Source organism: Campylobacter sp. CH246 (assembly GCF_004378835.1).
Taxonomy (GTDB): Bacteria; Campylobacterota; Campylobacteria; order Campylobacterales; family Campylobacteraceae; genus Campylobacter_D; species Campylobacter_D jejuni.
Window position 1 is genome coordinate 1 of the sequence record NZ_RYYA01000010.1, and the last position, 57,671, is coordinate 57,671.

The window sequence follows — 57,671 nt, forward strand, 5'->3', positions numbered from 1 at the left end:
TCCCTTGCGGCTTGCACCAAACAAACTTTTAACTAAGCCTATCTTCCTTTCTATTGATTTATTTTATTTTTTAATTTGTAGGTTTTTTTGTTGCATTCTCAATATTGTTTTGAATCTTTTCTTGTATTTTCACAGAATCAGCTTGTATTTTTCCTGTGTCAAAACTTCCTACAATATCAGCAATGAATTCACTTAAATCAATTTCGCTAAAATCTAATTTTTGAAATTCTTCAGGAGTGAATCCTCTACATTGAGGACCTTCTGCACTTCCCCAACCTTTTCCAAGTTGAGGGCGTCCTTGTTCATTGAATATTTAGCACTTTTATCAATAGATACCGAGCTATTTGAAACCTTATTATTAAAAAATACAAAATCAGTGCAAATGTGAAAAAACTGCTATATAACCTTAAAGAAATTGAAAAAATAATTTCAAATTCAAATGATGCACAGTGAAAATAAGAAAAGTAATAAGATAAACTTTCAAAATAAATCTGTCTTATTGCGTAAATATTAAAAATAAAAAATAACTAAAGTAGATGATCTCTGCCTAAATAAGTTTAAAAATATTCAAAAATTAAAAACAAAAGCTATGTTAACTTATTGTTTTTATATCATTCTAAATACAATATATAGTATTTTAATTAAGATTAAACCGCACCATTATTTAAAATTATAATCATTCAACTTAAAATACTAACTATTCAAAATCAAATTTCAACTTACAATTTCTTAAAGTTACAAAAAATAAAAAATATTGGTTTTTTTAAAAAACTTAAAAAATATTAAGATTTTTTTTAAGTATAAAGAATATAATTCTATCCGTTTTCAAAAACCATCCCTTAAAAAGGATTATTCAATGTTTGTTTTTATACCATTATTTACAATTTTTATTTTACTTGCAGGCGGATATTTTGCCAAAAGAATTAGCGTTTTAAAGCAAAAACAAGCTAGGACTTTTTTAGATTTTGCTATTATTTTTGCTTTACCTTGTTTGATTTTCGATAAAGCATATCATTTAAATTTTGATTTTTCATTGATTATTTTTATTTTTATTGGATTGTTTAGCTGTATATTAGCAGCCTTTTTTGCTATTTTTATTGGAAAAGTTTTTCATTTTTCTAAAGTAACTTTAGTCAGTATGTTTTTGCTTTCTTGTTTTGGAAATACTATATTTGTGGGTATGCCTATTGTTGCTGGTGTATTTAATGACCCACAATTTAGCGCTGAAGTTATATTTTACGATGCTTTAGCTACAACTTTACCTATATCACTTTTTGGACCTTTTATACTTTCTTTGGGAAATGGAGAAAAAGTCAGTTTGCTTACTAATGTTAAAAAAATTCTTAGTTTTCCACCTTTTTTAGCTTTGCTTTTTGGTTTTTTGTGTAAATTAATTGCTTTACCTGAATTTATTTTCTCTCCTATTCGTTTATTTGGTGCCTCTGCAACCCCTGTCGCACTTTTTGCTATAGGTTTAGGACTTGGCTTTATGGCGATTAAAACCTCTTACAAACCTACAATAGTTGTCATCTTTGCTAAAATGATTTTAGCTCCTTTATTTTTTGTATTTTGTTTAAAAATATTTAATTTAGAATTAAAAGATTCTACCATCGTTGCTATTATAGAAAGCGCAACTCCTACTATGACCTTAGCAGGAGCTATGGTAATGAAAGCTAAACTAGATAGCAATTTAGCCGTGAGTGCTGTAGCCTTTGGAGTTCTTTTTGCTTTTGTTTCTATGCCAATTTTGATTTGGGCTTTACTATAAGCTCAAATTATATGGCTAAATTTTTAGCTAATTCTTTAACTTTTTTAAGATCAACTTTTCCTGAACCTAGGAGGGGAATTTTTTCTATTTGAAAATAATATCTAGGTTTAAAAAGTGTAGGTATATTAGAATTTTTTATAGCCTCACATACTCCTTCAAAAATTTCATTATTACATTCTATGAGTAAAACAATTTGTTCCCCTTTTTTCTCATCTTCTAAAGATGTGGCACAAAATTTAACCACTTCAGTGTCTATAAATTTGGCAATTTCTTCTTCTATTGCACCCAAAGAAATCATCTCTCCGCCAATTTTTGCAAAGCGAGAATAACGATCGACAATATATAAAAAACCATCTTCATCCAAATGTCCCTTATCTCCCGTGTTATACCATCTTATACCATCAATTTCTTTAATAACTTCATCGGTTTTTTCTTTGTCATTAAGATAACCTACCATAACTTGATGACCGCCTATAAGTATGAGTCCATCTTCATTTGTTTTTAAATTTTCATAATTATTTGGATCAACAATACGCACTGCAGTTCCAGGTAGAGGCATTCCTACGCTTCCTTCTTTATTAGCACGATGTATAAGCCAATAATCTGCATCAAAACGATTCGGTAAATTTACACTCGCTACAGGTGTGGTTTCCGTAGCCCCATAACCTTCAAAAATGCTTTTTTTAAACTTCATTTCAAAAGCAATTCTTACTTCATTTTTTAGTTTTTCAGCACCTGATACAACTATTCTTAAACTTTCAAACATTAAAGCATCAAGCTTTTTATTTCTTGCATAAATTCCTAAAAAGGTTGAAGTTCCACACATAATAGTGACATTATTTTTAGCAACAGCTTTGGCAATCCCTAAAGCATCAGTTGGATCTGCAAAAGTGATACTTTTAATACCTTCAAGCAAAGGCAAAAACGTAGTTACTGTAAGTCCAAAAGCATGAAAAGGTGGCAAAGATGAGAGAATAACATCATTATTTCTTGTACAAAGCACATCAGAAATTTGTGCTATATTGCTTAAAATATTACGGTTATTTAGCATAACACCTTTTGGAGAACCTTCGCTTCCACTGCTAAATAAAATAGCTGCGATGGCAAGATTGTTTTTTGAAGGGGTAAAGATACTTTTAAGTATAAAACTAGGCATAATACTAACTGCTAACATCATGCTAAAAATTTTAGTTTTTTGCATTTTAAAATCTTCTACAATATCTTCAAAATAAATTAAATGTATATTTGTATCGAAATTTAGGTTTATACCTTTATTTGATAATTTTTCTAAAAAAGTTTTAGAAGTATAAATTTGTGAAATTTGCGCATTTTTTATAGCTGCTTTTAAAGCTTTTTCTCCAGCAGTAAAATTAAGATTTACTGCAATTTTTTCTGCGATTAAAACAGATAGATTGGTTAAAGAACTTGCAAAAGAAGCAGGTAGTAAAATTCCTATAGCTTCCTCTTTAGGGGCGTAACTTCCACGCTGAGGGTTAATGTTTAATTCTTTGGATTTTCTTTTAATAAAAAAACTAAGAAATAAGCTAAGAGTCAACATTTTTCTATAAGAAATATCTCCAGCTAATGTATCGATAATAGCTATTTGATTTAGATTTTTTTTAGCTGTATCTATCCAAGCTCTTGCTATAGTATGCATAGCTTCGCATTGTGATTTCCAAGCCATAAAAGAAAGTTCAAAAACTTTAGCTTTAACTTCATCTTTTTTAGAATGCAAAGGCATAGCTTTACCAAAAGCTATAGCAATTTTTCTTTTATTTAAAGTGCGGTTTCTTGCCGAAAATTCTTCATCACTCCTTGAAAAAGCGCTACCCCAAAGCCCTCTTATATAAAAAGGAATAATTTTTCCATCATCTTCACTTAAACATTCACAAGCTAATTCAAATCCTGCTTTAAATTCATTTAATTGTCCATGTCGCGAAAGTGTACCTTCAGGAAATAAGCAAACTAAATCACCTTCTTTAATATGCTTTGCTATCAGTTCTAAACTCGTCTTACTCCCTGTACTTGATACAGGAATAATACCAAATTTATCAAGAAAAATTTTAATATACCATTTAGAATAAATGCTTCTTTCCATAACAAAATAAATTTTTCTTGGAATTGCCATTTGTACAACAGCCCAATCAATAAAAGAAATATGATTACCCAAAAGCAAAGCTCCGCCTTTTTCTGGTATATTTTCAAAACCTTCCACAAGTAAACGGTATCGTTGTAAAAAAGCTATGCTTAAAAGTATACGCACTAAAGAAAAGGGGAGTTTTAAAAGTATGTAAAAACTTCCTATAAAGGTTACCAAAGCAATAAAATAAAACAAATAAATCACATTGATTTCAAATTTTGCAAATAAAGTTGCCAAGAGCAAAAATCCCAACATGGCAATATTTTGAAAAAAATTATTTCCTGCAAGAATTTGTCCTAATTCATTTTCTTTAGCATGAAATTGGATTAAAGTATTTAAAGGAATGATAAAAAGGGCTCCGCAAAATCCAAAAAAGAAAAATAAAAAACTATAACTTAATAAACTTATAAAACAAGGCATTAAAAAAGCCATTAAAAACATACCCAATGCACCAAGTGGAATAAATCCAAGTTCTATATAATTTTTTGAAAATTTACCAGCTACTAAAGAGCCTAAAATCATTCCTATACCAGAAAAAGCGAGTGAAATTTGCACATAAAAAGTATTTTCTATGAAAAGTTCATTTTTAGCAAAGACAGGAAAGCTGACAAGATAAAGTTGAGATATAGCCCAAAAAAATGAAATTCCAATTATGCAAAGCCAAATAGTTTTATTTTTAAAAACAAGCTTAAGATTATTTATTAGAAGTTTTCCACGAATATAGTCTTTTTTATTAAAAACTAAATCTTTATTTGTTTGTTTGAGCTTAGGTAAACGCCACGCAAAAAATACTTCGATACAAGAAAATAAAATTAGCACAATTCCTAAAGGCGCTACTTCTTTTAAAATTTCATCTGTTTGATTATATGTGGAACTATAAAGACTTTCAAAACTTAAAGAAAAAAAAGCCATTCCTGCTAAGATTGCCACAATGCTTACTGCATTAATTACACCATTACCCATAGCAAGAAAGTCTTTTCCTACGAGTTCTTTAATAAAACCGTATTTGCTTGGTGAATAAATCGCTGCTTGTGCTCCCATTATAAAAGTAAAAATAAAAGCCATCCAAAAAGCACCGCTATAGTAACAAATGCATATTATTGAAGTGAGTATAACATTGAAAATGGTTGAAATTTTCATTATAATATTTTTTGGATATTTATCCGCTAAAAAACCCGAAGGAGAAAGCATAAGAATAAAAGGAAGTAAAATCAAAGCATTAACCATAACATTTAAAAATAACTGCTCACTTCCTTCATAGGTTTTATAAATAGTATTTTGAATAATAATTTTATGTCCCAAATCTACAAAAGCATTGATGAATGCTATAAGTAAAAAAGGAATTAATCCGTAAATTTTCAAAAAAGATTTTTTTTGCATTATTTAAACCTCGTCAATTAGCACTTATTTTACAAAATAAAAAATTTATCAGTTTTTAGGAAAATTATCTATATTATCTTTTAAAATAACTCCATCGATTTTTAATTTATAAAATTTTTTAAAATTCTCTAATTTGTCAACAATCATTAAAACCCTACTATCAAAAACATAAAATTCTGCGACTTTGCTAGCAAATTTTGCAAGTTTTTTATCATTACAAAGCAAAAACTTAGCTCCTAAAGCATTGGCTAAAAATATTTCGTCTTTATTTTGAACTAAAATAGCAAATTCAAAATCATTTTGACTTAAATAAGAAATCAATTTTTCATCATAAATAATACAATAAACTTTATTATCTTTAACTTCTTCAACACTTTCAATAAAAGAAAAATCTAAGTTTTTTAATAATTTATGTCCAATAATAAGCATTTTTTTCCTTAGCTCTATTTTTTATTATTTTGTAAATTATACTTATAAAATTGTTACCAAGCAAGATGGCGCAGCGGACGGGGCTCGAACCCGCGACCTCCGCCGTGACAGGGCGGCATTCTAACCAGCTGAACTACCGCTGCATCCAAAGTAAAGAAGTAGAGATTATAAAACCTATTTATGATTTTATAAAATGGTGGTCACTATAAGACTCGAACTTATGACATCCACCTTGTAAGGGTGGCGCTCTACCAACTGAGCTAAGCGACCTATGATTGGCGACCCCTAGAGGATTTGAACCTCTGTTTCCACACAGAGAGAGTGTTGTCCTGGGCCACTAGACGAAAGGGTCATAACCCTAACAATAAAAATGGTGTCCCGTGTTGGATTCGAACCAACGGCCCCCTCCTTAAAAGGGAGATGCTCTACCGGCTGAGCTAACGAGACAATATGGCGCAGCGGACGGGGCTCGAACCCGCGACCTCCGCCGTGACAGGGCGGCATTCTAACCAGCTGAACTACCGCTGCATCCAAAGTAAAGAAGTAGAGATTATAAAACCTATTTATGATTTTATAAAATGGTGGTCACTATAAGACTCGAACTTATGACATCCACCTTGTAAGGGTGGCGCTCTACCAACTGAGCTAAGCGACCTTTATAATGGTGTCCCGTGTTGGATTCGAACCAACGGCCCCCTCCTTAAAAGGGAGATGCTCTACCGGCTGAGCTAACGAGACATTTTCTGAAATAAAAATGTGATTATGCCAAAATTAGCTCTATTTGTCAAGCTTTTTTAAATCATTTTTGGCATTTTCTCTCCAAATAACGAGAAAATATACTTATAGGTAAAGTCAAAGCAAGATATGTAATAGCCAAAATTACATAAGCTTCAAGAGTAGCAAAAGTATAAGAATTTATCTCTTGTGCACTTTGGGTTAATTCATTTACAGCAATAACGCTTAATAAGGAACTATCTTTAATTAAATTTGCAAATTGTCCACTCAGTGGTGCTAAAATATTTTTTAAAGCTTGGGGAAAAATTACATACGCAAAAACCTGCATTTCTTTTAACCCTAAAGCCCTAGCGCTCTCAAGCTGAGATATAGAAATACTTAAAATTCCAGCTCTAAATATTTCAGCTAAGTAAGCAGCAGAAAAACATGATAAAATAATAACTCCAGCCACATATCGATTATCAAGTCCTAAATTATTTGCAATGATATAATATATCAATAATACCTGCACTAGTAAAGGGGTTCCTCTGACAAGCTCTATGTAAAATGTAGATAAAAATCTTAAAAAAACAATCGAACTTAAAGAAAAAGCACAAAAAACTCCACCCAAAATTATACTCAACAATAAAGAAAAAAAGCTGATTATTAAAGTATTTAAAAAACCTTGAAGAAATTTTTCTTTATAGGTCGCAATTGCACTAAAATCAAAATGATAAGCACTTATACTAAAACTACAATAACAAAACAATATTAAAAATAAAATCAAAAGAATTAAATTAGTGATTATTTTTGACTTTGATAGAGGTTTTAAAGGTTTAAAATTCTTATTTTTTTGAATAAACAAAGACAATAAAAATCTCCAAAATTACAATTTATTCATTTCTTAAAGTATCTAAAATATTAATTTGAGTTGCTTTTTTTGCAGGATAAAAAGATGATAAAGCTATGATTATTAAAGCACCCACAATGGTTAAAGAAAAATCCATTAAAGACAAATCAAGCGGTAATTTACTGGTTCCATAAACATCAGCAGGTAAAGTTACAATATCAAAATTTCCTAAAAGCCATAAAGCAAAAAATGCAAGTACCACACCCACTATCATACCGCCACCACCAATAAGCATACCTAAGGCAAAAAAACTCTTTTTTACCTCATTTTTGCTTGCACCTAGAGCAAGTAAAAGTGCTATTTCACTGCGACGATTCATTACTATCATCAATAAAGAACTTACTATATTTAAACTTGCAACCAAAATAATAAGCATCAACACTATAAAAAGCGCTCTTTTTTCAAGTTCTAAGGCTGAAAAGAAATTTTTATTTTGTTCCCACCAACCTACCACAGCATAATCATCTTTTAAATAAGATTTAATTTTTTCAACATCCTTGAAAGCATTATCACTATATACATGAATTCCATCATAATTTGGATTTTTAGGCATTCCAAGTACTTTTTTCAATGCATCAACATCTGTATACATATAAGCCTTATCATAAAATGCAAGCCCTGAAGTAAAACGCGCTTTAACATCAAAACGTTTAGTTTGCGGTACTAAAGAAAATCCACTAGGATTAAGATTTGAAAAAATAAGTGAAAGTTTGTCATTTTTATGCAAACCAAATTCATCAGTAAGTGCTGATCCTACAAGTATATCAAAACCACTTAAATTCTCATCCTTTAAAGCTTTAGCAACGACTTCGTTTATTTTTTTTTCATCATTAAATTTAACACCAAAAAGCACACCACCCTCAAAACGATTATCTCCCTTTATAACAACTTGAGTGCTTAAATAAGGGCTAAATAACAAATTTGGAAATGTTTTTCTTAACTCATCTATAAATTCATCATTTACAGGAGCATAGAATTTAGGCAAAATGGTAATAGGATAATTCATCACAAAAAAGCGTTTTTCAAATTCTTTATCAAAACCATTCATAATTGCCATAGCTACAAGCAAAACGCAAAGTCCTACACAAACTCCTAAAAAGGCCAAAAGCATAGAAAGATTGATAAAGGGTTGCTCTTTATCAAATCTTAAATATTTAAAAAGTAAATATTTTAAAACGCTTTTATTCAAGCTAAAATTCCTTGCTTAGGACCACTTTTTCCATGGCATTCTTTAAATTTTTTTCCACTTCCGCAAGGACAAGGAGCATTGCGTGGAACTTTTTTAAATTCAGCTTCGCCAAGATTATCTTCACTTGCGCCCATTTCTACTGAGCTTTGAAGTAGCTTTTCATTTTCTTCATTGGCTTTATTTTCTAAATTTTGCGCCTCTTCTTGATTAAATTGCACGCTAAAAAGTAGTTTAATACTATCAAATTTAATACGATTAACAAGCTCCAAGAAAAGATTATAACTTTCTTTCTTATATTCCACAAGAGGATCTTTTTGATTGTATCCACGAAGTCCTATTCCTGTTTTTAAAATATCCATTTGATACAAATGCTCTCTCCAAGCATTATCCAAAACTTGCAAATATAAAATACGCTCTATATTACGCAATTCTTTAATCTCAAGTCTTGACATCTTTTCGTTATAAGAATTTTCAAGAATTTGGCTTAGCTTATCTTGCATTTCAATGACGCTTAAATTCTCAAAATCTTTTTCACTAATCTGAGTTGAACATTCATATAAAATTTTTGCTTTCAAATTTTCAAAATTTACATTAGAACCGCTTTCATCAAGCATATAATCATTCATTACATTTGCACTATATTCAGCGATATTTTGAGAAATTTTAGCTCTAATATCATAGTTTTCATCTAAAAGCTCATTGCGATAACGATAAATAGTTTTTCTTTGTTCATTTGCTACATCATCGTATTCTAACAAATGCTTTCTGCTTTCAAAATGCAAGCTTTCTACTTTTTTTTGCGCATTTTCAACCGCTCTTGTAACGATTCTTGACTCTATGCTTTCACCCTCTTCTATACCTAAGCGATCCATGATGCTTTTGATACGATCTCCGCCAAAAATTCTTAAAAGATTATCTTCTAAACTTAGATAAAAACGACTTATTCCAGGATCACCTTGTCTTCCTGCACGACCACGAAGCTGATTATCAATACGGCGGCTTTCATGTCTTTCTGTACCGATGATATAAAGCCCACCCAAAGCCCTAATCTCATCATCGATTTTTATATCCACACCACGACCTGCCATATTTGTAGCGATAGTTACAGCACCTTTTTTACCTGCATCTTGGATAATCAAAGCTTCTTGCTCGTGATTTTTAGCATTTAAAACATGATGAGGGATTTTCTCTTTTACAAGCATATTGTGAAAAACTTCACTGCGCTCTATACTTGCGGTTCCTACAAGCACAGGCTGACCTTTAGCATTAGCTTTTTTAATCTCTTCAATTACGGCTTTAAATTTTTCATTTTGAGTTTTATAGATAAGATCATCTTTATCTTGTCTTTTAATAGGAATATTTGTCGGTATAGAAATAACATCTAAACTATAAATTTGAGAAAATTCAGTCGCTTCTGTTTGTGCAGTTCCTGTCATACCTGCAAGTTTATTGTACATTCTAAAATAATTTTGAAAAGTAATATCTGCTAGAGTTTGGCTTTCTTCTTGAATTTTTACATTTTCTTTAGCTTCTAAAGCTTGATGCAATCCTTCGCTAAAACGACGCCCTTCACTTAAACGCCCTGTAAATTCATCAACGATGATAACTTCATTATTTCTTAAAACATAATGCACATCTTTTTCAAAAAGATTATGCGCCTTTAAAGCTTGATCAAGCTGATGTGCTAAGATAGCATTATCAAGACTGTATAAATTTTCTACACCAAAAAGTTTTTCAGCTTTAGCAATACCTGCTTCTGTAATTAAAATATTACGATTTTTCTCATCTACTACAAAATCACCCTCAGGTTTTGCAGGGGGTAAAACTGCTTCACCTTTTTGCATTTGCTTAGCTACTTCATTAGCTTTAATATAACCATCTAAAGTGCGATTTGTAGGACCGCTGATGATAAGCGGAGTTCTTGCCTCATCAATTAAAATACTATCTACTTCATCTACAATAACAAAATTATGCTCTCTTTGAACTTTTTCAACTTTTGAAAATTTCATATTATCACGCAAATAATCAAAACCAAACTCATTATTGGTTCCATAAGTAATATCACAATCATAAGCTTGCTTGTGTTCTATATCACTATTTTGAGAAGAAAGCACCACGCCAACACTAAAACCTAAAAAATTATAAATCGCACTCATTTGCTCAGCGTCTCTTTTGGCTAGATAATCATTTACTGTAACGACATGTACGCCTTTGCCACTCATGGCATTTAAAACAACAGGTAAGGTTGCTACAAGAGTTTTACCTTCTCCTGTTTTCATTTCTGCGATTTTTCCATCGTGTAAAACCATACCACCGATTAACTGCACATCAAAATGACGCATATTTAAAGTTCTCTTACCTGTCTCTCTGACTATAGCAAAAACATCATTTAAAACATCATTTTCGTTTTTTTCTCCGCTTAAAATTTGCTCTTTAAATTTTGCAAATTCGGCTTTTAATTCATCATCGCTTAAATTTTGATAGTTGCCTTCTAAAGCATTGATTTGTGCTACACGCTTGAAATATTTCTTAATTTCACGATCATTTTTTGTGCCAAACACGGCTTTTAAAGTATTTAAAAACATTTTTAAACCTTTATAAATTTTTCAAACTATCATTATAACGATTATTTAATTAAAATTAGCTAGAATGACATAAAAAATATATTTTTTTAAGGAAAATAAATGAAAAAAACATTCTTGATATTTTTTATTTTTATAGGACAACTTTTTGCCCTTGATCTTAATTTTAATACCTTTTCAAGCAATTTTATCCAAATAGTAAAATCCAAAAACTCTACACTTTCTTATTCTGGGCATTTTATACTGAGCAAAGATCAAGCATATTGGAGTTATGATACTCCTAGTAAAAAAGAGATTTATATCAACAAAAATCAAGTAACCATAGTAGAGCACGATCTAGAACAAGTCATTTTCTCTCATCTTGATAACATTCCAAATCTTAATGAAATTTTCAAAAAAGCAAGTCTTATAGATAAGGATAAACTTGCAGCAAAATATGATAATATAAACTATACAATTAAGCTTAATCAAGAGCAAATTCAAAGCATATCCTATAAAGATGAATTTGAAAATGATGTTATAATCAATCTAAACAATCAAATTAAAAATCCAAAAATTAATTCCGATATTTTCAAGGCAAAAATTCCGCAAAATTATGATATAGTTCGCTAATTTTGCGTTGAATTCTCATCAAGCTTTATATCATAGCCTGTTTGTGGCAAATGATAGGGCTTGCTTGCGTTATTTTCTTTGAATATTTGTGGAGGATTGGCGATTAAATCTCTTTTAATTTTTTCTTCTATATCTGGAGTCATTTTAGGTGTATTTAAATTATCTATATTGATTTCTCCATTGTCATTTCTATTTTCTTCATCTGGATCTTTGAAAAGCTGTTCAACTTGCTTGGCTTCTAAATTTGGAACACTAGGAGTTGGGATCTTTTCAACACTAGGAACTTGAGTTTTAGGAACTTCTAAGTTTTCAAGTGCTTTTTTTACCTCGCTACCCATACCTTTCTCTTTAGCCTCAGTGCTTTCTAAAAAGCGTTTAAACTCCTCTAAATCAAATTTTTCCACTCCACTTAAAGATATGATATATATATCATCTAGTTTAATCTTATATTTCTTATCTAAAAATTTTTCTAAAGTTTTTTTAAAATTATTTTTTCCAATTTCTGTAAAAATATCTTCATAAAAAAACCCTGAAATTACTGTATTTACAGCATCAATTAACTTATTTTCATTTTCTTTTAAATTATTTCCATCAAATTCTAAAGAAATTTCAACTTTTTTAAGAACATTTGCCCCACTTTTAGAATATAAATCTGTTCTTATTTTATCTATTTCAAGATTTTGAGCATTTAAACTCATAACCAAAAAAACACTTAAAAATATTTTTTTCATTTAATGCCTTTAAATGATTTGTTCTTGTATTTCGAGATCTAAAAAATTATGTTTTTTATAAAATTCGATCACATTAGAATCTATTTTTAAAATATTAGCAAAATAAAATCCAAAATTTATCTTTTTTGTAGAATAAATTTTTAAAGTATTTGGGTTTGTAGCGCGAGAAAGAGCGACATAAAGCTGTCCATTTTCAAAAATATGATCAATATCACACACTAATTTTTCAATACTCATACCTTGTGATTTGTGTATGGTAATAGCATAAGCTAATTTAATAGGAAACTGTGTAACACTTGCGAGAATATTAACAACAAAATCTTTACCTGATTGCTCAAGTTCTTCCATGAAAAAAGTATAAGGTTCAAGTAAAATTTTCATCCCATTATTTTTAATAATGCTAATATAAATTTTCTCCTCTTCATAAAGAATATCTTCTACAATGCCTTGCTCTCCATTATAATAATTCTTATCCCAATTATTTACACAAAAAATAATACGAGCGCCTATTTTAATATTTAATTCTTCCAATATATTTAAGCTTCTAATCCAAGAATCAAGTTCTTCATCTTTTATTCTCTTATCTTCTTTTTTAACCTGAGCCTTAAAGCATACAAGCGGGGTCTCAAGTTTGCTTAATTTTTCTTGATTAATATTGTTTACTTTTTTATTAATACCACAAAGTAAAGTATAATCATCTTCTAAATTTTCTAATTCTTTATAATCAATTCGCAAAGATTCAAAAAAGCTTAAAATTTTTTCATCTAAAAAACCTTGTCTAATCAAAGATAAATGGTTATAAAATTCCATATTTTGCGTTCTTTTAGGTTGAGAAAGTTTAATATTCTTAAAATTTAAATCTTGCCAAAAAAATGAAGAAAAAGCATAATAAGAATGATTAAATAAAGTTTCTTTTTTTTCTTTAATTACGGGAGGTAATTGAAAAAAATCTCCTACAACTAAAATTTTTCCATTAAATTGAGAATTTTTAAGTCTAAAGCCTATCATTTCAAAAACACTTGCACTAACCATGGAAATTTCATCGATAATAATAAGCTCAATCGTTTTTAAAAGCTCTTTAAGTTTTGTTAATTTTTCTTTTTGTTTTTGATTGCGATCCAATGCACTTAATTTCATCATGTCATCGCAATGCCCTAAACAAAAAAAGCTGTGTAAAGTAACACCGCCTATATTAAACGCCGATAGAGCGCTAGAACCAAGAGCTATGGCTAATTTTTTTTGTTTTCTATAAGATTTGATAAGCTCATTTGTCAAAAAACTTTTACCAACTCCAGCACCACCACTTAAAAAAACATTATCATAAGCTAAAATTTTTTCTAGTTTATCAAGCATTATATTTCCTTGGCTTTAATTATAACTATTTTTTCTAAAAGGTTGATTATGAAATCTTGTTTATATTTTACTTTCATAGTGCTATTTTTAACAGCTTGTTCAACAAAAAATTTAACTTCACTTCATCATGAAAATTTAGAACAAAAAAATGAAAATCAACATTATGCAAAACTTGAATACGAACAAAATGTAAGCATTTTGCCACAATTTGCTTACGATATTAATTTTGATGCAAAACGATATAAAAAATATTTCTTTAACCCTTGGCATGATTCATTTAAAAATTACAAAGAACAAAATATTTTTTGGTCCTTTCCTTTATATTTAAATTCAAAAAATACTTATTATTTTTTCAATAAACAAATTATTCCGCTTTCATGGTTTAAAAACGCTATAAATAACGCAAATATCCAAGAATTTGGCAAACTTAATCAAAAAGCTTTAATTATCCAAAATACAATCATTAAAAATCTTCCAACCCAAAGAGCTATCTTAAAAAATCCTTTTTTTGAAAATGAAGGAATTCCTTTTGACTATGCAAGCGATGGCATTTTAAATGCTGGAACCCCTGTCTTAATTTCACATTTTAGTAAAGATAAGCGTTATGCTTTTGTTTTAGGTGAAGCTGGATTTGGATTTGTTGAAAGTAAAAATTTGGAATTTTTCTCAAACGATAGAGCGAAAATCTATGAAAATCTCAACTTTATCACACCACTAAAAGAAAAATTTGCTATCTATAGCGAGGATGGTAAATTTTTCTTTGAAAGTAGAATTGGTGCTATCTATCCTTACTACAAAGAAGATAAAAACTATTTTTATGGAAAAATAGGCTCTAAAAAATATAAAATTTCTAAAAAGGATGTATCTAAATTTCCTTTACAATTCAATGATAAAAATTTAAAAAATCAACTTTCACAAGTTTTAAATTTGCCTTATGGCTGGGGCGGTTATAATTTTGAAAGAGATTGTTCTTTACTAACTCGTGATATCTTTTCAGCTTTTGGACTTTATCTACCGAGAAATTCGGCTGCACAAAAAAATTCTTTTAATCATTTTGATATAAGCACTCTTAGCAATTCTCAAAAAAAAGATTTTTTAAACCGCTTTGGGAAAGCTTATCTAAGCTTACTTTATTTACCTGGACATATTATGCTTTATGCAGGACAAATTACAGATAATAATATTGCCATACATAATATATGGGGCTTAAGAAAAGATTCAACCCAAAGACTTCTCATAAGTTCTAGTGTCATCACTTCTTTAGAAATAGGAAAAAATGAAATTTTAGAAGATAATTTGCTTTTATCAAGACTTAAGGAAATAAGTTTTATAAATTTAAACGAACAAGAAAAAGAACAAATAAAAAGCTATCTTGAAAATATACAAAACAAATAAGATTTATTGTTTTAATCAATAAATCTTTTAGTTAAATCTGCAAAATATTCTATGCGTCTATCTCGCAAAAAAGGCCACCAACGACGCACATTTTCACTTCTTTTTTTATCTATTTCTATGATTTTTACACATTCGTTTTGAGAATCTAAAAGACAAAACTCTTCACCTTGAGGGCCAAAAACAAAAGAATTTCCCCAAAATCTAATGCCCTCTTCTACCCCACTTACATCTTTTTCAAAACCTACTCTATTGACAGCTACTACATATAAACCATTAGCTATAGCATGTCCTTTTTGTACACCAAGCCAAGCATTGAGTTGTCTTTGTTTTTCTTCATCTTTATCCTTATCAAACCAACCAATTGCCGTGGGATAAATAAGAATCTCAGCTCCTTTTAAAGCCATAATTCTTGCTGCTTCAGGATACCACTGATCCCAACAAATAAGCACTCCAAGCTTGCCTAAACTTGTATTTATAGGTTCAAAACCCAAATCTCCAGGAGTAAAATAAAATTTTTCATAAAAACAAGGATCATCGGGTATGTGCATTTTGCGATATTTGCCTGCTATAGAACCATCTTTTTCAAAAACCACTGCAGTATTATGATAAAGTCCGGCACTTCGTTTTTCAAATAATGAAGTAATAAGCACTATTTGATTTTTTCTAGCTATATTTGCCCAAAATTTCACATCTTTTTCATAATCATTAGCATAGTCAAAAAAATCCACATTTTCACTTTGACAAAAATACTCACTTTGATGAAGTTCTCCTAAACAAACAAGCTCAGCTCCTTGTTTAGAGGCTTCTTCTATAAATTCGCAAGTTTTTTTTATAGTTTGTTCTTTATTTAAATGAAATTTTTGTTGTATTAAAGCGATTTTCATTGTCTTTGCCTTTCTTGTTCTGCATCATCATAAGGATCTAAATGAATTTGTATATCCCATTTTTCATTTTCAAACATCTTGCGCACACCTTCTTCTATTTCATCTGAAATTTTATGCGCATTTAAAAGCGAAATTATAGGACAAAAAACCAAATGCACGCTTAAATAATTACAACTTGGGGTTTTACGCGTCTTTAATTCATGATAAGAAATTATTTCAGGATTATTAGAAATTAAAGTGCAAATTTTATCTACTTGTTCCTTAGGTAAAGCTTCATCCATTAAAAAAGCCAAAGCTTTTTTAATGATTTTAAAAGCAGAAAATGCCGTATAAAGACTGATCACTATCCCAAAAATAGCATCAATAATATGTAAATTTGTAAAATAAATTAAAACCAAAGCCCCAAAAGTGCAGGCATTGGTTAAGCAATCTGTTTTGTAATGCAAAGCATCACTTTCTATAATCAAACTTTTGGTTTTTTTAGCTACATAATTTAAAAAAAGTACAAGAAAAAAAGTCATAACTAAAGCAAAAATCATCACATAAATGCTTGAATTTAAATCTTTAATTTCTTCTTTATAATAAATCTTTAAAATACTCTCATAAAAAATAAAAACCCCAACGCCAACTATAAAAACACCTTCTAACAAACCCATTAAAGCTTCGATTTTGGAAAAACCAAAATTATAATTTTCATTCGCCTTTTGTGAGCTTTTTTTAAGGGCTAAAAAATTAAAAGCAGAAATAGCAAAATCCATCAAAGAATCAATCGCACTTGAAAGCACTGCAACAGAACCACTTGTTAAGCCTATTATAAATTTAACCAAGGCTAAAACAATAGCACATAAACTTGCTACAAGAGTTGCTTTTTTTTGCAAACTCATCTTAAACCTTTGAAACGATTTTGACAAGAACAATGCAAAGAACCATTTTGTCGTAAAAACACTCTTGCATCTACTCCTATAATTTTATGACTAGGTAAAGCTTTAGAAAGTCTTTTAGCTATGATTTCATCATTTTTATCCTTATAAAAAGGCACAATTAAAGCATTATTTATAAAAACAAAATTCGCATAAGTTGCGCCCAATCTTCTTCCTTCATAGTATAAAGGATTAGGTATAGGAAGTTCTACTAAATCAAAGCCTGTTTTTTTAAGCTCTTCTTTCATTTTTTGCAAAGGCAAATAATGCTCATCCTCTTCATCTTCACAAATACAATGTGCTATGGTATTTTTATCTATAAATCTTGCTAAGGTATCGATATGATGATCTGTATCATCACCTTTTATGAAACCATTTTCTAGCCAAATAATTTGTTTTAAACCAAAAATTTCTTTTAATTTTATATCAATTTGAGTTTTGTTTAGATGAGAATTTCTATTTTGATTTAAAAGACAATGAGAGCTTGTAAGCATCACACCCTCTCCATTAAAGTCAATGCTTCCTCCTTCTAAAATAAAATCCACCTTTTTAAGCCTCTCTTTAAATTTTTCTTTAAAAAGTTTAGAATTTACAGCATTATCAAGCTCACTTTGAAATTTATTTCCCCAAGCATTAAAAGTAAAATCAAGAGCCTTTAAACGACCATTTTCTACTATATCTATAGCTCCAAAATCGCGTATCCAAGTATCATTAGTATCACATTTAAAAAACTCTACATTTTTTATATCTTTAAAATTTTCAAAATCACCCTGTTTAGGAGCTATAAGTAAAACTTTTTGAAATTCACTCACTACTTTTACAAATTCTTTATAACTTTGTAAAATTTCCTCTAAGTAGGGATTCCAATCGCTTTTTTCATGGGGTAAAGAAAGCATGAGGTATTCTTGCTCACTCCATTCAGGAATTGATTTTATCATTTAACTACCTTTTTTGATAATAAAATTATAATTGTATCATTTTTTAGACTTTTGTCAAATTTAAGAAGATTGCCTCGATATTTCGAGGCTTTAGAGTATTATTTAAAAAAGATTTTCATTTCATCATTGCTTAAAACAAGTTTTCCATTTTCATTTGAAATTTTAAAAGTTCCTTTGAAATTTGAAAGGAAAGAATTTTCAAAATCCATTACATCCATTGGATGACAAAGCATTTGAGTTGAAGCTACGCGATCACCTTCGATTTGCAAAGTATCTGCCTTAGTTTGGTAAGAACCAAAAAAACGATTACATCCTGAATAACCATAAAATTTATTATTTTCAAAACTAATATTTGGACTTTCCTCTGCATTTTTTGGATTATAAGTTTTGCCATTCACTATAATTTTTTCTATTTTGAAAAGCTGATTTTGTACAAGTTCATTATTGCCTTTAGAAGCAGATGGAGTAACAGAAGTACTAGCACAACCTGTAAAAAAAGCTGCAGCTAAAGCAATTTTAAGAGTTTTTTTCATTTTATTCCTTTAAATTTGAAATTGGTTAAGTTCGCTTTCGAGATTATGACACACTATTTTTAACTCATCTGCAACTTGAAGTAGAATTTTAGAAATTTCTTCATTCTTTTCGCTTACTTCAACATTTTCTTGCATACGAGAAAGCAAATTTTGTATATTCTCTTGGGAAATTTTTATTTTTTTAGTGCATTGAGTTACCAAAGTTCTAGCATCTTGATTGCATAATTTAACCTCATTAGCATCATCAACCAATAAGGCAGTATCATCATTTAAAGCTTGTACACTTTGAGCATTTTTCTTTAATTCTGTGCTAACCTCATTAATACTTTGCAAAAGCTCTTTTGTAATTTGAGCTACATTTCCCAAAAATTCTTCACTGTTCTGAGCCAACTGCCTAACATCCTCAGCAATTACAGAAAAACCTCGTCCAAATGCACCAGCCCTAGCTGCTTCTATGCCAGCATTTAGAGATAGTAAATTGGTTTTATCTGCGATCTCATCCATCATTTGAGTTGCTTTTTGTATATTATCTGCTTGATTGACCATGTTTTCAACTTTTTTAGCCAATTCATTTTCATTTTGGGATACTGTTGATACTTTATTAGCAACATTAAACAAAGATTTAAGCATTTGTTCTAATAATAAAAAGGATTTTTCATTGGCACTATTTGCTTTATTTGACAAACTAGCAAGTTCTCCAAGTTCATTGCCAACATTTGCACCAAGTTTAAAACTTTGATCTATTTGCTTATGACTTTGTGAACTGATATCACTTAAAGAAATAGCATTTGAATTTAAAAGATTGCTTTGTTTTTCTACATTTTTTGAATTATGACTTGCACCGCTAACTGCCTTGTGAGTTTTTTCGATAAATTGATTGATATATCCACAAGCTAAAGCAATTTCATCTTGACCTTTAACTGAAATACGAGCTTTTAAATTGCCACTTCCTTGAGCTAATTCTTTAGCATGATTTAAAAGCTCTAAAACAGGCTTTCCAACAACAACTTTAAGCATTAAAAGAACCACACAAAGGGTAAAAATCAAAGCAATAGTAAATATTATAATATAAGATTGACTGGTTTTACTTATATCTTTTTGAACACCTTCTAAAGAATGCGATATATCCATAACCCCTATCACACTCTCTACATTAGCATTTGCATGACAAGCAACACAACTTTCATCTGCAATCAAAGGGCGTATCAATCTTAAATGCACAACACCATTTACATTTTCTTCTAAAGCTTGAATTTTAGGATTTGAAAATTGTTCTATAATACGCTTATCATTTGAAATTTGAGGGGCTTTCATCTCAAAAAGATCTATAGTATCTTTTGAAGGATAAATTTTAATATCACTAATACCCTCTATACTTTTTGCATCTTCAATGGCTTCTTTAATTTTTTCAGGATCTCCTAAATTCATAGCCATTCTCATTGTTTGAAAAACAGAAGTACTTACGGTATCTAAATTTGCCCTGCTCATTTTATTGGCAGTATTTTTAAAATCCAAATTTAAAATCACTTGCATTACAATAAAACTTATAAGCAACACCACAAAAATTGCAGCAGAAACCTTAAATCCTATAGTTTTAAACATCATAGTTTCCTAAAAATAAAATTTTTCGGAAATATTTTACACATAATTTATTTAATTTTTATTGAATTATGTGTAAAAAACATAACATTCCATTAAACTTAATGTAAGAAATGTCTTACTCCTGTAAAATAAAGCGCCATACCATACTCATCAGCCGCCTTTACCACTTCATCATCTCTTATACTTCCGCCTGGTTCTACTATAGCTTTAACCCCTACTTTACTTGCTTCATCTATGCTATCTCTAAAAGGAAAAAAGGCTTCACTTGCTAAAACGCAACCTTGCAAATCAAGTCCCATTTCTTTAGCTTTAGCGATTGCTGCCTTTGCTGCATCGATTCTACTTGTCATACCCATACCTATAGCCACCATAGCGCCATTTTTTACATAAACAACATTGTTTGATTTGGTAAACGCTGCTATTTTCATAGCGATTTCAAGATCTTTTAATTCTTCCTTACTTGCCTCTCTTTGACTCATAAGCTTTGCATTTTTAAGCTCATCTTCGCCCACTTCATCACTGTTTTGATACACAAAACCCCCATCAATATGTTTAAAATCATATTTATCAAAACTGCGGATTAAAAACGGACTTTCTTGAGTGAAAATTTTAATGCGTTTTTTACCTTCAAACACGGCTAAAGCTTTTTCATCTACATTGGCTGCAATGATTACTTCTACATAAATTTCATTGATTTTATTTGCTAAAGCCTCATCAAGAGTTCCATTGATTGCAACCACTCCTCCATAAGCACTGACGCTATCGCATTTTAAAGCATGTATATAGCTTTGTACTAAATTTTCTTTTATAGCAAAACCGCAAGGATTTCCATGTTTTACTATAGCAATAGCTGGAGCTTTATCGAAACTACTAGCTAAATTTAAAGCTGCGTTAATATCGGTTAGATTGTTAAAACTTGCTTCGCCTTTAAGGGCTTTGAAATTTGCGCTAAAAAAGGCATCAAACTCGTATAAAGCCCCTTTTTGATGTGGATTTTCTCCATATTTTGTATCAAATACTTTTTGTCCTACTATAAATTTACTCGCTCCAAAACCTCCGTTAAAGCGTTCATTCATATAATTTGCAATATAAGCATCGTAATTTGCTGTATGCTCATAAGCTTTTATCATCAAATTTAAACGAAAATTCTCATCATTTTGACCTTTTTTTAAAGTCTCAATCACTTTTTCATAATCAAGTGGATCGCAAAGCACCATCACATCTTTATAGTTCTTTGCTGCACTTCTTATCATCGCAGGTCCGCCTATGTCGATATTTTCTATAATTTCATCAAAATCATCGCTCATAATGGTAGTTTTTTTAAAAGGATATAAATTTACACAAACTAGATCAATGCCTAAAATTTCATTTTCTTTTGCTTGTTTGATATGATTTTCATCGCTTCTTTTATGCAAAATCCCACCGTGAATCTTAGGGTGCAAAGTCTTCACACGCCCTTCAAAAAGCTCAGGACTCTTTGTAAAATCACTCACTTCTATAACTTTTATTCCATTTTCTTTTAAAAGCTTAAAAGTCCCCCCAGTTGAAAGAATCTCAAAACCTAAATTTTCAAGCTCTTTGCCAAATTCTACTATGCCTTCTTTATCACTCACACTAAGTAATGCTCTCATTTTTACCTTTCTAAATGTTTTTTAACTTTTTCATAAGCTTCGTTGATTTTTTGAAATTTCTCTACGCCGATTTTAAGCTCTTCTTCGCTAACATTGTTTGCATTTAAAATATCAGGATGGTATTTTTTTGCCAAATTGCGGTATTGTTTTTTTACCGCATTTAAATCCGCATTATTTGGAAGTTCTAAAATAGCAAAAGCTTCATCAAGACTTAATTCTTTTTTAGTACTTTTTAAATTTGAAAGACTTGCTATAAAAGCGTCTAGTTCGCTTTTTGCTATATCAAAGGCTTTAGCGATTTGCTCTAAAATTTCACGCTTTTTAGCATTAAAATCTGCATCGATTAAAGCCATAAAAACAAGCACACGCAAGACATTAAAACGCTCATTTTTAGGCAAAGGCACTTCTTTTAAAAAATCTTTTGCCACATAAAAAGCATCGCTTAAATTTTCTTTATGTTCGTTAAAACTTGCTTTTAAAAAAGCTCTTTCTTTTTCATCTTTGGCATTTGCATCTAAAAGATCTTTGATCATTTCAGCTTCATTTTCACTTACCCTGCCATCGCTTTTTGCAATTTTTGCCAAAAGTGCGATAACATAGTAATTCATACGCCTTTTAAACTCATCCATTCTTTCTTCCATAACCCCACGAGCAAAACCCTTAGCAAAGCCTTTGGCTCCTCTTGTAGCTGAGTTTAAAAAATCCTGTTTTCCCCAAGTTTTATAATACCAGTAAAACACCAAAACAACGAGTATAATTAAAACTAAAGTCATTGGATTTGCTCTTTAAAACTTTCAAAATAAAGCTTATCAAGTTCAGCCTTGCTTAACTCAATGCTATCAAGTTTAAAATGTTTTTGGCTTGTACTCACACCTAATTTATAAGCTTTTACTCCAAATTCTTTAGCTAAATTTAAAAAAGCTTCTTCATTTTCTTTACTAAGCCCTATTATAGCACGACTTGCACTCTCATCAAAAATCATTTTTTCATCATCAAAATCACTTGTTAAATTTGCACCCACACTAGAAATAGCAAACATTTTTGCCAAAGTCATAGCAATACCCCCTATTCCTACGCTATTGGCACACTCAAGTAAAGAATTTTGATTGGCTTTATAAAGCAAATCCCAAAGTGCAAGTTCAGCTTTATAATCAAGCTCTTTAAGACTTCCTGATACTTTTTTATCTTGGATTTTCATTACCATAGATCCACTAAATTCTCCTAAACTTTCACCCAAAAGATAAACGCTTAAATTTTCTTTTTCAAAACTAGCTTTTAGGGTTTTATTTGCATCTTCTAAAACCCCTACACTTACTATAGTAGGACTTGGATAAATACTTACGCCTTCAGTTTCATTATAAAGCGAAACATTGCCGCTTACTACTGGGGTATTTAACTCTTTACAAGCTTCTTTAATACCTTCGCAACCTTGTGCGAATTGCCACATCACTTCAGGATTTTGCGGATTTCCATAATTTAAACAATCGCTTATTGCCAAAGGTTTAGCCCCCGTACAAGCAACTTTTCTTCCTGCAGAAGCTACTGCTAAAGCTGCTCCTATTTTAGGATTTACATAATTTAAGCGTGAATTACATTCTATAGCCATAGCCACACTTGCACCATTTTCTTTGATACGAATAACACTAGCACCTAATCTTCCATCAGCTTTTATGGTATTGGTTTGCACACTTGAATCAAATTGATCATAAATAAAAGCTTTATTATTAATATTTTCATTTTGAAGCATTTGTATAAAAAGCTCTTGAACGCTTGATTTTAACTCAAATTTATAATTTTTAATTTCACTTAAATATTTTGGTTCACTTGTAGGGCGACTTAAAATCGGCGCTTTTTCACTTAAAGGCTCGATAGGAATAAGTCCTACAAGCTCATCATGCCAAAAAAGCTCCATTTTTCCTGTATTGGTAACTTCACCCATAACCACAGCATCTAAATCCCATTTTTTGAAAATCTCTATAACCTTATCTTCATAGCCTTTTTTCGCACAAATAAGCATTCTTTCTTGAGATTCGCTAAGCATTAACTCATAAGGAGTCATACCGCTTTCACGCATAGGAGTTTTATCTAAGTAAAGTTTCATGCCACTGCCACTTCTTCCTGCCATTTCAAAAGAACTTGAAGTAAGCCCTGCAGCACCCATATCTTGAATACCCACAATATAATCGGTTTTAAAAAGCTCTAAACAAGCCTCCATAAGAAGTTTTTCACTGAAAGGATCGCCAATTTGCACTGTAGGACGCAAAGATTTGCTTTCTTCATTGAAGCTATCACTTGCCATAACCGCTCCACCAAGTCCATCACGCCCTGTTTTTGAACCCACATAAATCACAGGATTTCCTACACCTTCAGCCTTAGCATAAAAGATATCTTCACTTTTACAAACCCCTAAAGCAAAGGCATTAACTAAGATATTTCCATTAAAACACTCATCAAAAGCACATTCTCCGCCTATAGTTGGCACACCCATGCAATTTCCATAATGAGAAATTCCATTTACCACGCCTTTAACAAGGTATTTTTGATGTTTGCCGCATTTTTCATCATGAATATCGCCAAATTTTAAAGAATTTAGCCCCGCAACCACTCTTGCACCCATAGTAAAAACATCACGCAAAATTCCCCCTACTCCTGTAGCCGCACCTGCAAAAGGTTCGATAAAACTAGGGTGATTGTGACTTTCCACTTTAAAAACCGCTGCCATACCTTGCCCGATATCAATAACCCCTGCGTTTTCACCTGGACCTTGAATCACCCAAGGTGCTTTAGTTGGAAAACCATTAAGATATTTTTTACTGGATTTATAAGAGCAATGCTCACTCCACATCGCAGAAATAACCCCAAGTTCTAATAAATTTGGCTCACGTCCTAAAATTTCTAAAATTTGTGCATATTCTTCATCGCTGATTTTATGTGCTTTTATGGTTTCTTTATCCATTTCTATCCTTTCATTTTCCTAAACAAAAATTACCAAACATTTCGTCTAAAATTTCATCTCTTTGAAAATCTTTGGTAAATCTTGCAAGTTCATTAATAGCTAAATTAAGCTCAAAAGCAAAAAACTCTAAAGAACTTTCCTCTAAAAGCCCCTTAGCTCTAAAAATCGCTTCACTTGAAATTTTACAAGCATTAATAAGATCTAAAGAACTTACCATAATACCTTCGCTATCAAAAGAATTAAGATAATTTTGCAATTCTTCTTTTAACAAAGTAATGTCTTTTTGAGCACTAAGCTTGATAAAATTTTTATTTTGAGTATTTTTGAAAACATTTTCTAAATCACTTTTATTTAAAATCCAAAAGATTTTTTTATCAGTATTTGCTAATAAGTCAAAAATTTTCTCATCTTCTTTATCTTGCACTCTTGAAGCATCAAAGACTGCCAAAATAATATCTGCATCTTCTAAACTTTTTTTACTTAAAGCTACGCCGATTTGTTCTATAACATCTTTACTTTCCCTAATACCCGCTGTATCTATAATGCGTAATAAATGCGTTCCTAATTTAAAGTTCTCTTCTATAGTATCACGAGTGGTGCCTGCTATATCTGAAACAATAGCTCTTTCATAAGAAAGCAAGGCATTTAAAAGCGAAGATTTGCCTACATTTGGCTTACCTACAATAGCGATTTTAAAACCTTCTATGAGTCCTTTTTTGCTTTGAGAAAGCGTATAAATTTCTTTTAAAATTTTAGAATTTTCTTCACACATAGTAGAAATTTGCTCTAATAAATCAGAAGGTAAATCATCATCAGCATAATCAATGCTAGTTTCTACAAAAGCCAAGGTTTTAACCAAATCTGTGCGAATTTTTTCTAAAAGTTCTCCTAAGTTTCCTTGCATGTTGCGTGCTATAATTTTAGCTGCAAGTGCAGATTTTGAAAGTATGAGATCTTGTATATTTAAAGCTTTTAAAGGAGTCATTTTGCCATTTAAACACGCTCTTTTGCTAAATTCCCCTGCTAAAGCAAGTCTTGCTCCTAAACTCACAAGTTCTTCGAGTAAAACTTCACTCACACTAAATCCTCCATGAGTTTGAAACTCTACTATATCTTCCCCTGTAAAACTATAAGGGGCTTTAAAATATATCATTATAGCTTCATCGATAATTTCATTATTTTGATTAAAAAGTTTTGTAAAAGTAGCATGGCGCGGGGTAAGTTTGGTTTTGTGGCTAAGCTTTAAGGCAAATTCTAAAGCCCTTTCACCGCTTAATCTTACAATAGAAATCGAACCCACACCATGAGCTGTGGCAATAGCCGCTATAGTATCACTCATCTTTTTTGAAAAAGTCGTTTATTACAACAAATCTTTGATCATTATTTTGCTTAATTCCTACATACTTATCTGGAAATTCAGCTCTTAACTGCTCTAAAGCGATTTTTATCAAAACCCCATCTAAAGGTTTGGTTTGTCCGCGTCCATGAATTTTAATTTTTTCAATCACGCTTTGTAAATAAAGCTGCATACCTTGAATTTGATTTTCTAAAAATTGAGCGATCTCAAGGCGCACTAAAAGATTATATTTTAAATTGATCCAATTATGCAAAAGATAAGAAATAGCCTTGTAACGATGTGCTTCTTTGCCTATCATCAAAGCAGCATCTTCCCCATCCAATCGAATCAAAACGCAATCTTCATCATACATTCTAAGTTCACTAAGCTCTATTTTAAACTGGGAGCTTTCTAAAAGTTTTACAAGCTGAATACGAATCTCATCTAAAATATCCTGAGTATTACGCACTCCTTTGCTTTCTCGATGAAAACTATCAAAAATTTCATCACTTTTTACTGTATATTTTTCTTTTTGGCTTTTATTTTTTTCATTTTTTATTTCAATCTTGTTTTCTTGCTTTGGCTCATGTGTTTCTGGTTTGTGATTTTTTGAACTTGCAAATTCTTTTTTAGGATTTTTTTTCAAAATCCTTTTTTTTGCTTTAGCCTCTATAATTGCCTTTTTTCTTCCAAATCCAAAAAAACCTTTTCTTGGATGCTGAATAATCTCATATTCTAAGTCTATTACAGAACATTCTAAACTTCTTGAAGCTTCTGTTAAGGCACTTTGAAGATCAATGGCTTCGATTTTCATTTTTCATGCTCCGCTTGTTTTTTGTGATGTTCTTTAGCAAATATTTTATTGATAACCCATTGTTGAACCAAAGAACAAAGGTTATTTACAAACCAATAAAGCGTAAGTCCTGCTGGGAAAGTGATAAAGAAAAAAGTAAAAATCACTGGTAAAAATTTCATAATCTTAGCTTGCATAGGATCCTGTATAGTCATAGGTGTAATAAGCTGTTGTAAAAACATCGTTGCACCCATTAAAATAGGCAAAATAAAATAAGGATCCATTACCGATAAATCATGTATCCAAAACGCCCAAGGAGCTGCTTTTAACTCAATAGCATTAAGCAAAACGCGATAAATAGCAAAGAAAATAGGAATTTGTAAAAGTATAGGCAAACAACCACTCATAGGATTTGCACCATGTTTTTTATAAAGCTCCATCATGTGCATATTCATTTTTTGCGGATCGCCTTTATAGCGCTCTCTAATATCTTTCATTTTAGGAGCAAGATCTTTAAGTTTATTCATAGAAATCATAGACTTATAAGTTAGTGGGAATAAAATAATACGCACAATTAAAGTCATCACAACGATAGCCCAACCCCAATTTCCTATATACTGATGCAAGAAATTCAAAAACTCAAACATAGGCTTAGCAATAAAAGTAAACCAACCATATTCAACAACTGCTTCAAGGCGTGGATCTATACTTCTTAAAATCACATGTTCTTTAGAACCTATATAGCCTCCTGCTTTAAATTCATTATCGCTATAAGCAAAAACTATAGGGTTTTTATTAGCATCCTTGCTGATTGCCACATTTAAAGGTTTATCAAAATTATAAAAGAAAGTTGCATAGTATCTATCAAAAGCCGAAGTCATTACGACATTATTAGCACTTTCATCCTTTTCTACATCTCCATCTTTATAAGTTTCGATGGTTTCTTTATTATCCATTACCAAAGCACCATGAACCGTATAACTATCTACGGCAATATTTGGACGATATCCTGGACTTATAAAATAATTTGCATTCTTGCTGAGTTTAACTTCTATCTCATAATTCCCTTTTGGATAAAAAGTAATATCTTTTTCGATTTTCAATCCGGAAAGATTTTGAGTGAGTTTTAAAACTTGACTTCCATTTTCATCAACAAAAAGATTGCTAGCGTTAGCGACATAAGGAATTTTAAAAGCCTCTGAGTTAATACTTGGATCACTAAAACGCATTTCTAAAGGATAAGGACTATTTTCCTTGCTAATAAGATTTATAAATTCCCCTTTCTCATTTTGGTATTTTCTATCTTTTAAATAAAAAGCAGAAATTCTACCAAAAGAGTCAATTTGTGCTTCAAAATGCTTGCTTTGAACCTTAGATATCACACTATCTTGCGAAACTAAAGCCGCACTTGGAGTATTTGTGGTGGTATTTTGTATATTAGGAGTGTTATTTATGCTTGTGTTTTGTTGATTTTTTTGTGTAATGTTTTGTTCTATTTTTAAAGGTTGCTTTGGAATGAAAAAATAATCATAAATAACAAAAAATAAAAAAGAAATCACAACAGCTAAAAGTATACGCTTTTGCTGAAAAATATTATTTGAATTATTCACTGATTTGTCCTTTTAAAGATGATTTTTATAAGATAAAAACTTTTATTTTTATAAGGTATATATAAAAAACAAAGTTGTTTTTCTGCTAAAAATATAGGCTTAAAACATAAATTTATAGGATAAAAATTTTTAGAAACCCTAGGATAATCAAAACCCCCTTTAAAAAAAGGGTTGCATCTTAAAATTCTAAAAAAAGTAGAAAAAAAAGCTAGAAAAAAATTCTTTTTTTGAAACTGCCAAAGCGCATACTCAGAACAACTAGGATAATACCTACAAGTAGCGGGTTTTAAAGGGCTTAAGAATTTCTGATAAAAACGGAGTATTTTTAGGCATATCATTTGAAACATTCTAGTTTTTTCAATCCCCATTTTAGATTTTTTTCTAACCTAGAAAAAGAAAGTTCAGTGATTTCATTTTTAGCTACAAAAATATATTTGCCATCTTGAAGATATCTTTCAAACTTAGCAAACAAAGCTCTTAAAATTCGTTTTGAACGATTTCTAACCACTGCTTTTCCAACTTTTTTACTAGCAACAACTGCTATTTTTTTTTCATAACTATTCAGATAAAAAATGATCACACCTTCGCAATGCCATTTTTTACCCACTTTATATACAGATAAAAATTCCTCGTTTGTGCTAAATTTATCAAAATTTTTCACACAGCAAGTCTTTTTCTACCTTTAGCGCGTCTTGCATTGATCACTTTGCGACCATTTTTAGTTTTCATACGAACACGGAAACCATGAGTGCGTTTTCTTGGAGTGCCATGCGGCTGATAAGTTCTTTTCATTTGATTTTTCCTTAAAAAATTATAAAATAAACTTGTATTTTATCTTAATCTTACTTATAAATTGCTTTTGATTAAGAGTAATTTTTAAATTCTTTTGATAAATTTTGAAATTATTTTTAAAAGGTTAAAAATGTCAGAATTTAAAATTATTGATTTAAGACAAGAAGATTTAGATATTTTACAAGAAATGATCATAGAATTTGCAAAATACGAAGATATGTTAGATTTTCTTCAATGCACGAAAGAAAAACTGGAACATTCTTTACTAAAAAATAAATTTGCTCGTGCTTTTTTGTTAAAAGAAAATGAAAAAACTATAGGCTATATGATTTATTTTTATACTTTTTCGTCTTTTTGGGGCAGCGGTGGAATTTATCTTGAAGATATTTATATACGAGAAGATTTTCGTAAAAAAGGTTATGGAAAAGCTGTTTTTAAATTTTTAGGAGAAATTTGCAAAAAAGAAAATTTAAAAAGACTCGACTGGGTTTGCTTAAATGATAATATTTTAGGTATTAATTTTTATGAAAGTTTAAACGCTAAACATCTTAAACAATGGAGAAATTATCGTCTAAGTGGAGAAAATTTAGAAAAATTATGTGATTTATGATAAGAAGTCTTTATTATTTAAAAGCTATGGGATTTAACTTTGTTGATACACATATAAACCACTTTGAACAAGTACAAAATTTTCAAGAATTAAAACAACTTGTTTCATCTTGCACCTTATGCCAATTTTCCAAAACAAGAAAATTTAGTCTTATGGAACCTAAGATAAAAAATGCCAAATTACTAATTCTTGATGTTTTTGGGCAAAAAAGTGAAAATGAAAGTGGAATTTTACTTAATTCAAAAAAAGGTGAAAAATTAAAACACTATATTTATCAAATTTTAGGGCTTTGCGATGAAGATTTTTATTTTTCTTATTTATTTAAATGTTTTTGCAATGGAAAATTTGATGATTTTTCGCTACAATCTTGCTTACCATTTTTCTGGAACGAACTAAAACTGATTCAACCTGCTTTTTTGCTTTGTCTAGGAGAATATACATTTAAAAGCTTGGGATTTAAAGATTATCACATTTTAAAAGGTGAAGTTTTTGCTTATAAAAATTTTTTCATAATGCCAAGTTATGATTTAGATTTTATAGAAAAAAATCCAAGTTATGAAAAAAATTTTATACAAGATTTAAAAAAAATTAAAGGATTTTTATGAAAAAAATATTTTTAATATTTTTCTTATCTTGCTTTTTGCTTAATGCAAAAGAGCAAAAATTAGTCGATGTAAAACCCGTTGAAAATTTTTATCCTAAATTAAGCGTTCAAGAATGCAACACAAATTGTCTTTTTGATCTTTTAGAATCAAGATTGTATCTTAGTTTTTTAAGTGAATTTGCAGATCAAAACGATCAATTTTTATCTAATGTTTATGCAAAATTATTAAATTCCATTACTGATTTTGAAAAAAATGTTCAAAAAATTACTTCTGTTAAACTTGCGATAATTATCCCAGAAAAAACCATAAAAAGCTACTCAAATACTATAATAAATTCAAGCATAGCCTATCTTTTAAGACAAAGAGCTGAAATCAAAGTAAAAGTTTTTTTAACCGGCACAGAAGATAGTGATAAAATTCGAGCCGCGCTTGATGCAGCACAAGCTCAAGGATATCAGTATGCCATAGCTGGATTTACCTTAAAAGGTGCTAATGGGTTGAAAAATTACTCAGGAAATATGAAAATTTTCATACCGACTATCCATAAAAACAACATACAAATTTCAAATCAAAATATTATTTTTGGAAGTATTGACTATGATGTTCAAATTGCCACACTTTTAAGCAAATCAAATACTAATATCGCAATATTTAGCGATGGCTCTGCCTTATCAAGCAATCTAAATTCAAGAATTCTTGCTCAAAATAATAATGCTAGAATATATACCATAGAAGGCGAGAAGCTTGATTTTAGCAGGCTTTTAAGATCACAAGGTGGAGTTAATAATGCCTCAATATTTTTTAACACTCCATTGATCAAAACAGCTCTAGCAAGTTCTCAGCTAAGAATTTATAACATTCATCCTTATGTGCTTTTATCCACTCAAATTAACTATAATCCAACATTTTTAAGTTTAACACAACAAGGAGATAGAGAAAATTTTATCATTGCTAATTCTATCAATAACCACGATGATAACTTAGTCTATCTTAATGAAATTTTTAATCAAAGTATAGATTATAACTGGATTGCTTATGCTACTAGCATAGGAGTTGATTACTTTTATACCGAATTCCTAAATAAAAAAAGCGAAAGTTTATTTGATGAGAAAATCAAAAATTCTCAAGTTGATTACAAAGTGCGTCTTATGCAAGGTAAACAAGCAAGCTTTGAAGAATTAAAATAATTCTTCAAAGAGCTTTTTTAACTGCATATCCATTCTAGCTGGTTTTTCGTTTTTAATAAAAGCCAAAGTTAATTCCATTTTAAAAAACAAAATTTCATCTTTATAAATTTCTTGTAAAATTTCCACAGAAGCATTTTTGACTTCTAAAATTTTTGTTTTAATCTCTATCATATCTCCAAGTTTTGCAGGTTTTAAGAAATTGCAATTTGCTTTTGTAAGTAAAAAATGTCCCTTAGACGCATCAAAAATATCTACTTTTTTATTGAAAAAAATTTCACTTCTTGCTCTCTCGCAAAATTTTAAATAATTACTATGATACACCACTCCACCCGCATCAGTATCTTCATAATACACACGCATTTTCATCGCTTTACCTTAAAAAATATTTCACATTTAAAAAACATTAGATTATACAACGGAAATTCTTTGATATCGCTTTTTAGTTTATATTAAAAAATTCCGTCCAATCTTAATTTAATAAAGCTTTTTAACTTCACTGGGAGAGTATAGAGAAATTTTGTTTTAAACTTTCCATTGTTACCTTCTTAAGCATCAACGCTTTTGCAGCCACTCAAGCAAATACTACAGACAATCGAAATTTCAATATTCCAAAGCATTATTTTAATGATAACGAACTTTATGATAAAACCAATTCTACTTATAAAAAACTCCAAGGTATAAATTATTATGCTAAGAGTTCTAAACAATATATTAACAATATTTAACAATCATAAACCAAATATTACAAATATAAACGATTTAAATTTTAAACATTATTTACTTACTCCTAATATGAGAGAAGATGAAGTTCTTTCTTTTAAAGCAAGGCATGGTGTTAATACAGCCGATCGTAGTATAAAAAACAGTTAGAGTGCTTCCTTGTTTAATCACAGCAAAAACCGATCATGCTGATGCAAGTTATAACAAACTTATATTAGAACAAGGAGAACTTAGTTCGGTTTTTTATCTTAAACCTAAAGATACTCATATAAAAATCCTAGTAATTCTAAAAGCAATCAACGCATGAATTTCTTAATGAGTTCTACCTTTACTCATTATAGTAATGCAAGCTATAACCAAACCATACTTCAAAAAGATGCTCATATTAGTATGGGAGTTGAGAACACTTATGATTTAGCCTTAAATGGTTCTCCTTATTTAATCGGAGCTATAGCCACTTATGGAGATTCTACAAATAATAGTTTAAATATAAAAGCAGGTAGCAGTGTAGAGTTTTTTACTTCCTTGCCTAAAAAAGATAAAAATGGTAATAATACCTTTAATGAAAGAATCACTCACCTTGTAGGTGGTTTAGCTTATCAAGGTAATGTAAAAAACAATAAAATCTTTATCAAAGATGCTAGTATGATTATCCATGGTCCAAGCAAAGCTTATGCTAGTTTAGCTGCTGCTCATATTAACGCAGGTTATATAGATAGCGAATCAGATAAAAACTTTCAAAGCCAGTAAAAACCTTTTAGACATAGATAGTTTTAATCTTGATATGTATATGAATCATGATAAACAACCCTTAGCTTATAATTCTGTTTTATTTGCTGATTTTTTGGGTGGAAAAACCGAACAAGGACAAGCCTTAGATAATACTATCAATATTAAAAGATATTAAAAACCTAAAAAAATAAAAACAATGAGAACATTTTTGCTCAAGCTTTGTTTAACTTCTACGCAGGAGCTTATAATAATGGAGAAGTAAATTATAATACCTTAAACATAGAATTAAAACATCCTTTAGAAATCGCTAATAACTTCTTAGGTTATAACCAACATTCTTTTTATGGTGACTTTGCAACTAAAGGAGTTAATCATAATACCATTAACATTAAAAACGATCTTACCACAACCGATCTTTCTCAAAGCTATAAAGATGCTTTAAATATTATAGCTGCTAGAACCTTAGAAGGCAGTGCGGATTATAATAAAGTTTATATTAATAATTCTATGTCAACCTTACCTGTATACATTTATACAGCTAAGAAAAACCTTCTTAATAATCAAGACTTTTATCCTAGTAGTGCTAATAACAATAAAGTATCGATTAAAGATTTTGCTTCTTTTAGAAATCTAACTGTATTAACAGAAGCCAAAGAAGCTTCTTATAATACTATAAATTATAACAATGTTCAAAGCATTACTGATGCAAGTAATATAGATAAAGGTTCTAAAATCATCATAAGAGCTTTAGATAAAGCCAATCATAATATCATAGATATAAAAAACTATTCTTCTAATGCAGCTGCTTATAATAAAATCATTATCAATGATACTTTATTTGGTGTAGCTTCAGATAAAAGAGAAGGGATTTTAAGTATTATAGCTGAACTTTCAAACAATGGCCATGATAATACCTTAATCATAAACAATCTCAATCTTGATGAGTATAAAAATAACAATTCTGTTTTTATAGCTCCTTCGGCCATTACAGGTTTAAGTGAAGCTAAATCTTATAATAATACCTTAATATAGGCGGGAATTTAAATATATTTAAAAACACTTTCATAGATATATTAGCAGGAGCCTTAGTACATTATGAAGATAATTATAGTACTTCTAATGCTATAGCTCCTTCAGATATCAGTTTAAGTAAAAACAATAGACTGATTTTAAATACTAAAGTTGAAGCTAGAATCATTAATAACTTTGAGCATTATTATCTTATTGCATCCAATAAAATCAACACAACTCCCCTTTTTGAAGTCATACGATACTCCTATTAATATTTCTAGCTAGGGAGTATTGGCTCTTTATACCCTCAAAGAGTAATACCCCTATATTAAAAATAAAGAAATCTTAATCTTATAAAGTGAGCAAAGTTTTATAGATGAAAACTCTAATATTTTAAATCAAGAAGAACTTCAAAGCTTTATTGAAAAAATGTAAAAAACAAAGAAGATTTTAAACTAAGTTCTATAGATAGATTAAAAAAGATGAACCTACAAAAGCTTTCTTATGAAGTAAGAATATCTCAAGATGACAAAAACATTTATGCAAGGATAAAATAAATCATTCCTATCTTAAAGATAGGAACGATTTATTTGTATTTTTATAAATATAAACAAAAGATTCTTAAATCTTAATCTTACAAAAAGGAGCAAGTCATGAAAAAGTTAAATAAACTTTCTTTGTCTTTAGTTGTAGGTTCTTTACTTTTTACACAAAGCTATGCTTTACCAAGTGGGGGTAAGTTCACCCATGGAACAAGTGGAAGTATAAGTGTTAGTGGTGGTTTTAATATAGCAAGTGATGAAACTGTAAATTTTGGACAAGGAAAAACTAACCAAAATTATTTAAATATTGTCTATGGTTCTAAAAGCTCTCATTATAGATGGAACACTCAATAGTGGAAGCAATAATATCTTTTTAATCAATCCTAATGGCATAGTAGCGGGTAAAGGTGGAAAAAAATTGTTCTGTCTGCTTCATCAATAGGTGGGAGTTTGCAAAAGATGGAAAACTTTCAGAATTTAAAGGAGATCCTAAAACAATATCACCTGTAATTAAATCCAATGCAGGAAATGTTATAAATTTAGAAACTATAACGGTAGGAGAAAGAGTTGCTATGGCAGGCAATCAAGTTTCAAATATGAAATATGGTAGCACTGATTATGGTAAATTCATTTTTACAAATAAAAAAGAACAATCCAATACCGTCTATCTTAATGCCTATAGTAATGATACATTTGTCATTCGTGGTCCTGCATCAAATACAATAAAAAAGAAGACTCTGTAATGTTGAGTATAAGATCTAATAAAGGCTTAACTGGACCAGGAGGAGATCCAACAGACACAATAGGTTATAAAGAAACTAGCGATCTTATTGCTAAAGATAACATCTCAAATGAAGTTTTAAATTCTATATTTAATGACTTGAAATTTAATTCTAGTGTTGATATTAGCGACTTAAGTAAATTTTATAAAGATGGAAAAATATTAACAGCTAATGAACTAACAAGCATTAATCAAAGTATGGATTTTATTACTGCTTTATATGAACAAACGCAAGATAGCAATAATGCAACATTTGCAAACGCTTTAAAGGAAGTATTGGGAAATTCTTATGGTGATCTAGGAAAAGCTAATCAAGCCATTATTAAAACAAAGGAAATTCTTTCTCAAAATTCCTAAAATGACCGAAGGGCAAGAAAACGCTCAAAAAACTTACGATACTGCTGCAAATGCTTATAATGAAGCAGTTAAAGCTTACAATACAACTCTAAGTGGTATAACAGGTAATAATGGCGATAAAGTTATTGCAGGTTTAAAACAAGCTGTAGATAAAGTTTCTAGTGATTTACAACAAGCTACAATAGCTCTTCAAATCGCTACAGCGAGTACTAATTCTAGTTTAGAAAATTCTAATAAAACTTTAGCAAGTGCGAGCATAAATGGAACTAGTCATCTTACAGTCAATGGAAAATATAGTGCAAACTATAAGCCAGTATCCATTATAAATTTAGGATCTAACAACTCCAACAACGGAAACGATGGAACCGATTCAGGTGATATTAACAATAGCAACAACAACGGTTCTAATAATAACCCAAATGATACCATAGGACAACAAGAACCTGGCATTGCTACAGATTTTTATGCAAACTACAGATGAAGATCCAAATATCAATGAAGATGATAAACAAGCAAGTATAGATGAAACCAGCGCTCAATTAAGTAATAATGCTTGTATAGTATCGGATAATTTTAAAGTAGGAAATTCTTGCTTAAGATGATTAATTCCAAAAGGTTAAAAGCCTTTTGGATCTAATAAAACAAAGTTTAAAGATTAAAAATCAAACAAACACTAAGGAAAATTTAAATGAAACGCATTATCTTACTATCTAGTTTAGCTATCTTAAACCTTTATGCTAGCGATACTAAAGATAATAAAAAAACCATACAAATATTAGAACAATCTCCTTATAAAGAAGATGCTAACTTAAAAACTACAATAACACTTTAAAAGTAAAAGATGGAGTGATTATCATAGATCATTCTAATACCAGTGATGATGATAATTCAAAAACCATCAACACAAAGAAAAACACTCAAAAAAATCAACCTAATTTGTCTAATGATAATATAAAACTCCAAATTCAAACACTCCTTCTTTAAAAAATACTTCTAAAGAAGAATAAATTCATAAAGTTAGCTTTAATTTTCATATTACCAATAAAAACATAAACTTTAAAGATCTAGGTTTAGATGAGCAAGTTTTACAAGAAGTCTTAAACGATTACAAAAAAGAAAGTATTTCAGTTCAAGACTTACAAGATATAGCCAATATTATTTCTTATTATGTTTAAATTAATGGTTATCCTGCTGCTACAGCTTATATCCCACAACAAGAACTAAAAGATCAAATTCAAATCAATATCACCTTAGGTGTTTTAGGTAAATATGTGGTTCAAAACAATTCTAGTGTAAGAGATTATACTATAGAAAGTAAATTACCTAATCATGAAGGTAAAATCATTACTACTAAATTAGTAGAAGATGCAGTTTATAAAGTCAATGAAATGTATGGGATACAAACTCTTGTTTCTTTAAAAGCAGGAGATAATCTAGGTGAAACAGATATAGTGATAGAAACTACCCCTAGATAGCTTCGTTTCTGTATTGTTTTATGGGGATAATTACGGTATAAAAGAATCAAGCAGATATAAGGGTGGTGCTAGTATGAGTTTTAATAACATAGCTCATCAAGGAGATAGTCTTAATGCTTACTTGCAAAGAAGCGATGAAGCACAAACTAACTATGGTATAAATTATACTACTTTCTTAAGGAATTTAAAAATCACTCCAAGTTATTCTAAAGGAAACTATACTTTAGGGGAATTTGGAGAGAATTTGACTTTATAGGAACTTCTGAAAATCTAGATATAGATTTAAAATATCCTTTGGGGATTACGACTTATAATTCTTTTTATTTAACTTCAAGTTATTATCATAAAAAACTTCGTGATTCTAAATTTGATATTTTAACCTTTGATAAAAGCTCTGATACAATAAGCTTTGGTATAGAAGGAGTTTATAATGGTATTAGTAATGATAGTTTTTCTTATAGTGCTAATAAGCTATGGTAATGTTAAAGATGAAGGTATGACTATAGTAGGTATAGGAACAAGCAAAGTAGGTGGAGTAAAATTTGGAAAATTTGCTAAACTCAATGTCAATCTTAACAATGCTTATTTCTTTAATGATACCTTTACTCATCTTTTTAGTTTAAATTATCAACAAGTTATCAATGGATCTACATTAGATAGTAGTGAAACCATATCTTTAGGAGGTCCTTATGGAGTAAGGGCATATAATAATGGAGATGGAGAAGGAGATAATGCTGTAGTAGCCAGCTTTGGACTTAGAATGGCTACTCCTTTAAAAGATTTTTATATTACTCCTTTTTATGATATAAGTTATTCTTGGTATGAGAATGATTCTTATACAAACTATATGGATGCTTATGGTTTACAACTGCTTTATAATAAAACAGGGAATTTTTATGTCAAGCTTGATTTAGCTAGAGCTTTAAAGAAGTATAAGCTAGATGATGATTATAGTTCTAAAGCTTATGTAATCTTTAGAAAGTATTTTTGAGTTATTTTTGATCAAATATTTAATGCATATAATTTATATTGCCATAAAAGCTTTTAATGTTATAATTTAGCATTAAAAGCAAATGTCAAGGATAAAAATGCAAGAAAATTTACTCGAAAAACAATTTCTAAATCACCCTTTATACGCTAAAATTCAAGAACTTAAAGCTCTCAATCTTGCTTGTAATTTTTCTTTAGATGATAGTGTAAATTTATCTACAAATTCTCAAGCCAAAGATGAAATCTTAGCTATAACAAAAGAACTCAAGCCATGGAGAAAAGGTCCTTTTAAAATAGACGATCTTTTTATCGATACAGAATGGCAAAGTTTTATTAAATTCAACATTCTAAAGCCTTTCATGAACGAAATTTCTCAAAAATGCGTTGCTGATATAGGCTGTAATAATGGTTATTATATGTTTAAAATGCTTGAATTTAATCCTGCAAAACTCATAGGTTTTGATCCTTCTATCAAATACCGCTTACAATTTGAACTCATTAACGCTTTAGCTAAAACTCCTATAAAATACGAACTTTTAGGCGTAGAAGATCTTCCAAGCTATGGCTTGAAATTTGATGTGATTTTCTGTCTTGGGGTGATTTATCATAGAAGTGATCCTATAAAAATGCTAAAAGATTTAAAAGCAGGACTTAATAAAAATGGAGCTGTTTTTTTAGATACCATGTATATAAAAGATGAGAGAGAAATCGCTCTTGTGCCTAATAAAACTTATTCTAAAATTCCAAATATTTATTTTATACCAAGCATTAGTGCATTAAAAAACTGGTGTGAAAGAGCAGGATTTAAAGAATTTGAAGTTTTGGCTACAAAAAAAACCGATGAAAACGAACAAAGAAAAACAGAATGGATAGACTCTTTTTCGCTGAAAAATTTCTTAGATCCAAAGGATAAAAATCTTACCATTGAAGGTTATGAAGCACCCAAAAGAGTTTATATACGCATTAAAATATAAATTCTTTTTATTTTTTACCGATATTAAAAATTAGATATTTTGAAGTAGATAAGTAGAATTTAAAGGTTAGATATGGCAAAAAAAGATAATTTTGAAGAATATGCACAACTTGAAGAATACGCATCTGCAGAAGATATATCTCGTGTTAGAGCAGAATTACTCACTTGTCCTGAATTAAACACCTCGCTTACTGGAACCATTATCGAAATTGATAAAAACTATGCCAAATCAATTTTAATAACCACAAGCGAAATGGTAGCAGATGATCAAGGATTGATTTTTGATGCCTTTATTTTCGCTGCAGCAAACTATGTAGCACAAGCCTCTATCAATAAAGAATTTTCAGTGATTATTGGATCAAAGTGTTTTTTTTATGCTCCGCTTAAATTAGGCGATGTTTTAGAACTTGAAGCTCATGCACTTTTTGACGAAACCTCCAAAAAAAGAGATGTAAAAGTGGTTGGACATGTTAAAGAAATTAAAATGTTTGAAGGAACGATACAAGTTGTTAGCACCGATGAGCATATATTTAAACTCAAGCGTCCGCCACTTAACACTGTTAAACCTACAGAAAATCAAGAACAAGGTGCCAAAATCAACAATCCAGAAGCCGTAGCAGCTGCATTAATGGCCTCTGTGGGTGGAAAATAATCAAGGAATCATTTTAATATCTACCCAATTTTTTGGGCAATCCTTATGATAAGTTCCGCTTCCATCATAATACTCTTTACAATCATCATAAAAACGATTTGAAATCCCTCTTTCATTTACAAAACATCCAGAAATTCCTAAAGCTAATAGCACCATTAAAGTATATTTTTTCATGTTTTTCCTTAGAATTTATTGTGTTTTCTCCATTTATAAGGCTCTATAGGATTACTCTCTTTCCAAAGACCTAAATGATTTTTCTTAGCATTTTCTTGTTCTTTGATATAAGCGTTACTATAGTAAGTATCAGCCCAAGCATAACCTTTGCTTACTAAAAATCGATTAATATCAACATCATTAAGCTTTACAATAGCAACAATTCTACCATAAGTATCTTTATTTTTATAAATAATTTCAACTTGCTTATCATTTAAAATTCTACTTAAAGCTTCTTTTGATTGCTTTCCAAAACTTTGTTTAAGTTCTGGTGCATCTATACCAAAAAATCTTATTCTAGCGAGTTTGTTTTCATGATTAACTTCTATAGTATCCCCATCAATAATTCTAACTACTTTTCCTTTAAAACTAGAATTTTGGGCAATATAGTTCTGGACAAAAACAACTACAAGAGTAAAAATTAATACAGAAAAAAGTTTTTTTGGATCGCTTAATAATTTTCTTAGATTAAATAATTTTTTATAATTTATTCTCATTTTTTAATCATTTTGCCTTTAAATTTTAAAAAATATGCCATAATTTTATCAAAACAAAGGAGATAAAATGCAAAATGTTATAGAAAATTTTAAACAATTATGCAAAATTCCTCATTGCAGTTATGAAACAGAACAAATGAAAGAATTTTTAAGCTCTTACGCCAAAGATAAGGGCTTTAAGGTGAGCGTAGATAAGGCAGGAAATATCCATGCCATAAAAGGCAAGCCAAAAATTTGCTTACAAAGCCATTATGATATGGTCTGTATGGGCGATGCACCAAACTTAGAAGTTTATGAAGAAAATGGCTTTTTAAGAGCCAAAAATTCAAGTCTTGGTGCAGATAATGGTATAGGTATAGCCATCATGATGAGTGCTATGGCTGAATTTGAAAATTTAGAGTGTCTTTTTACAAACGATGAAGAAGTAGGACTCATGGGAGTGAATTCACTCGAGCACACTTTAGAATCTAAAATGCTTTTAAATTTAGATCATGAAAGCGATGATGAGATCATGATAGGCTGTGCAGGTGGAGTAGATATAGAAGCTAGCTTGTCTTTTAATACCCTTAGAAAAAAGGGTAAAATTTATGAGCTTTGCGCACAAAATTTTAAAGGTGGACACTCAGGCATAAATATCATACGCAATGAAAAAAGTTCTATCAAAGAAATGGCTAAATTCATACAAGAAAATGAAGGAGAAATCATTTCTTTTGAAGGCGGAGAAAGAATCAATTCTATACCTAAACACGCCAAAGCTTTAGTGCATTTTAAAGATGAAGTAAAGAGCAACGACTGGATAAAATGTGAATTTAAAGAAGAAAATGAATTTGAAATTTGCGATCAAAGTAAAAAACTTTTAAGCCTTATAAATTCTTTTACTCATGGAGTTAGAGCTTATGATGAAAATCTAGGTATAGTTCAAACAAGCATTAACCTAGCTACTTTAAGAATGCAAGATAAACAAATCAAAGTCGCACTTTTTGCAAGATCTAATATACTTGATGGACTTAAGCAAGTAGAATTTGAAACTTTAGAATTTTTCAAGGCTTTTGATTTTAAAGTAAGAAGTTTTAATTTCTATCCACCTTGGGAAGGTAAACCAAACGCACTTAGCGACATGGTTTTTAAAGCACTTAAAAAAGTATCGCCTAATGCCAAAGTTTCAGCTATCCATGCAGGGCTTGAGTGTGGCATTATAGAGAAAAAACAAGAGCTTTTATGCGCTTCTATAGGCCCAAATATCCATAATCCTCATTCAACTGATGAGCATTGTGAAATCGCTTCAGTTGAAAAAATATCTAAGGTTGTTTTTGAGGTTTTAAAAGACAATGCTTAATTCTTTAATCTTACTTCTTGCAAAAACGCGTTTTAACAAAAACACGCAAAGCAAGGAGCAAGATCCCACTATAGTAAGATAAATACCTAAATACTCTTTATAAAAAGCATTAACTATAAAAGGGGTTAAAAAACCTAAAATCGCATAAGAAATATTATAAGCAAAGCTAATCCCACTAAATTTAAATTCGCTTTTAAAAATTTGCGTCATAAAAACAGGCGCAAAAGTAATAATACCTTGTGCAAAACAAGCCAGTAAAAAATAAAATAAAAAATTCTCATCATAAAAACTAAAAAGCATACCAAAAATAATAAAAGCTATACTAAAAATAGAACAAATCCTATAGCTTCCCCATTTGCTTGCTAAAAAACCTTGAAATAAAGCTCCAAAAATCACCGCTAAAATAGCAAAATTTTGCACCCATAAAGCAGAAGTTTTACTCATAGCTAAAAGACTTTCAAAATACTTAGGCAAAATCATCAAAGTTGCCACACCGCTTGTTAACACCATAGTCATTAAAAAACAAACAAGCATACTCATTTTATGAGTTTTTAAAGCTTCAAACAATGGAAAATTTAAAATTTTCTTTTCATTTTGAACTTTTATAAATTCTGGAGTTTCGCTGAGTTTATTTCTTAAAAACAAAGCTAAAATTCCAAAGAATCCTCCTATGATAAAAGGAATTCTCCAAGCATAGCCTTGAACTTCTTCTGGAGTAAAATAAGATCTTATGCCTAAAGTGGCAATATTTCCTAGCAATAAACCTATGGTTAAAGTCGCTGAAATAAAACCAAGAGCTAAAGGAATTTTACGCCCTTTGACAAATTCGCTCACATAAATCCAAGCTCCGCTCACCTCAGTTCCAACGGCTAAACCTTGCAAAATGCGTATAGTAAATAAAATCAAAGTAGCAAATATACCTATACTTTCATAACTTGGCAAAAAAGCTAAAGCAAAACTAGGCAAAACCATCAAAAGCATAGAAATATAAAAAATATTCTTTCTTCCATATCTATCAGCAAAATGTGCCATCACAATAGAACCAAAAGGACGCGCCAAATAAGCAGCACCAAAGGCTATATAAGCATTTATCTGCATCCAAAAAGCATCATTTTGCGGAAAGAATACCTTAGCAAAAATATCCAAAAAAAAGGCAAAAAGCACAAAATCATAAAATTCTAAAATTCCACCCAAAGAAGCATAAATAATATTTTTGTATTTTTTTTGCATATTTTATCCTAAATCAACTAAAGGGCAAAAAAGCCCTTTATTAAATTTTTCCACCTTCAATCACTACATCATCAGCCTTAACATCATCTCCAAAATGAGCTTTTAAAGTTTCATCATAAGCCTTGTGAAAAAACTGCTCTTGACCTAGTTTGATAATCAAATTATCGATAAATTCTTTAAGTTCTTTATCGCCTTTTTTAACCGCTGGTGCGATAACATCTTTGTTACCCAGCTCTTTAATACCCATTTTAAAATCAGGATGATCTTTTACCCAAGCAAAAAGCAAGGTATTATCATGACTTAAAGCATCGCCTCTTTTATCTATCAAAGCGGCAAAAGTTTCGGTATTTTGATCGTATTTTAAAGTTTTAATATCAGGATAATTTTGCGTAAAATACGCATCTGCTGTTGTGCCTTTGTTTAAAAGCAAGGTTTTATCTTTTAAATCTTCTACGCTAGTTATATTACTATCCTTTGGTACAGCTACACCTAAAGCTACCTTCATATAAGGCAAGCAAAAATCAACCTGCTCGGCTCTTTGCGGAGTTTGAGTAAAATTAGCCAAAATAATATCTACTTTATTTGATTTTAAAAACTCAACCCTATTTGCAGCTTCAACAAGAACAAATTGTACCTTGCTTTCATCTCCAAAAAGTTCTTTTGCTATGCGTTTAGCTAAAGCTACATCATAGCCTTGATTGTTTCCTTTTTCATCTACATAACCAAAAGGTGGTTTATCGCCAAATACCCCAATCCTAACAACTCCATTTTGCTTGATCTTATCAAGAGAATTTAAAGTTTTAGAGTCAGAATTTCCTCCACAAGCAGCCAATACTACTGCAACAAAGGCCGTTAAAACACTTAGAAGTATTTTTTTCATACATTTCCTTTCTTTAAAAAATAAGCTTAAAGCTGTTGCAAAAATATATAATAATTGCAAAGTTAATTATACTTAAAATTATAAATAATACATTTGAAACAAACTAAAAAGATTTTCCTATGTGTAAAAATGTAATTAATCCCACACTCTCTTTTAGCATTGTTTAAATTTTAAGTAAAAAAAGATATAATCTTTTTTTAAAATTTTTAAGGAGAAAACTATGAAAAAAGGTATTTTTCTCTCTATTGGAATAGCTGTTTTGTTTTCAGCTTGCGGAAATTCCATAGATGAAAAAACAGTTAAAAAATATGAAAATCAACTAAATCAAACAGTTAAACAAGAAATTGCAAGTCTTTCTCAGGATTCTGGAATAAAAATTGAATTTTCTGATTTTAAATGCAATGCAGATGGTGATTTTATAGCGTGTTTAAGTCCAAATTTCAAAACTCTTGCAAAAGATAATAACGATGAGTATCAAGAACTATTTCAAGCAAAAAATATCAAAATTCGTTCAAATGAAATTTACAAAGGCGAAGCAAATACATCAATTAGCATTAAAGAATATTACAACGATCTTTTTAAAAACCAAAAAAGCATACAATCAAATTTGGTTTTTGAAGATTTTAAACTTGGAGAAAAAGTTGTTAGTGACATCAATGCAAGCTTATTTCAACAAGATCCAAAAATCAGATCTTTTATCAATAAATTAAGCTCGGATTCTTATACTTTATCATTTGATAACTCTATAAACAAACAAGAAAACAATTATCTAGATAATCTTGATATAAAATTTTATAACGCAAAATTAAATTTCAATACAAATTTAAATATAAATCTAAAAGAAGATTTGCTTAATTACCTTGATTCTAAGGGTATAAAATTTAACACTCAAACTTTAGCTATGGATGAACAAGCTATCAATGAACTTCTTAATATAGCAAACTACGAACAAGCTTCAGATTTTAGCAATACAATCCAAAAATACATCATCTTAAATAATTTTAAAATTGATTCAACTCTTAAAACCGAAGGCGTATTTAGTAGCTATATAGCAACTGCTAAGGAAAATTTACAAACCTTAAAAGCTCAAAGTCAAAATGAAGAACAAGCATTAATCTTTGATAAAGCTTTAGCTATTTTAAACAATATCACTCAAAACGATGATTATAAACTCAATCTTGATTTAAAATTTAAAAACATCCCTGTTAGTGACTATAACGCACAGGGAATCGACAGCATCGAAAAACTAAGCATCAATAATCAAGACGCCACAGAAGCGTTAAAAATTATACTTCCATTTATCATGTTTTCTATGTTAATGGGCGGAGCGTCGTTTTAAATTTTAAAATGATAAAAACTTCAAAAACATTAAAAGCAAGATTAAATTCTTTGCTCTTAATGTTTTCATAACATTAACAAAAAAGGCTAAAATGAAAATTTTATTCTCCCCTAGTGAAAGCAAAAATGAAAATTGCGTAAAAAATCCTATCAATGAAAACTCATTTATATTTAAAGAATTATTTCCTTATAGAATAAAAGCTTTAAAGCATTATGAAGAATTTATCAAAAACGCAAGTTTACAGAATTTACAAGAACTTTTTGGCATTAAAAACGAAAATGAAATTGATAAATTTAAACACGACTTAAAACAAGCTCCCACCCAAGAAGCTATAATGCTTTACACTGGGGTAAGTTATGAATATCTTAATTTTAAAGCCTTAGATAAAAAAAGCCAAGCTTATATTTTAGAAAATACTCTTATATTTTCTAATCTTTTTGGCGTTGTAAGAGCTAATGATACCCTACCCTTTTATAAATTCAAGCAAGGGGTTAAAATAGGAAATTTCACCATAGAGAAATTTTATAAAGAACATTTTAGTAAAGCCTTAGATGAGTACTTAGAAAATGAAGAAATACTTGATCTTAGAGCGGGATTTTATGATAAATTCTACACCCCAAAAAAGAAATTTTATACTTATAAATTTGTAAAAAATGGTAAAGTCATCAGTCATTTTGCTAAAGCTTATAGGGGAATTTTACTCTCCATAAGTGCAAAAAACCAAGTAGAAAACAATAAAGAGCTTTTAGCAAACCTTCCTTCAAACCTAAAACTCAAAGAAATTCAAATCAAAGGTTTAAAGGAAGAAATTGTGCTTGAAATTCTAGATTAGTTTTTATTTTAAGTATTTTAAAGCTAGCTTCGCATAATAACTTGCAGCCCTAGCTAAAAGTTTATCATTAAAAACATAACTAGAATTATGTAAATAAATGTCGTTTTCATTTTCTAAAAAAGCATAGGCACATTTTTTCATTTCGCAAAAAAATCCAAAATCCTCACTTGCCATTAAAGGACGATGATTAAATTCACAATTTTTTTCGCCAAATAATTCTTTTGCAACCTCACTAGCAAAATCCACAGCTTCATCGTTATTCATAGTCACTGGTGCAACAACATTTTTATTGATTTTAATCTCTATATCATTAGCCTGTGCAAGACCTTTACAAATTTTATAAATTTTTTCTTCAGTTAGCTTTCTAGTTTCATTATCTAATGCTCTAACACTCATTTTAATCGTTGCAATATCTGGAATGATATTAAAAGCATGTCCTGCATTAAAAGCTCCTATGCTTACAACTGCTGAATTTTGGGGATCAACATTGCGAGATACTATACTTTGCAAAGCCACAACAAGCAAAGAAGCAGCATAAATAGGATCTTTTGCCTTTTCTGGAGCACTTCCATGACCACCCCTTCCAATAACTTCAATGCTATAACTATCCGAAGAAGCCATCATCGCACCTTTTTTAAGATAAAATTTCTTATCGCTACCAAAAGGCATATTGTGCCATCCAAAAACATAATCACTATCAAATTTTTCAAACAATCCATCTTCTATCATTGCCTTAGCACCACCCAAGCCCTCTTCAGCAGGTTGAAAATAAAGATTTAGAGTACCGTTAAAATTCTGACTTGCTAAATACTTTGCAGCAAGCAATAAAGAAGTAGTATGTCCATCATGACCGCAAGCATGCATTACATTTTCTTTTTTGCTTTTATAAGGCAAATTTGTGCATTCTTGCAAAGGCAAAGCATCCATATCTGCACGAAGTCCTATTTTTTTATTGCTATTTCCCTTTTTTAAAACCCCCACAACGCCTGTTTTTCCTATTTCTTCATAAACCTCATAACCAAATTCTTTTAATTTTTGTGCCACTAATTTTGCAGTATATAATTCATCAAAACCAAGCTCAGGATTTTCATGAATTTGATGACGAATTTTTTCAAATTCGCCTTGTAAGTCTAGTATTTCTGGAATTAAATTCATTCTATTTTTCTCCTTGTATAAAATTTTCTCTTCTAGGCAAAACAAATTGTGCTAAGATCGCTGAAATAAAAATCAAAGCAAAAATATAAACAAAACCCAAAGTAAAACTATGGGTTTTATCAACACTCCAAGATACTACCCATAGGTTAAATGATAGTATAACAAAGGTAATACTCCAAAAAGCACTCATAATATAAGCAGTTTGATTTGGATTGGAAATTTTTAATTCTGAAGGTAGATTAAAGAAAAATGGAAACCACATAGAATAAAAAATGCCTGATAACACAGCAAAAATCTGTATCAATACTAAATTTTGTAAAAACAACATACAAAATCCGCATATAAAAATACACGCTCCTCCAGACAATAGCATTATTTTAAAAGAGATATTTTTTCTTTTAAAAAATAATCCAAGATAAGGACCAAAAATAATAGCAAAATTAGCCAAGGCTGGAATTTCTTTTTTAGCAAAATCAGCTAATTCTTTACTAAAACCTGCATATTGTGCATAAAAAGTTGGCAAAAAAGTAAAAAGAGAATTTAAAAATAAAATAGGCCCTATGTAAAAAATAATCATACCCCAAGTAACACGAGATTTTAGAGCATAAATAAAATCTTTTGCATTATTCTTTTTTTCTTCTTTTTTATTCTCATCTTTACCTACAAAAAGCCACAAAATCAATAAAATCAAATTAATCCAAGCATAAAATGATAAAGAATCTCTCCAATTTCCAAAATAATTTGAGATGCTTTCAGCTAAAACAAGTCCTAGGGTAATGCCTACCAAATTTGAAGTTATATTAAAACTAATTACAAAGTGCAAAGCTTTTTTTTCAAACCATTGCTGTGCAATAGGCACTAAGCAAACTAAAGCACAAGCTGAACCAAGCCCTGTTAAAAATCTTATAATCAAAATACCGCTATAACTATCTACAAAACTTAAAAATATACCTGAACTCATTAAAATACAGCCTAAAAAATATCCCTTTTTTAATCCGAATTTATAAACCAAAAAAGCAGTAAATGAAGCACCAAAAATTTTCGCGACTACTATCATGGTAGTGATTAAAGTAGCTTGCTGAGTATTTAGGGCAAGATCATTTGAAATCAAAGGCATCAAAGACCCTGTCGCTGCCCAAGAGATACTAAAAACAGCATAAACACTAAAAATGATAAATTCAACTCCAATGCGTCTAAAAAGAAATAAAAGTGATTTTTCCATATTAAAATCCTTTTTAGATATCTATTAAAATATAACATAAAAAAATAAGATATTTATTATCTTTAATTATTTTTTTAATTTAATTATTTTTTTATATATTTTTTTGTTACTTTTTGACAATTTATATATAAGTTTAAAGATAAAAAAACTAAAATACAAAATAAAAAACCCGTAAAAGTTTTTTGAAGTATTTAAATGATATATTTCAAAATCTAGTTTTAAAAAGGAAAAATATGGAATTTTTAGCATTTATTTTTTTGATTATTATATTTTTATTTGTAGTCTTTATCATCGTTACTCGCTATGAAAAAAAGATAAAATTACTCAACCAAAACATACAAAATATGAAAGAAGATATAGCCGATCTTAAAGAAACAACTCAAAAAAATCGCTCTTTAATTGAAAAAAATCGCTCTAATATAGAAAATATAATAAAATAAAACTAAGAAAGATTTGCGATAAGCTTATAGTGTTTTTTCTGATTTATCATTAAAGTAAAAATTTTTTCACTTGAATTTTCGCTTTTATTTTTATAAATCATACTTTTTAAAAACGGAAAAAGCATCGTACTAGAAGTTTTACCTTGTAAAATAATATGCATAGAGCCTTTTAAAATTCCGTACTTATAGCTCATACCGCTTGGAAATATATCAAGATTAAAACTTAAACTATCTTCATTACTATCATAATTTAAAATTTCAATTTTAACAAAGCTAATTTCTTGATCTTCTTGAGATAAATTTTTAAAAATTTCAAGTTTTTCATGTTTTTTGATAGTAACAACTTCTTGCTTACTTTCTTTAAAATCAGAAAGAAAATTTTCATTTTTAAAAATTCTTGAAAAAAATTTTAAATTTTTAAATTGCATACTTGTTTGTTTTGTGTTTTCATGTATTATTTTTTCGGATTTTAAGATGTTGTGTTCTATATCATCTTCTTGGTTTTGATTATCTTTGTTTGATTTCATGTCAAAATCTTCAACGATAATCATATCTTCAGTATCACAAATATTAAAATGTTTTACAATTTCTTCAAAAGTAAAACTGTCATCATCAAATTCCAAAAGATCTACATTTGAAGTGATAAAATCAACACCATCTCGTTCTTCAATCTTATCTTTAATCACAAAAGCATCAACACAAAAGCACGATCTTTGAATTTCATATTCAGAACTTTTGCCTTTAAATACTATCTTCATCATCACAAAGCTTTTGCTATAAGTTCTAAAGGACTAGCAAAAACAACCTTGCTTGAATTTTGTTCTAATGCATTTGAAATTTGCATTCTACAAGCTGAACACTCGGCACTTACCACACTAGCCTTACTTTCATCGATCATTTGTGCTTTTTTAAGCCCTACACTTAAAGCTCTATCATAATAATCCGTTTGCATACTCACCCCGCCAAAACCGCAACAAGTATTAGAATTACTCATTTCTACAAAATGATAATTTGTTTTTAAAAGTTCTCTTGGCTCTTTAAAAACCCCTTGCATTTTTCTTGCATGGCAAGGATCGTGATAAGTAATGCTATAATTAAATTTATTTTTTGTTTTTAAAATTTCTTCCAAAGAAGTAAATTTATAAAAATACTCGCTAGCCATATATATCTTAGATGACACACATTTTGCGCGTTTTGCCCAGTCTAAATCATTTTGCATTATAAAAAAATGTTCATAATCTATCTTTAACATAGCCGAACAAGTGGCCTCAGGAACTATAATAGCATCTAATTTTTCTAATTTTTTTTCAAAATACTCAATATTTTTTTTAGCCAAAACTTCAACACTTTTAAAATCACCCGTAAAAAATTGCGGCGCTCCACAACATACTTGTTCTTTCATCAAATCCACATTGATTTTTAATTCCTTAGTGATTTTAAGCACCGCATTAGCCGTATCTATGTAAAAATAATTCGCCAAACAACCTACAAAAAAACCTATTGTTTTTTCTCCATCATTATTGATAAATTTTGGATTAGAATTTAAGAAACTTTTTTTATTAAAACTTGTAAGTAATCTTCCCTTTTTAACAAAAGGCATGGAAAATCTTGCCTTCATACCTGTATTTTCATTCTCATTTTGAATTTTAAACGCACAACTTTGAAACACATAGCCAAGCTTAGCTACCAAATCTAAAATTTTGCGTCTTCTTAAAAAGAAAAAAATAAGTTTTTTATACCAAGCTATACCAAATTTTTTAGCTATATCATAACGAACTTCTTCTATGGCATTATCTACTCTTAATTTACTCGGACATACTTCAACACAATTGGTGCATAAAAAACAAGATTCAAAAACTTTCTTAGCTTCTTTATCAAGCTCTAGACTTCCCTCTTTATAAGCAGTTAAAAGATCTAAAAATCCTCTTGGACTAGTAATTTCATCGCGATTTTCTTCATGTATAGTACAAACAGGTATACATTTGCCACATTTAACGCAAGCATCACTTATTTGACTAAATTTCATCTTACACCGTTTTTGAGAATACTTTTTTATCTTCACTAATGTTTTTCATATAAGCATCAAAACACATAGCAATATTTCTTATAAGCAAAACGCCTGTTTCATTGACTTTGATAAAATTTTCATCAAAATTAATAAAATCTTTGTATTCTTCCAAAGCTTTTAAATCCTCTTTAAAATACTCCTGAAAATCAATGGAAAATTCTTTTTCTATTGACTTAATATCAAGCTTAAAATTTGCCATTAACTCCATAATCACTGCTTTTCTAAGCTCATCATCATCGCTTAAAGCTACGCCTCTTTCAAAAGGCAAAACTCCTCTATCTAATGCAGCTTCATAACTTGACATATCTTTAAAATTTTGCGCATAATGTCTTTGCCCTTCGCCTATACTTGTAAGCCCAATACCGACTAAATCAGCACCGCCTTTGGTAGTATAACCTTGGAAATTTCTATGCAAAGTTCCATTTTCTAAAGCTTTAAAAAGCTCATCATTTTCTTTTGCAAAATGATCCATTCCTATCATTTTATAACCATTTTTGCTTAAAAATTTCTCACAAAATTCTAAAATTTCAAGCTTAACATCAGGACTTGGCAAGGTATTTTCATCAAATTTTCTCATATTTTTCTTAAGCCAAGGCACATGAGCGTAATTAAAAATCGCCAAACGATCAGGGTTTAAAAGCATAACTTTTTCTAAAGTTTGTGTAAAGCTTTGTAAATTTTGATAAGGCAAACCATAAATTAAATCCATATTTACAGACTTTATCCCTTTGCTTCTTACAAGATTTAAAGCATTTTGTGTTAATTCAAAAGACTGGATGCGATGAATTTCTTTTTGAACTTTTTCATCAAAATCCTGCACTCCAAAGCTGATACGATTAAAGCCATTTTGCGTTAAAACTATGGCTTGTTCCTCATTTAAAAAACGCGGATCGATCTCACAGCTAATCTCTGCATCTTTAGAAAAATTTCCAAAAACAGATCTGATTTTTAAAATCAAACTTTGAAGTTGTTTAGCGCTAAAAAAAGTTGGAGTTCCGCCACCAAAGTGCATTTGCACCACTTCTCTTTTAGTATCTAAAATGGTACTTAAAATATCAAGCTCTTTAAAAATATAAGTTAAATACCTTTCTTTACTCTCTTCTTTTGCAGTATAGATGACATTGCAACCACAAAAATAACAAGCACTCCTACAAAATGGTAAATGAAAATAAAGCGATAAAGATCTATCTTGTTTTTTTAAAATTTCTATATATTCTTCGTATTTGAAATTTGTATTAAACTCTACTGCTGTAGGATAAGAAGTATAGCGTGGTCCTGCTTTAGAGTATTTTACAAAAGCTTTATAATCTCTCATTTTGGTTTACCCTTTCTATCATCGCTTGCATATCTACAAATAAATTTGGATGCTCTTGTTTGATTTTAGAAATTAATTTTTCAAGATCAATACTAACTTCCATAGTGCCATTTTGTGCCTTTTGCTTGATCTCATCCATAGCAACCGTCCAAACATCGTTAAAATCTACAGGAATTTGCTGATAAATCGCCTTTTCTAAACGCAATTCAAAATTCTCTTTTTGACTTTGTTTTAAACTTTCAAGTATATTCTTAAGACTTTGTAAAGAAAGCAAAGTGTGAATTTCATCGTTTTCATCGATCACAAACCAAGGCTCAGGAGAATCAAAACTTCCATTTTCAAGAACTAAACATTTTTCGTTTTCATTCTCGCTTTGCTTCATTTTAAAAATCGTTCTATCTTTTTTCTTTATTCCTAGATTTTGACTAAATTCATCAATGCGTTTTAAGCAAGTGCTATATTTTTCTAGCTCTTTCATTCTCTTCCTCTCTGATTATCCAAAAAGCAAAGCAAGGCTTTTGCCACATAAAGGCGATTTCTTGCTTCTTCAAAAATCACATCTGCATGTTTTTCAAAAATTTCTTCACTCACTTCATAACCCCTATAAGCAGGCAAACAATGAAGCAATATCGCGTCTTTATTGGCAATGCTCATAGCCTTTTCATCGATCATAAATCCTTCAAATTGCTTAATCTTGCGTTCTTTTTCATTCTCTTCACCCATGGAAACCCAAGTATCGGTGATGACTACATCTTTATCCTTTAAGGCTTCAAATTTATCATGGCTTAAGGAAATTTTAGCTCCTGAAATCAAAGCCTGTTTCATAGTAAATTCCCAAATTTCAGGGCTAATTTTATAGTTTTTTGGCATAGCTATACTAATTTCAAAACCCAAAATCGCAGCCGCAATAAGCCAAGAATTGCACATATTATTACTATCTCCGATAAAAGCAACTTTTGCTATACCATTTTGCATTTTATTCCATTCTTTGATAGTAAGCAAATCCCCTAAAACCTGAGTAGGATGATAAAGCTCGCTTAAAGCATTGATCACAGGAGCTTTAGAATATCTTGCAAATTCGAGTAAAGTTTCATGTTTATTGACTCTCATCATCACAAAATCAACCATCGCCCCTACCACCCTAGCTGTATCCTTTACAGGCTCGCCACGACTAAGTTGTAAATCATTGCTACTTAAAAATAAAGCCTTTCCGCCAAGCTCTGTTATGGCTAATTCAAAGGCCATTCTTGTTCTTGTAGAGTTTTTTTCAAAAATCATTGCTAAAGTTTTATCTTGTAAAAGTTTTTTAGGCTCTTTTTTTAACTCGCTAGCATGATTTACAAGGCTTAAAATTTCCTCCTTAGAAAAATCTCTTAAAGTTAAAAAATGTTTCATTTTTCTCCTTTTAACATTTTAGCTAATTCTTTGGCATGATAAGTGATGATAAGCTTTGCCCCTGCTCTTTTAAAAGCTATTATAGTTTCATACAAAACTTTTTCATAATCAATCACTCCTGCATTTTTAGCTGCCTTTAACATAGCATACTCTCCGCTTACATTATAAACACACAAAGGCAAGTTAGAATGAAGGGATATTTCTTTAACCACATCAAGATAAGCAAGAGCGGGTTTTACCATCAAAATATCAGCTCCTTGTGCTTCATCTTCCAAGCTTTCTTCTAAAGCTTCTTTACCATTAGCAAAATCCATTTGATAGCTTTTTCTATCTCCATAACTTGGAGCTGACTCTGCTACATCTCGAAATGGCCCATAATAACTTGATGCAAATTTAGTAGAATACGCCATTATAGGCAAATTTTCAAAACCTTCCTTATCTAAAGCTTTGCGCAAAGTAGTGATAACACCATCCATCATTCCACTAGGTGCTATCATATCTACCCCTGCTCTTGCATGAACTAAGGCTTGCTTGGCTGAAATTTCTAAAGTTGCATCATTATCTACGCTTTTTGTTTTTGGATCGATAATCCCACAATGCCCGTGATCTGTGTATTCGCAAAAACAAAGATCACTGATTATAAAAAGATCTGGAAAATTTTTCTTAATCTCTCTTATACTTCTTGCAACAAGCCCTTCATCATCTAAAGCATCGCTTCCACAACTGTCTTTTTTCTCATTTTCTAAAACACCAAAAAGTATAATGGCTTTAATGCCTAAATTAACTACATTTTGACACTCTTTTAAAATTTCATCTAAACTCATTTGAAACACATCAGGCATAGAAGAAATTTCTTTTTTTATCCCCGTTCCATTAACCACAAAAAGCGGATAAATCAAGTCATTTACACTTAAAGAATTTTCCCTTACCATAGATCTTAAGTTTTCATTAAGCCTTAATCTTCTAAATCTTTTAAACATTTTTTTGTCCTTTTTTTGCTAAAATCTTAACATAAATTTGATTATAGAGAGTAGTAAATGGAAATAAAAATTTCAGAAATTGCGAATTTACCTAGCAAATGGGGAAATTTCCAAATGCAAAGTTTCAAAGAAAACGATAAAGAACATTTATGCATATTTAAAAACACTCCAAAAGATACACTCAATCTAAGAATTCATTCAGAGTGCTTAACAGGAGATGCTTTAGGAAGTTTAAAATGCGACTGCGGAGAACAGCTTGAATTTTCGCTAAAATATATAGAAAAGAATGGCGGAATGGTGATTTATCTTAGACAAGAAGGAAGGGGTATAGGGCTTTTTAACAAGGTTAATGCTTATGCTTTACAAGATAAAGGTTTTGATACGATTAAAGCCAATCATCAGCTTGGCTTTAAAGCCGATGAGAGAACTTATGAAATTGTAGAATTTATACTCAAACACTATGGAATTTCTAAGGTTAATTTACTCACAAATAACCCTGAAAAATTAGATTCTATCAAAGAAAAAATCATCACACGCGTACCGATTTTAATAGAACCTAATCGTTTTAATGCAGAGTATTTAAACATAAAACAAACTCAAATGGGACATCTTAAATAAATGATTTTTAAAGATTATGATTTTTTACAAAACTATGATTTAAAAAACTTTGAAGAAAAAATAAAAATTTATAAAGAGTTATTATCTAAATTTAACCGCATTCACAATCTTACTCATTTAAAAAATATAGATGAAAATATCTTTGATAGTATTAAAATTTTAGATTTTTGTGATTTTTCTAAAGCAAAAAATATCGCCGATATAGGAAGTGGCGCAGGATTTCCAGCTGTATTTTTAGCCTTTTTATTACAAAGTAATTTTCATCTTTTCGAACCTAATCCCAAAAAAGCTGCTTTTTTGCGGACACTAAAAATAGAATGTGAACTCTCAAATTTACATATTTACAAAGAAAAAGTTCAAGAATGCCAAAATACCTTTAAAGCCGATATCATCACCTCAAGAGCCTTAATGGATGTCAAGCCTTTGCTTGAAATTTGCAAAAATCTAAAAGATGAAAATACGATTTTTATTTTATGGAAAGGCAGTGAAGTTTATCAAGAACTTGAAAATATAAAAGATTATGAAATTTTTGAAAATAATTTAAGAAAATATTGTATTTTAAAGTAGCCTTAAGGCTACTTTTTATTCTGCTAAATCAGCATTAAAACTGATATCCACCAAAGGCCAAGAAATTCCACCATGTCCTGCAGCAACATCGCTTAATGCTTTTAATGCTTTAGAACCATTTTTAAAAGTATGCAAATCAAGTTGTCCTTTAGCTTCAAATTTATTATCTTTGATAGTATAAGTTAAAGGCACAATAGTACTTTTTTTATCCATAGTAATTTTTGCTGAAATAACGCCTTTATTTTCACCCGCAATCACATCTTGAAAAACAACTTTAATATCCGTATCTCCCAATAAAGCAGGGAAAAATACTTTTGTGATATTATTGGTTATAATATCATTGCCTTCACTCATAAAAGCATTGCTTGGCTTTATGGTAGCTTTAGCGCCTTTAAGATAACTTGCCAAATCCTTTATATTTTTAGAAAATTTATATTCTACATTTTTAAATTCACCTTTTGTTCCTATCATATCTTTAGTTTTATATCCTTCAAAAGAAACCTTTAAACTATCTTCTTTAAAAGATACAGCACTTAAAGCCGAAGCTAACAAGCAAGAACTTAAAACACTTACAAGAATTTTTTTCATCTTTATTCCTTTTTAATAAATTTAATTAATGAATTAAATTATATTCTTAGTTGATTAATAAAATAAAATTTTCTAAAATAAAAAATAATTTTTATTACCAAAGTATACCTTTAAAAGCTAAGGTTAAAAAATATCCTCCAAAAATCAAAACAAGCCCTAAAACAAAAGCCAAGCCAAATACCCTAGAGCCACTTTTTAAAAATTTTTTAAAGTCAATTTGCAAGCCTAAAGCTGCCATAGCAAAAACGATACATAAAGTACAAAGTGTTTTACCTAAAGAGATGATATCGCTCGTAGCAATACCTAAAATACTTTCTTTACTTGCTAAATAAGTATTTAAAACTATCATGCCTAAAAATGCAAAAGCAAAATAAGGTATAGTGATACTTTTTGCAGTTTTTCCACTGCTTGAATGCTGGTTTTTAGCGAAAAAATAAGTCACTATAAGCAAAAAAGGCACAAGTAAAATCACTCTCATCATTTTTATAATCACTGCAACATTAGAAGCACCTTGCTCAAATCCTGCCATATCCTTTGCCATTTCAGCAGCACCTGCGACATTTGCCACCTCATGCAACGTAGCTCCCATAAAAACACCCATAGCATTTTGATCAAAAAAAGGAAAAAGATTTAAAGAAAAAGCTATGGGATATAAGAACATAAATACAAGTCCAAAAATCACCACCGTACCTACAGCTAAAATTCCCTTAAAAGGATCACTTTTCAAACTTGACTCTAGTGCTAAAACCGCTGCCGCACCGCAAATCGCACTTCCGGCTCCAACAAGCATAGAAGTTTCTTTATCGAGTTTAAAAATTTTCGTTCCCACAAATAAAGCAATAATAAAAACAAAAAATATCACTATAGCAGAAAGCAAAAATCCTTTCAATCCTACACTTAAAAGCTCAGTTAAAGTGATATTAAAACCATATAAAACAATGCCAAGTCTTAAAAGTTTTTTCGCACTAAAATGCACTCCGGCTTGAAAATGATGTTGGTATTTAAAAAACCAAGGAGAAAGCAATACTCCTATGATGATAGCAAAAGCAGTCGCTGCTAAATGAGTGGTATCTTTGATACTTTGAACGCTAGAAAGATACATAGTAAAAATCACTATACAAGCAGTAAAAAGCAAACCCTTAAAATTTGAACGCACTATAGCC

Annotated in this window: 54 protein-coding genes, 7 tRNA genes and 5 pseudogenes (1 of these 66 running past the window's edge); 22 read left to right on the forward strand and 44 right to left on the reverse strand. The window is 30.0% G+C overall.

What is annotated here, in order from left to right; all coding sequences use genetic code 11:
• Nucleotides 1–70 precede the first annotated feature (70 nt).
• A pseudogene (gene traN / locus ELQ06_RS09115) lies at nt 71–313 on the reverse strand (conjugal transfer protein TraN); the annotation flags it as partial.
• 543 nt (nt 314–856) lie between these two features.
• On the opposite strand from traN, the gene ELQ06_RS07635 reads away from it, so the two are divergent.
• Nucleotides 857–1,768: an AEC family transporter gene (locus ELQ06_RS07635; protein WP_040966549.1), complete on the forward strand. Its 912-nt coding sequence runs from the start codon at nt 857–859 to the stop codon at nt 1,766–1,768.
• 7 nt (nt 1,769–1,775) lie between these two features.
• On the opposite strand, the gene ELQ06_RS07640 is transcribed toward ELQ06_RS07635, so the two are convergent.
• From ELQ06_RS07640 to secA, 12 genes are all read right to left on the reverse strand, one after another.
• Nucleotides 1,776–5,288, reverse strand: coding sequence for an acyl-[ACP]--phospholipid O-acyltransferase (locus ELQ06_RS07640; RefSeq protein WP_052798063.1), 3,513 nt, complete (start codon nt 5,286–5,288; stop codon nt 1,776–1,778).
• 48 nt (nt 5,289–5,336) lie between these two features.
• Nucleotides 5,337–5,717, reverse strand: a complete 381-nt coding sequence (locus tag ELQ06_RS07645; RefSeq protein WP_052776120.1) for a hypothetical protein — start codon at nt 5,715–5,717, stop codon at nt 5,337–5,339.
• Nucleotides 5,718–5,783: 66 nt separating this feature from the next.
• Nucleotides 5,784–5,860, reverse strand: a tRNA-Asp gene (locus ELQ06_RS07650).
• A 51-nt stretch (nt 5,861–5,911) separates the two neighbouring features.
• Nucleotides 5,912–5,987: transfer RNA gene (locus ELQ06_RS07655), tRNA-Val, on the reverse strand.
• 6 nt (nt 5,988–5,993) lie between these two features.
• Nucleotides 5,994–6,069 (reverse strand) — tRNA-Arg (locus tag ELQ06_RS07660).
• A 19-nt stretch (nt 6,070–6,088) separates the two neighbouring features.
• Nucleotides 6,089–6,164 (reverse strand) — tRNA-Lys (locus tag ELQ06_RS07665).
• Between the two features lie 4 nt (nt 6,165–6,168).
• Nucleotides 6,169–6,245 (reverse strand) — tRNA-Asp (locus ELQ06_RS07670).
• A gap of 51 nt (nt 6,246–6,296) precedes the next feature.
• Nucleotides 6,297–6,372: transfer RNA gene (locus ELQ06_RS07675), tRNA-Val, on the reverse strand.
• A 7-nt stretch (nt 6,373–6,379) separates the two neighbouring features.
• Nucleotides 6,380–6,455 (reverse strand) — tRNA-Lys (locus tag ELQ06_RS07680).
• Between the two features lie 61 nt (nt 6,456–6,516).
• Nucleotides 6,517–7,302, reverse strand: a complete 786-nt coding sequence (locus tag ELQ06_RS07685) for an amino acid ABC transporter permease (RefSeq protein WP_052793828.1) — start codon at nt 7,300–7,302, stop codon at nt 6,517–6,519.
• Between the two features lie 22 nt (nt 7,303–7,324).
• Nucleotides 7,325–8,530 carry an ABC transporter permease gene (locus ELQ06_RS07690; protein ID WP_052793827.1) on the reverse strand — a complete coding sequence of 402 codons (1,206 nt, stop codon included), beginning with the start codon at nt 8,528–8,530 and terminating at the stop codon, nt 7,325–7,327.
• Entirely contained in the window at nt 8,527–11,115 is a 2,589-nt protein-coding gene (secA, locus tag ELQ06_RS07695; protein ID WP_052793826.1) for a preprotein translocase subunit SecA, read from the reverse strand. The genes ELQ06_RS07690 and secA overlap by 4 nt, the downstream gene beginning before the upstream one ends.
• Before the next feature lie 99 nt (nt 11,116–11,214).
• Between secA and lolA the strand changes: the two genes are divergently transcribed.
• Nucleotides 11,215–11,724 carry a LolA-like outer membrane lipoprotein chaperone gene (gene lolA / locus ELQ06_RS07700; RefSeq protein WP_052781796.1) on the forward strand — a complete coding sequence of 170 codons (510 nt, stop codon included), beginning with the start codon at nt 11,215–11,217 and terminating at the stop codon, nt 11,722–11,724.
• On the opposite strand, the gene ELQ06_RS07705 is transcribed toward lolA, so the two are convergent.
• Together ELQ06_RS07705 and pif1 are read right to left on the reverse strand one after the other, a co-directional pair.
• Nucleotides 11,721–12,455 (reverse strand): hypothetical protein, encoded by a 735-nt coding sequence (locus tag ELQ06_RS07705; protein ID WP_052776116.1) that lies wholly within the window; start codon nt 12,453–12,455, stop codon nt 11,721–11,723. The genes lolA and ELQ06_RS07705 overlap by 4 nt on opposite strands.
• A gap of 9 nt (nt 12,456–12,464) precedes the next feature.
• Entirely contained in the window at nt 12,465–13,808 is a 1,344-nt protein-coding gene (gene pif1 / locus ELQ06_RS07710) for an ATP-dependent DNA helicase Pif1 (protein ID WP_052776115.1), read from the reverse strand.
• Nucleotides 13,809–13,856: 48 nt separating this feature from the next.
• Here pif1 and ELQ06_RS07715 point away from each other — a divergent pair, with 48 nt between their 5' ends.
• Nucleotides 13,857–15,203, forward strand: coding sequence for an SH3 domain-containing C40 family peptidase (locus ELQ06_RS07715; RefSeq protein WP_002892972.1), 1,347 nt, complete (start codon nt 13,857–13,859; stop codon nt 15,201–15,203).
• Between the two features lie 11 nt (nt 15,204–15,214).
• On the opposite strand, the gene ELQ06_RS07720 is transcribed toward ELQ06_RS07715, so the two are convergent.
• From ELQ06_RS07720 to rpmH, 14 genes are all read right to left on the reverse strand, one after another.
• Nucleotides 15,215–16,087, reverse strand: a complete 873-nt coding sequence (locus ELQ06_RS07720) for an N-carbamoylputrescine amidohydrolase (protein WP_002892970.1) — start codon at nt 16,085–16,087, stop codon at nt 15,215–15,217.
• On the reverse strand, nt 16,084–16,971 hold the full coding sequence (locus ELQ06_RS07725) for a cation diffusion facilitator family transporter (protein WP_002892968.1): 888 nt from the start codon (nt 16,969–16,971) through the stop codon (nt 16,084–16,086). The genes ELQ06_RS07720 and ELQ06_RS07725 overlap by 4 nt, the downstream gene beginning before the upstream one ends.
• Complete coding sequence (locus tag ELQ06_RS07730; RefSeq protein WP_052793825.1) at nt 16,968–17,945, reverse strand: agmatine/peptidylarginine deiminase; 978 nt, start codon at nt 17,943–17,945, stop codon at nt 16,968–16,970. Before ELQ06_RS07730 ends, ELQ06_RS07725 begins: the two co-directional genes overlap by 4 nt.
• Before the next feature lie 98 nt (nt 17,946–18,043).
• A complete protein-coding gene (locus ELQ06_RS07735; protein WP_052776112.1) occupies nt 18,044–18,478 on the reverse strand; it encodes an META domain-containing protein in 435 nt (144 codons plus the stop codon).
• Between the two features lie 9 nt (nt 18,479–18,487).
• A complete protein-coding gene (locus ELQ06_RS07740) occupies nt 18,488–20,080 on the reverse strand; it encodes a methyl-accepting chemotaxis protein (protein ID WP_052798043.1) in 1,593 nt (530 codons plus the stop codon).
• A 98-nt stretch (nt 20,081–20,178) separates the two neighbouring features.
• Nucleotides 20,179–21,711 carry a bifunctional phosphoribosylaminoimidazolecarboxamide formyltransferase/IMP cyclohydrolase gene (gene purH, locus ELQ06_RS07745; RefSeq protein WP_002853339.1) on the reverse strand — a complete coding sequence of 511 codons (1,533 nt, stop codon included), beginning with the start codon at nt 21,709–21,711 and terminating at the stop codon, nt 20,179–20,181.
• A gap of 2 nt (nt 21,712–21,713) precedes the next feature.
• On the reverse strand, nt 21,714–22,484 hold the full coding sequence (locus tag ELQ06_RS07750; RefSeq protein WP_002853334.1) for a DnaJ family molecular chaperone: 771 nt from the start codon (nt 22,482–22,484) through the stop codon (nt 21,714–21,716).
• Nucleotides 22,481–24,667, reverse strand: coding sequence for a phosphoribosylformylglycinamidine synthase subunit PurL (gene purL, locus ELQ06_RS07755; protein WP_002853351.1), 2,187 nt, complete (start codon nt 24,665–24,667; stop codon nt 22,481–22,483). Before purL ends, ELQ06_RS07750 begins: the two co-directional genes overlap by 4 nt.
• A gap of 10 nt (nt 24,668–24,677) precedes the next feature.
• On the reverse strand, nt 24,678–26,006 hold the full coding sequence (gene mnmE / locus ELQ06_RS07760) for a tRNA uridine-5-carboxymethylaminomethyl(34) synthesis GTPase MnmE (protein ID WP_002853397.1): 1,329 nt from the start codon (nt 26,004–26,006) through the stop codon (nt 24,678–24,680).
• The gene (locus tag ELQ06_RS07765) at nt 25,999–26,817 is read right to left on the reverse strand and encodes a Jag N-terminal domain-containing protein (protein WP_052798044.1); all 819 of its coding nucleotides are present in this window, start codon (nt 26,815–26,817) and stop codon (nt 25,999–26,001) included. Before ELQ06_RS07765 ends, mnmE begins: the two co-directional genes overlap by 8 nt.
• A complete protein-coding gene (gene yidC / locus ELQ06_RS07770) occupies nt 26,814–28,406 on the reverse strand; it encodes a membrane protein insertase YidC (protein ID WP_052798045.1) in 1,593 nt (530 codons plus the stop codon). The genes ELQ06_RS07765 and yidC overlap by 4 nt, the downstream gene beginning before the upstream one ends.
• Nucleotides 28,403–28,744, reverse strand: a complete 342-nt coding sequence (gene yidD, locus ELQ06_RS07775) for a membrane protein insertion efficiency factor YidD (RefSeq protein WP_079460125.1) — start codon at nt 28,742–28,744, stop codon at nt 28,403–28,405. Before yidD ends, yidC begins: the two co-directional genes overlap by 4 nt.
• Complete coding sequence (rnpA, locus tag ELQ06_RS07780; RefSeq protein WP_010790597.1) at nt 28,741–29,067, reverse strand: ribonuclease P protein component; 327 nt, start codon at nt 29,065–29,067, stop codon at nt 28,741–28,743. The genes yidD and rnpA overlap by 4 nt, the downstream gene beginning before the upstream one ends.
• The gene (rpmH, locus tag ELQ06_RS07785) at nt 29,064–29,198 is read right to left on the reverse strand and encodes a 50S ribosomal protein L34 (RefSeq protein ID WP_002776864.1); all 135 of its coding nucleotides are present in this window, start codon (nt 29,196–29,198) and stop codon (nt 29,064–29,066) included. The genes rnpA and rpmH overlap by 4 nt, the downstream gene beginning before the upstream one ends.
• Nucleotides 29,199–29,328: 130 nt before the next feature.
• Between rpmH and ELQ06_RS07790 the strand changes: the two genes are divergently transcribed.
• Genes ELQ06_RS07790 through ELQ06_RS07800 form a run of 3 tightly spaced genes read left to right on the forward strand, consistent with a single transcriptional unit; the run spans nt 29,329 to nt 31,600 of the window.
• Nucleotides 29,329–29,808, forward strand: a complete 480-nt coding sequence (locus ELQ06_RS07790) for a GNAT family N-acetyltransferase (RefSeq protein WP_002853404.1) — start codon at nt 29,329–29,331, stop codon at nt 29,806–29,808.
• On the forward strand, nt 29,805–30,413 hold the full coding sequence (locus ELQ06_RS07795; RefSeq protein ID WP_002922565.1) for a uracil-DNA glycosylase family protein: 609 nt from the start codon (nt 29,805–29,807) through the stop codon (nt 30,411–30,413). The genes ELQ06_RS07790 and ELQ06_RS07795 overlap by 4 nt, the downstream gene beginning before the upstream one ends.
• The gene (locus tag ELQ06_RS07800) at nt 30,410–31,600 is read left to right on the forward strand and encodes a hypothetical protein (protein WP_052798047.1); all 1,191 of its coding nucleotides are present in this window, start codon (nt 30,410–30,412) and stop codon (nt 31,598–31,600) included. Before ELQ06_RS07795 ends, ELQ06_RS07800 begins: the two co-directional genes overlap by 4 nt.
• Here the strand turns inward: ELQ06_RS07800 and ELQ06_RS07805 are convergent.
• The gene (locus ELQ06_RS07805) at nt 31,592–31,966 is read right to left on the reverse strand and encodes a thioesterase family protein (RefSeq protein WP_052793819.1); all 375 of its coding nucleotides are present in this window, start codon (nt 31,964–31,966) and stop codon (nt 31,592–31,594) included. The genes ELQ06_RS07800 and ELQ06_RS07805 overlap by 9 nt on opposite strands.
• A gap of 140 nt (nt 31,967–32,106) precedes the next feature.
• On the opposite strand from ELQ06_RS07805, the pseudogene ELQ06_RS07810 reads away from it, so the two are divergent.
• The 10 genes and pseudogenes from ELQ06_RS07810 to ELQ06_RS07840 all read left to right on the forward strand — a co-directional run bounded on the left by ELQ06_RS07810 (nt 32,107) and on the right by ELQ06_RS07840 (nt 39,833).
• A pseudogene (locus ELQ06_RS07810) lies at nt 32,107–34,348 on the forward strand (hypothetical protein).
• 368 nt (nt 34,349–34,716) lie between these two features.
• Entirely contained in the window at nt 34,717–34,959 is a 243-nt protein-coding gene (locus ELQ06_RS08660; RefSeq protein WP_025998005.1) for a hemagglutination domain protein, read from the forward strand.
• A gap of 53 nt (nt 34,960–35,012) precedes the next feature.
• The gene (locus ELQ06_RS07815) at nt 35,013–35,348 is read left to right on the forward strand and encodes a hypothetical protein (RefSeq protein WP_172669348.1); all 336 of its coding nucleotides are present in this window, start codon (nt 35,013–35,015) and stop codon (nt 35,346–35,348) included.
• The gene (locus tag ELQ06_RS07820; protein WP_230095772.1) at nt 35,348–35,743 is read left to right on the forward strand and encodes a hemagglutinin; all 396 of its coding nucleotides are present in this window, start codon (nt 35,348–35,350) and stop codon (nt 35,741–35,743) included. Before ELQ06_RS07815 ends, ELQ06_RS07820 begins: the two co-directional genes overlap by 1 nt.
• 1 nt (nt 35,744) lies before the next feature.
• Nucleotides 35,745–36,069: pseudogene (locus ELQ06_RS07825) on the forward strand (hypothetical protein).
• A gap of 138 nt (nt 36,070–36,207) precedes the next feature.
• Nucleotides 36,208–36,345, forward strand: coding sequence for a hypothetical protein (locus ELQ06_RS08665; protein ID WP_162532725.1), 138 nt, complete (start codon nt 36,208–36,210; stop codon nt 36,343–36,345).
• Nucleotides 36,333–36,457: pseudogene (locus tag ELQ06_RS08790) on the forward strand (hypothetical protein). Before ELQ06_RS08665 ends, ELQ06_RS08790 begins: the two are co-directional and overlap by 13 nt.
• Before the next feature lie 58 nt (nt 36,458–36,515).
• Nucleotides 36,516–38,209 (forward strand): annotated as a pseudogene (locus ELQ06_RS07830) (ShlB/FhaC/HecB family hemolysin secretion/activation protein).
• A gap of 82 nt (nt 38,210–38,291) precedes the next feature.
• A complete protein-coding gene (gene cmoB / locus ELQ06_RS07835) occupies nt 38,292–39,182 on the forward strand; it encodes a tRNA 5-methoxyuridine(34)/uridine 5-oxyacetic acid(34) synthase CmoB (protein WP_079460123.1) in 891 nt (296 codons plus the stop codon).
• A 72-nt stretch (nt 39,183–39,254) separates the two neighbouring features.
• Nucleotides 39,255–39,833, forward strand: a complete 579-nt coding sequence (locus tag ELQ06_RS07840) for a hypothetical protein (RefSeq protein ID WP_002866027.1) — start codon at nt 39,255–39,257, stop codon at nt 39,831–39,833.
• On the opposite strand, the gene ELQ06_RS07845 is transcribed toward ELQ06_RS07840, so the two are convergent.
• On the reverse strand, nt 39,834–40,007 hold the full coding sequence (locus ELQ06_RS07845; protein WP_052798049.1) for a hypothetical protein: 174 nt from the start codon (nt 40,005–40,007) through the stop codon (nt 39,834–39,836). It abuts the gene before it with no gap.
• A gap of 8 nt (nt 40,008–40,015) precedes the next feature.
• Nucleotides 40,016–40,543 (reverse strand): thermonuclease family protein, encoded by a 528-nt coding sequence (locus ELQ06_RS07850; RefSeq protein ID WP_052798050.1) that lies wholly within the window; start codon nt 40,541–40,543, stop codon nt 40,016–40,018.
• Between the two features lie 67 nt (nt 40,544–40,610).
• Here ELQ06_RS07850 and ELQ06_RS07855 point away from each other — a divergent pair, with 67 nt between their 5' ends.
• Entirely contained in the window at nt 40,611–41,879 is a 1,269-nt protein-coding gene (locus tag ELQ06_RS07855; RefSeq protein ID WP_052798051.1) for a M20/M25/M40 family metallo-hydrolase, read from the forward strand.
• On the opposite strand, the gene ELQ06_RS07860 is transcribed toward ELQ06_RS07855, so the two are convergent.
• The gene (locus ELQ06_RS07860) at nt 41,862–43,109 is read right to left on the reverse strand and encodes an MFS transporter (protein ID WP_052798052.1); all 1,248 of its coding nucleotides are present in this window, start codon (nt 43,107–43,109) and stop codon (nt 41,862–41,864) included. The genes ELQ06_RS07855 and ELQ06_RS07860 overlap by 18 nt on opposite strands.
• Before the next feature lie 40 nt (nt 43,110–43,149).
• Entirely contained in the window at nt 43,150–43,989 is an 840-nt protein-coding gene (locus tag ELQ06_RS07865) for a cysteine ABC transporter substrate-binding protein (protein ID WP_052798053.1), read from the reverse strand.
• Between the two features lie 220 nt (nt 43,990–44,209).
• Here ELQ06_RS07865 and jlpA point away from each other — a divergent pair, with 220 nt between their 5' ends.
• Complete coding sequence (jlpA, locus tag ELQ06_RS07870; protein WP_002875015.1) at nt 44,210–45,328, forward strand: lipoprotein adhesin JlpA; 1,119 nt, start codon at nt 44,210–44,212, stop codon at nt 45,326–45,328.
• 91 nt (nt 45,329–45,419) lie between these two features.
• A complete protein-coding gene (gene yaaA / locus ELQ06_RS07875) occupies nt 45,420–46,160 on the forward strand; it encodes a peroxide stress protein YaaA (RefSeq protein WP_052798054.1) in 741 nt (246 codons plus the stop codon).
• Nucleotides 46,161–46,163: 3 nt separating this feature from the next.
• Here the strand turns inward: yaaA and ELQ06_RS07880 are convergent, their stop codons facing one another.
• Nucleotides 46,164–47,315: a M20 aminoacylase family protein gene (locus ELQ06_RS07880; protein ID WP_052798055.1), complete on the reverse strand. Its 1,152-nt coding sequence runs from the start codon at nt 47,313–47,315 to the stop codon at nt 46,164–46,166.
• A gap of 1 nt (nt 47,316) precedes the next feature.
• Nucleotides 47,317–48,537, reverse strand: a complete 1,221-nt coding sequence (locus ELQ06_RS07885) for an MFS transporter (protein ID WP_052798056.1) — start codon at nt 48,535–48,537, stop codon at nt 47,317–47,319.
• 233 nt (nt 48,538–48,770) lie between these two features.
• On the opposite strand from ELQ06_RS07885, the gene ELQ06_RS07895 reads away from it, so the two are divergent.
• Nucleotides 48,771–48,977 carry a membrane protein gene (locus ELQ06_RS07895; RefSeq protein ID WP_002853356.1) on the forward strand — a complete coding sequence of 69 codons (207 nt, stop codon included), beginning with the start codon at nt 48,771–48,773 and terminating at the stop codon, nt 48,975–48,977.
• 2 nt (nt 48,978–48,979) lie between these two features.
• Here the strand turns inward: ELQ06_RS07895 and ELQ06_RS07900 are convergent, their stop codons facing one another.
• From ELQ06_RS07900 to hemB, 6 genes are read right to left on the reverse strand one after another with little or no spacing between them, the layout of a single operon-like run.
• The gene (locus ELQ06_RS07900; protein ID WP_079460124.1) at nt 48,980–49,741 is read right to left on the reverse strand and encodes a DUF5416 family protein; all 762 of its coding nucleotides are present in this window, start codon (nt 49,739–49,741) and stop codon (nt 48,980–48,982) included.
• Nucleotides 49,738–51,003 (reverse strand): (Fe-S)-binding protein, encoded by a 1,266-nt coding sequence (locus ELQ06_RS07905; RefSeq protein ID WP_002853398.1) that lies wholly within the window; start codon nt 51,001–51,003, stop codon nt 49,738–49,740. Before ELQ06_RS07905 ends, ELQ06_RS07900 begins: the two co-directional genes overlap by 4 nt.
• Before the next feature lies 1 nt (nt 51,004).
• Nucleotides 51,005–52,360 carry an oxygen-independent coproporphyrinogen III oxidase gene (gene hemN, locus ELQ06_RS07910; protein WP_052798058.1) on the reverse strand — a complete coding sequence of 452 codons (1,356 nt, stop codon included), beginning with the start codon at nt 52,358–52,360 and terminating at the stop codon, nt 51,005–51,007.
• On the reverse strand, nt 52,347–52,838 hold the full coding sequence (locus ELQ06_RS07915) for a DUF2603 domain-containing protein (RefSeq protein WP_002853412.1): 492 nt from the start codon (nt 52,836–52,838) through the stop codon (nt 52,347–52,349). Before ELQ06_RS07915 ends, hemN begins: the two co-directional genes overlap by 14 nt.
• Nucleotides 52,835–53,755: an ornithine carbamoyltransferase gene (argF, locus tag ELQ06_RS07920; protein WP_134237503.1), complete on the reverse strand. Its 921-nt coding sequence runs from the start codon at nt 53,753–53,755 to the stop codon at nt 52,835–52,837. The genes ELQ06_RS07915 and argF overlap by 4 nt, the downstream gene beginning before the upstream one ends.
• The gene (gene hemB / locus ELQ06_RS07925) at nt 53,752–54,735 is read right to left on the reverse strand and encodes a porphobilinogen synthase (RefSeq protein ID WP_052793815.1); all 984 of its coding nucleotides are present in this window, start codon (nt 54,733–54,735) and stop codon (nt 53,752–53,754) included. Before hemB ends, argF begins: the two co-directional genes overlap by 4 nt.
• A gap of 57 nt (nt 54,736–54,792) precedes the next feature.
• Here hemB and ribA point away from each other — a divergent pair, with 57 nt between their 5' ends.
• The gene (ribA, locus tag ELQ06_RS07930; RefSeq protein ID WP_002893228.1) at nt 54,793–55,353 is read left to right on the forward strand and encodes a GTP cyclohydrolase II; all 561 of its coding nucleotides are present in this window, start codon (nt 54,793–54,795) and stop codon (nt 55,351–55,353) included.
• A complete protein-coding gene (gene rsmG / locus ELQ06_RS07935; RefSeq protein WP_052798059.1) occupies nt 55,354–55,920 on the forward strand; it encodes a 16S rRNA (guanine(527)-N(7))-methyltransferase RsmG in 567 nt (188 codons plus the stop codon).
• A 15-nt stretch (nt 55,921–55,935) separates the two neighbouring features.
• On the opposite strand, the gene ELQ06_RS07940 is transcribed toward rsmG, so the two are convergent.
• Both ELQ06_RS07940 and ELQ06_RS07945 read right to left on the reverse strand, forming a co-directional pair.
• The gene (locus ELQ06_RS07940; RefSeq protein WP_052798060.1) at nt 55,936–56,508 is read right to left on the reverse strand and encodes a hypothetical protein; all 573 of its coding nucleotides are present in this window, start codon (nt 56,506–56,508) and stop codon (nt 55,936–55,938) included.
• Between the two features lie 94 nt (nt 56,509–56,602).
• On the reverse strand, nt 56,603–57,671 hold the 3' portion of the coding sequence (locus ELQ06_RS07945; RefSeq protein WP_052798061.1) for a YeiH family protein. The gene runs 29 nt beyond the window's last position; 1,069 of the gene's 1,098 nt are visible here — the last part of the coding sequence; its start codon lies beyond the right edge, outside the window; it ends in the stop codon at nt 56,603–56,605.

Excerpts from the sequence above, each read along its gene's own strand:
- ELQ06_RS07790 (WP_002853404.1), top strand. The coding sequence starts at position 29,329 with ATGTCAGAATTTAAAATTATTGATTTAAGACAAGAAGATTTAGATATT.
- yaaA (WP_052798054.1), top strand. The coding sequence starts at position 45,420 with ATGAAAATTTTATTCTCCCCTAGTGAAAGCAAAAATGAAAATTGCGTA.
- ELQ06_RS07735 (WP_052776112.1), bottom strand. The coding sequence starts at position 18,478 with ATGAAAAAAACTCTTAAAATTGCTTTAGCTGCAGCTTTTTTTACAGGT.
- hemB (WP_052793815.1), bottom strand. The coding sequence starts at position 54,735 with ATGTTTAAAAGATTTAGAAGATTAAGGCTTAATGAAAACTTAAGATCT.
- ELQ06_RS07750 (WP_002853334.1), bottom strand. The coding sequence starts at position 22,484 with ATGACTTTAGTTTTAATTATACTCGTTGTTTTGGTGTTTTACTGGTAT.
- pif1 (WP_052776115.1), bottom strand. The coding sequence starts at position 13,808 with ATGCTTGATAAACTAGAAAAAATTTTAGCTTATGATAATGTTTTTTTA.
- ELQ06_RS07845 (WP_052798049.1), bottom strand. The coding sequence starts at position 40,007 with ATGAAAAAATATACTTTAATGGTGCTATTAGCTTTAGGAATTTCTGGA.
- ELQ06_RS07905 (WP_002853398.1), bottom strand. The coding sequence starts at position 51,003 with ATGAAATTTAGTCAAATAAGTGATGCTTGCGTTAAATGTGGCAAATGT.
- ELQ06_RS07850 (WP_052798050.1), bottom strand. The coding sequence starts at position 40,543 with ATGAGAATAAATTATAAAAAATTATTTAATCTAAGAAAATTATTAAGC.
- ELQ06_RS07635 (WP_040966549.1), top strand. The coding sequence starts at position 857 with ATGTTTGTTTTTATACCATTATTTACAATTTTTATTTTACTTGCAGGC.
- ELQ06_RS08665 (WP_162532725.1), top strand. The coding sequence starts at position 36,208 with ATGCAAACTACAGATGAAGATCCAAATATCAATGAAGATGATAAACAA.
- jlpA (WP_002875015.1), top strand. The coding sequence starts at position 44,210 with ATGAAAAAAGGTATTTTTCTCTCTATTGGAATAGCTGTTTTGTTTTCA.
- ELQ06_RS07860 (WP_052798052.1), bottom strand. The coding sequence starts at position 43,109 with ATGCAAAAAAAATACAAAAATATTATTTATGCTTCTTTGGGTGGAATT.
- ELQ06_RS07765 (WP_052798044.1), bottom strand. The coding sequence starts at position 26,817 with ATGAAAATCGAAGCCATTGATCTTCAAAGTGCCTTAACAGAAGCTTCA.
- rpmH (WP_002776864.1), bottom strand. The coding sequence starts at position 29,198 with ATGAAAAGAACTTATCAGCCGCATGGCACTCCAAGAAAACGCACTCAT.
- ELQ06_RS07740 (WP_052798043.1), bottom strand. The coding sequence starts at position 20,080 with ATGTTTAAAACTATAGGATTTAAGGTTTCTGCTGCAATTTTTGTGGTG.
- ELQ06_RS07805 (WP_052793819.1), bottom strand. The coding sequence starts at position 31,966 with ATGAAAATGCGTGTGTATTATGAAGATACTGATGCGGGTGGAGTGGTG.
- ELQ06_RS07855 (WP_052798051.1), top strand. The coding sequence starts at position 40,611 with ATGCAAAATGTTATAGAAAATTTTAAACAATTATGCAAAATTCCTCAT.
- ELQ06_RS07725 (WP_002892968.1), bottom strand. The coding sequence starts at position 16,971 with ATGAGTTTGCAAAAAAAAGCAACTCTTGTAGCAAGTTTATGTGCTATT.
- ELQ06_RS07795 (WP_002922565.1), top strand. The coding sequence starts at position 29,805 with ATGATAAGAAGTCTTTATTATTTAAAAGCTATGGGATTTAACTTTGTT.
- ELQ06_RS07645 (WP_052776120.1), bottom strand. The coding sequence starts at position 5,717 with ATGCTTATTATTGGACATAAATTATTAAAAAACTTAGATTTTTCTTTT.
- ELQ06_RS07940 (WP_052798060.1), bottom strand. The coding sequence starts at position 56,508 with ATGAAAAAAATTCTTGTAAGTGTTTTAAGTTCTTGCTTGTTAGCTTCG.
- lolA (WP_052781796.1), top strand. The coding sequence starts at position 11,215 with ATGAAAAAAACATTCTTGATATTTTTTATTTTTATAGGACAACTTTTT.
- ELQ06_RS07730 (WP_052793825.1), bottom strand. The coding sequence starts at position 17,945 with ATGATAAAATCAATTCCTGAATGGAGTGAGCAAGAATACCTCATGCTT.
- cmoB (WP_079460123.1), top strand. The coding sequence starts at position 38,292 with ATGTCAAGGATAAAAATGCAAGAAAATTTACTCGAAAAACAATTTCTA.
- mnmE (WP_002853397.1), bottom strand. The coding sequence starts at position 26,006 with ATGAGTGATACTATAGCGGCTATTGCCACAGCTCATGGTGTGGGTTCG.
- hemN (WP_052798058.1), bottom strand. The coding sequence starts at position 52,360 with ATGAGAGATTATAAAGCTTTTGTAAAATACTCTAAAGCAGGACCACGC.
- ELQ06_RS07885 (WP_052798056.1), bottom strand. The coding sequence starts at position 48,537 with ATGGAAAAATCACTTTTATTTCTTTTTAGACGCATTGGAGTTGAATTT.
- ribA (WP_002893228.1), top strand. The coding sequence starts at position 54,793 with ATGGAAATAAAAATTTCAGAAATTGCGAATTTACCTAGCAAATGGGGA.
- purH (WP_002853339.1), bottom strand. The coding sequence starts at position 21,711 with ATGAGAGCATTACTTAGTGTGAGTGATAAAGAAGGCATAGTAGAATTT.
- ELQ06_RS07720 (WP_002892970.1), bottom strand. The coding sequence starts at position 16,087 with ATGAAAATCGCTTTAATACAACAAAAATTTCATTTAAATAAAGAACAA.
- purL (WP_002853351.1), bottom strand. The coding sequence starts at position 24,667 with ATGGATAAAGAAACCATAAAAGCACATAAAATCAGCGATGAAGAATAT.
- ELQ06_RS08660 (WP_025998005.1), top strand. The coding sequence starts at position 34,717 with ATGAAAAAGTTAAATAAACTTTCTTTGTCTTTAGTTGTAGGTTCTTTA.
- ELQ06_RS07895 (WP_002853356.1), top strand. The coding sequence starts at position 48,771 with ATGGAATTTTTAGCATTTATTTTTTTGATTATTATATTTTTATTTGTA.
- ELQ06_RS07915 (WP_002853412.1), bottom strand. The coding sequence starts at position 52,838 with ATGAAAGAGCTAGAAAAATATAGCACTTGCTTAAAACGCATTGATGAA.
- ELQ06_RS07880 (WP_052798055.1), bottom strand. The coding sequence starts at position 47,315 with ATGAATTTAATTCCAGAAATACTAGACTTACAAGGCGAATTTGAAAAA.
- yidD (WP_079460125.1), bottom strand. The coding sequence starts at position 28,744 with ATGATATGCCTAAAAATACTCCGTTTTTATCAGAAATTCTTAAGCCCT.
- secA (WP_052793826.1), bottom strand. The coding sequence starts at position 11,115 with ATGTTTTTAAATACTTTAAAAGCCGTGTTTGGCACAAAAAATGATCGT.
- rsmG (WP_052798059.1), top strand. The coding sequence starts at position 55,354 with ATGATTTTTAAAGATTATGATTTTTTACAAAACTATGATTTAAAAAAC.
- ELQ06_RS07715 (WP_002892972.1), top strand. The coding sequence starts at position 13,857 with ATGAAATCTTGTTTATATTTTACTTTCATAGTGCTATTTTTAACAGCT.
- argF (WP_134237503.1), bottom strand. The coding sequence starts at position 53,755 with ATGAAACATTTTTTAACTTTAAGAGATTTTTCTAAGGAGGAAATTTTA.
- ELQ06_RS07705 (WP_052776116.1), bottom strand. The coding sequence starts at position 12,455 with ATGAAAAAAATATTTTTAAGTGTTTTTTTGGTTATGAGTTTAAATGCT.
- ELQ06_RS07800 (WP_052798047.1), top strand. The coding sequence starts at position 30,410 with ATGAAAAAAATATTTTTAATATTTTTCTTATCTTGCTTTTTGCTTAAT.
- ELQ06_RS07840 (WP_002866027.1), top strand. The coding sequence starts at position 39,255 with ATGGCAAAAAAAGATAATTTTGAAGAATATGCACAACTTGAAGAATAC.
- ELQ06_RS07865 (WP_052798053.1), bottom strand. The coding sequence starts at position 43,989 with ATGAAAAAAATACTTCTAAGTGTTTTAACGGCCTTTGTTGCAGTAGTA.
- ELQ06_RS07640 (WP_052798063.1), bottom strand. The coding sequence starts at position 5,288 with ATGCAAAAAAAATCTTTTTTGAAAATTTACGGATTAATTCCTTTTTTA.
- ELQ06_RS07820 (WP_230095772.1), top strand. The coding sequence starts at position 35,348 with ATGTTGAGTATAAGATCTAATAAAGGCTTAACTGGACCAGGAGGAGAT.